At 73.9% G+C, this 56,244-nt stretch carries 48 protein-coding genes and 2 pseudogenes (2 of these 50 only partly in view); 22 read left to right on the forward strand and 28 right to left on the reverse strand.

Annotated features, from left to right (window positions below):
• The 4 genes from fdh to ACIRVF_RS18440 form a co-directional block, all read right to left on the reverse strand.
• A protein-coding gene (fdh, locus tag ACIRVF_RS18425; protein ID WP_402818316.1) for a formate dehydrogenase crosses the window boundary here: on the reverse strand, positions 1-5 show its 5' end (the start). The gene continues 3,238 nt to the left of window position 1, outside the view; only the first 5 of its 3,243 coding nucleotides appear in the window; the start codon lies at positions 3-5; the stop codon falls past the left edge of the window.
• Between the two features lie 69 nt (positions 6-74).
• Positions 75-977, reverse strand: a complete 903-nt coding sequence (gene nrfD / locus ACIRVF_RS18430; protein ID WP_402818319.1) for an NrfD/PsrC family molybdoenzyme membrane anchor subunit — start codon at positions 975-977, stop codon at positions 75-77.
• 56 nt (positions 978-1,033) lie between these two features.
• Positions 1,034-1,933 carry a 4Fe-4S dicluster domain-containing protein gene (locus ACIRVF_RS18435; RefSeq protein WP_402818321.1) on the reverse strand — a complete coding sequence of 300 codons (900 nt, stop codon included), beginning with the start codon at positions 1,931-1,933 and terminating at the stop codon, positions 1,034-1,036.
• 147 nt (positions 1,934-2,080) lie between these two features.
• Entirely contained in the window at positions 2,081-3,001 is a 921-nt protein-coding gene (locus tag ACIRVF_RS18440; protein WP_402818324.1) for a carboxylesterase family protein, read from the reverse strand.
• On the opposite strand from ACIRVF_RS18440, the gene ACIRVF_RS18445 reads away from it, so the two are divergent.
• The 3 genes from ACIRVF_RS18445 to ACIRVF_RS18455 all read left to right on the forward strand — a co-directional run bounded on the left by ACIRVF_RS18445 (position 2,970) and on the right by ACIRVF_RS18455 (position 4,918).
• A complete protein-coding gene (locus tag ACIRVF_RS18445; protein ID WP_402818327.1) occupies positions 2,970-3,116 on the forward strand; it encodes a hypothetical protein in 147 nt (48 codons plus the stop codon). The genes ACIRVF_RS18440 and ACIRVF_RS18445 overlap by 32 nt on opposite strands.
• A 153-nt stretch (positions 3,117-3,269) precedes the next feature.
• Entirely contained in the window at positions 3,270-4,316 is a 1,047-nt protein-coding gene (locus ACIRVF_RS18450; RefSeq protein WP_402818330.1) for a TIGR03617 family F420-dependent LLM class oxidoreductase, read from the forward strand.
• A gap of 149 nt (positions 4,317-4,465) precedes the next feature.
• Entirely contained in the window at positions 4,466-4,918 is a 453-nt protein-coding gene (locus ACIRVF_RS18455) for a hypothetical protein (RefSeq protein WP_402818333.1), read from the forward strand.
• Positions 4,919-4,932: 14 nt separating this feature from the next.
• Here the strand turns inward: ACIRVF_RS18455 and ACIRVF_RS18460 are convergent, their stop codons facing one another.
• Both ACIRVF_RS18460 and ACIRVF_RS18465 read right to left on the reverse strand, forming a co-directional pair.
• Complete coding sequence (locus ACIRVF_RS18460; RefSeq protein ID WP_402818336.1) at positions 4,933-5,805, reverse strand: class I SAM-dependent methyltransferase; 873 nt, start codon at positions 5,803-5,805, stop codon at positions 4,933-4,935.
• Positions 5,806-5,890: 85 nt separating this feature from the next.
• Positions 5,891-6,466 (reverse strand): PadR family transcriptional regulator, encoded by a 576-nt coding sequence (locus ACIRVF_RS18465; protein ID WP_402818339.1) that lies wholly within the window; start codon positions 6,464-6,466, stop codon positions 5,891-5,893.
• 147 nt (positions 6,467-6,613) lie between these two features.
• Between ACIRVF_RS18465 and ACIRVF_RS18470 the strand changes: the two are divergent.
• Positions 6,614-7,750: pseudogene (locus tag ACIRVF_RS18470) on the forward strand (MATE family efflux transporter); the annotation flags it as partial.
• 150 nt (positions 7,751-7,900) lie between these two features.
• On the opposite strand, the gene ACIRVF_RS18475 reads toward ACIRVF_RS18470, so the two are convergent.
• Positions 7,901-8,377, reverse strand: a complete 477-nt coding sequence (locus ACIRVF_RS18475; protein ID WP_402818342.1) for a flavodoxin family protein — start codon at positions 8,375-8,377, stop codon at positions 7,901-7,903.
• A 217-nt stretch (positions 8,378-8,594) separates the two neighbouring features.
• Complete coding sequence (locus tag ACIRVF_RS18480) at positions 8,595-9,221, reverse strand: TetR/AcrR family transcriptional regulator (RefSeq protein ID WP_402818345.1); 627 nt, start codon at positions 9,219-9,221, stop codon at positions 8,595-8,597.
• 74 nt (positions 9,222-9,295) lie between these two features.
• Here ACIRVF_RS18480 and ACIRVF_RS18485 point away from each other — a divergent pair, with 74 nt between their 5' ends.
• Positions 9,296-9,499: a hypothetical protein gene (locus ACIRVF_RS18485; protein ID WP_402818348.1), complete on the forward strand. Its 204-nt coding sequence runs from the start codon at positions 9,296-9,298 to the stop codon at positions 9,497-9,499.
• A gap of 42 nt (positions 9,500-9,541) precedes the next feature.
• Here the strand turns inward: ACIRVF_RS18485 and ACIRVF_RS18490 are convergent, their stop codons facing one another.
• Complete coding sequence (locus ACIRVF_RS18490) at positions 9,542-9,718, reverse strand: antitoxin (protein ID WP_402818351.1); 177 nt, start codon at positions 9,716-9,718, stop codon at positions 9,542-9,544.
• 147 nt (positions 9,719-9,865) lie between these two features.
• Here ACIRVF_RS18490 and ACIRVF_RS18495 point away from each other — a divergent pair, with 147 nt between their 5' ends.
• Together ACIRVF_RS18495 and lpdA are read left to right on the forward strand one after the other, a co-directional pair.
• On the forward strand, positions 9,866-11,425 hold the full coding sequence (locus ACIRVF_RS18495) for a M28 family peptidase (protein ID WP_402818354.1): 1,560 nt from the start codon (positions 9,866-9,868) through the stop codon (positions 11,423-11,425).
• Positions 11,426-11,691: 266 nt separating this feature from the next.
• Positions 11,692-13,098 carry a dihydrolipoyl dehydrogenase gene (lpdA, locus tag ACIRVF_RS18500; protein ID WP_402818357.1) on the forward strand — a complete coding sequence of 469 codons (1,407 nt, stop codon included), beginning with the start codon at positions 11,692-11,694 and terminating at the stop codon, positions 13,096-13,098.
• Between the two features lie 183 nt (positions 13,099-13,281).
• On the opposite strand, the gene ACIRVF_RS18505 is transcribed toward lpdA, so the two are convergent.
• On the reverse strand, positions 13,282-13,617 hold the full coding sequence (locus ACIRVF_RS18505; protein WP_402818360.1) for a GNAT family N-acetyltransferase: 336 nt from the start codon (positions 13,615-13,617) through the stop codon (positions 13,282-13,284).
• Positions 13,618-13,893: 276 nt separating this feature from the next.
• Between ACIRVF_RS18505 and ACIRVF_RS18510 the strand changes: the two genes are divergently transcribed.
• Entirely contained in the window at positions 13,894-15,072 is a 1,179-nt protein-coding gene (locus tag ACIRVF_RS18510) for a PP2C family protein-serine/threonine phosphatase (RefSeq protein ID WP_402818363.1), read from the forward strand.
• A gap of 19 nt (positions 15,073-15,091) precedes the next feature.
• Here ACIRVF_RS18510 and ACIRVF_RS18515 read toward each other — a convergent pair whose 3' ends face one another.
• The 3 genes from ACIRVF_RS18515 to ACIRVF_RS18525 form a co-directional block, all read right to left on the reverse strand.
• Positions 15,092-15,484, reverse strand: coding sequence for a DUF302 domain-containing protein (locus tag ACIRVF_RS18515; protein WP_402818365.1), 393 nt, complete (start codon positions 15,482-15,484; stop codon positions 15,092-15,094).
• Positions 15,485-15,551: 67 nt separating this feature from the next.
• Positions 15,552-16,805 carry a threonine/serine exporter family protein gene (locus tag ACIRVF_RS18520; protein WP_402818368.1) on the reverse strand — a complete coding sequence of 418 codons (1,254 nt, stop codon included), beginning with the start codon at positions 16,803-16,805 and terminating at the stop codon, positions 15,552-15,554.
• A 154-nt stretch (positions 16,806-16,959) separates the two neighbouring features.
• A complete protein-coding gene (locus ACIRVF_RS18525; RefSeq protein WP_402818371.1) occupies positions 16,960-17,640 on the reverse strand; it encodes a Tat pathway signal sequence domain protein in 681 nt (226 codons plus the stop codon).
• A gap of 328 nt (positions 17,641-17,968) precedes the next feature.
• Here ACIRVF_RS18525 and ACIRVF_RS18530 point away from each other — a divergent pair, with 328 nt between their 5' ends.
• Positions 17,969-19,546, forward strand: a complete 1,578-nt coding sequence (locus ACIRVF_RS18530; protein ID WP_402818373.1) for an alpha/beta hydrolase — start codon at positions 17,969-17,971, stop codon at positions 19,544-19,546.
• Between the two features lie 13 nt (positions 19,547-19,559).
• On the opposite strand, the gene ACIRVF_RS18535 is transcribed toward ACIRVF_RS18530, so the two are convergent.
• The gene (locus ACIRVF_RS18535) at positions 19,560-20,297 is read right to left on the reverse strand and encodes a DedA family protein (RefSeq protein WP_402818376.1); all 738 of its coding nucleotides are present in this window, start codon (positions 20,295-20,297) and stop codon (positions 19,560-19,562) included.
• 217 nt (positions 20,298-20,514) lie between these two features.
• Here ACIRVF_RS18535 and ACIRVF_RS18540 point away from each other — a divergent pair, with 217 nt between their 5' ends.
• The 3 genes from ACIRVF_RS18540 to ACIRVF_RS18550 are packed head-to-tail and all read left to right on the forward strand — an operon-like array spanning position 20,515 to position 24,000.
• Positions 20,515-21,918 carry an MFS transporter gene (locus tag ACIRVF_RS18540; RefSeq protein WP_402818379.1) on the forward strand — a complete coding sequence of 468 codons (1,404 nt, stop codon included), beginning with the start codon at positions 20,515-20,517 and terminating at the stop codon, positions 21,916-21,918.
• Positions 21,919-21,943: 25 nt separating this feature from the next.
• The gene (locus tag ACIRVF_RS18545; RefSeq protein ID WP_402818382.1) at positions 21,944-22,621 is read left to right on the forward strand and encodes a response regulator transcription factor; all 678 of its coding nucleotides are present in this window, start codon (positions 21,944-21,946) and stop codon (positions 22,619-22,621) included.
• Complete coding sequence (locus ACIRVF_RS18550) at positions 22,618-24,000, forward strand: sensor histidine kinase (protein WP_402818384.1); 1,383 nt, start codon at positions 22,618-22,620, stop codon at positions 23,998-24,000. Before ACIRVF_RS18545 ends, ACIRVF_RS18550 begins: the two co-directional genes overlap by 4 nt.
• On the opposite strand, the gene ACIRVF_RS18555 is transcribed toward ACIRVF_RS18550, so the two are convergent.
• The 7 genes from ACIRVF_RS18555 to ACIRVF_RS18585 all read right to left on the reverse strand — a co-directional run bounded on the left by ACIRVF_RS18555 (position 23,984) and on the right by ACIRVF_RS18585 (position 33,988).
• On the reverse strand, positions 23,984-24,721 hold the full coding sequence (locus tag ACIRVF_RS18555) for a hypothetical protein (RefSeq protein WP_402818386.1): 738 nt from the start codon (positions 24,719-24,721) through the stop codon (positions 23,984-23,986). The genes ACIRVF_RS18550 and ACIRVF_RS18555 overlap by 17 nt on opposite strands.
• A gap of 255 nt (positions 24,722-24,976) precedes the next feature.
• Entirely contained in the window at positions 24,977-25,936 is a 960-nt protein-coding gene (locus ACIRVF_RS18560; RefSeq protein WP_402818389.1) for a TAXI family TRAP transporter solute-binding subunit, read from the reverse strand.
• A gap of 90 nt (positions 25,937-26,026) precedes the next feature.
• Complete coding sequence (locus tag ACIRVF_RS18565; protein ID WP_402818392.1) at positions 26,027-27,871, reverse strand: phospholipase C; 1,845 nt, start codon at positions 27,869-27,871, stop codon at positions 26,027-26,029.
• Between the two features lie 415 nt (positions 27,872-28,286).
• Positions 28,287-29,714: a SufS family cysteine desulfurase gene (locus ACIRVF_RS18570; RefSeq protein ID WP_402818394.1), complete on the reverse strand. Its 1,428-nt coding sequence runs from the start codon at positions 29,712-29,714 to the stop codon at positions 28,287-28,289.
• Positions 29,701-31,113: a family 2B encapsulin nanocompartment shell protein gene (locus ACIRVF_RS18575; RefSeq protein ID WP_402818397.1), complete on the reverse strand. Its 1,413-nt coding sequence runs from the start codon at positions 31,111-31,113 to the stop codon at positions 29,701-29,703. Before ACIRVF_RS18575 ends, ACIRVF_RS18570 begins: the two co-directional genes overlap by 14 nt.
• Before the next feature lie 293 nt (positions 31,114-31,406).
• A complete protein-coding gene (locus ACIRVF_RS18580; RefSeq protein WP_402818400.1) occupies positions 31,407-32,708 on the reverse strand; it encodes an MFS transporter in 1,302 nt (433 codons plus the stop codon).
• Entirely contained in the window at positions 32,705-33,988 is a 1,284-nt protein-coding gene (locus ACIRVF_RS18585; protein WP_402818403.1) for an aminotransferase class V-fold PLP-dependent enzyme, read from the reverse strand. The genes ACIRVF_RS18580 and ACIRVF_RS18585 overlap by 4 nt, the downstream gene beginning before the upstream one ends.
• On the opposite strand from ACIRVF_RS18585, the gene ACIRVF_RS18590 reads away from it, so the two are divergent.
• Complete coding sequence (locus ACIRVF_RS18590) at positions 33,987-35,387, forward strand: PLP-dependent aminotransferase family protein (protein ID WP_402818406.1); 1,401 nt, start codon at positions 33,987-33,989, stop codon at positions 35,385-35,387. The genes ACIRVF_RS18585 and ACIRVF_RS18590 overlap by 2 nt on opposite strands.
• Before the next feature lie 42 nt (positions 35,388-35,429).
• Here the strand turns inward: ACIRVF_RS18590 and ACIRVF_RS18595 are convergent, their stop codons facing one another.
• Together ACIRVF_RS18595 and ACIRVF_RS18600 are read right to left on the reverse strand one after the other, a co-directional pair.
• A complete protein-coding gene (locus ACIRVF_RS18595; protein ID WP_402818409.1) occupies positions 35,430-35,942 on the reverse strand; it encodes a signal peptide protein in 513 nt (170 codons plus the stop codon).
• 201 nt (positions 35,943-36,143) lie between these two features.
• A pseudogene (locus ACIRVF_RS18600) lies at positions 36,144-38,079 on the reverse strand (glycoside hydrolase family 5 protein).
• Between the two features lie 256 nt (positions 38,080-38,335).
• Between ACIRVF_RS18600 and ACIRVF_RS18605 the strand changes: the two are divergent.
• Both ACIRVF_RS18605 and ACIRVF_RS18610 read left to right on the forward strand, forming a co-directional pair.
• The gene (locus ACIRVF_RS18605) at positions 38,336-39,760 is read left to right on the forward strand and encodes an APC family permease (protein WP_402818531.1); all 1,425 of its coding nucleotides are present in this window, start codon (positions 38,336-38,338) and stop codon (positions 39,758-39,760) included.
• 31 nt (positions 39,761-39,791) lie between these two features.
• Positions 39,792-41,429 carry an amidohydrolase gene (locus tag ACIRVF_RS18610; protein WP_402818412.1) on the forward strand — a complete coding sequence of 546 codons (1,638 nt, stop codon included), beginning with the start codon at positions 39,792-39,794 and terminating at the stop codon, positions 41,427-41,429.
• 74 nt (positions 41,430-41,503) lie between these two features.
• On the opposite strand, the gene ACIRVF_RS18615 is transcribed toward ACIRVF_RS18610, so the two are convergent.
• Complete coding sequence (locus ACIRVF_RS18615; protein ID WP_402818415.1) at positions 41,504-42,208, reverse strand: TetR/AcrR family transcriptional regulator; 705 nt, start codon at positions 42,206-42,208, stop codon at positions 41,504-41,506.
• 469 nt (positions 42,209-42,677) lie between these two features.
• On the opposite strand from ACIRVF_RS18615, the gene ACIRVF_RS18620 reads away from it, so the two are divergent.
• Both ACIRVF_RS18620 and ACIRVF_RS18625 read left to right on the forward strand, forming a co-directional pair.
• Positions 42,678-45,458, forward strand: coding sequence for an SdrD B-like domain-containing protein (locus ACIRVF_RS18620; protein ID WP_402818418.1), 2,781 nt, complete (start codon positions 42,678-42,680; stop codon positions 45,456-45,458).
• Positions 45,459-45,681: 223 nt separating this feature from the next.
• Positions 45,682-46,473: a hypothetical protein gene (locus ACIRVF_RS18625; protein WP_402818420.1), complete on the forward strand. Its 792-nt coding sequence runs from the start codon at positions 45,682-45,684 to the stop codon at positions 46,471-46,473.
• A gap of 16 nt (positions 46,474-46,489) precedes the next feature.
• On the opposite strand, the gene ACIRVF_RS18630 is transcribed toward ACIRVF_RS18625, so the two are convergent.
• Positions 46,490-48,157 (reverse strand): FAD-binding dehydrogenase, encoded by a 1,668-nt coding sequence (locus ACIRVF_RS18630; protein ID WP_402818423.1) that lies wholly within the window; start codon positions 48,155-48,157, stop codon positions 46,490-46,492.
• Positions 48,158-48,256: 99 nt separating this feature from the next.
• On the opposite strand from ACIRVF_RS18630, the gene ACIRVF_RS18635 reads away from it, so the two are divergent.
• Positions 48,257-49,513: a helix-turn-helix domain-containing protein gene (locus tag ACIRVF_RS18635; RefSeq protein WP_402818425.1), complete on the forward strand. Its 1,257-nt coding sequence runs from the start codon at positions 48,257-48,259 to the stop codon at positions 49,511-49,513.
• Here ACIRVF_RS18635 and ACIRVF_RS18640 read toward each other — a convergent pair.
• Positions 49,503-51,038, reverse strand: coding sequence for a fatty acyl-CoA synthetase (locus ACIRVF_RS18640; protein WP_402818427.1), 1,536 nt, complete (start codon positions 51,036-51,038; stop codon positions 49,503-49,505). The two genes, ACIRVF_RS18635 and ACIRVF_RS18640, sit on opposite strands and share 11 nt — an antisense overlap.
• Before the next feature lie 244 nt (positions 51,039-51,282).
• Here ACIRVF_RS18640 and ACIRVF_RS18645 point away from each other — a divergent pair, with 244 nt between their 5' ends.
• The 4 genes from ACIRVF_RS18645 to ACIRVF_RS18660 all read left to right on the forward strand — a co-directional run bounded on the left by ACIRVF_RS18645 (position 51,283) and on the right by ACIRVF_RS18660 (position 54,728).
• The gene (locus tag ACIRVF_RS18645; RefSeq protein WP_402818429.1) at positions 51,283-52,440 is read left to right on the forward strand and encodes a hypothetical protein; all 1,158 of its coding nucleotides are present in this window, start codon (positions 51,283-51,285) and stop codon (positions 52,438-52,440) included.
• A 143-nt stretch (positions 52,441-52,583) separates the two neighbouring features.
• Positions 52,584-52,841 (forward strand): DUF6296 family protein, encoded by a 258-nt coding sequence (locus ACIRVF_RS18650; protein WP_402818431.1) that lies wholly within the window; start codon positions 52,584-52,586, stop codon positions 52,839-52,841.
• Positions 52,842-53,077: 236 nt separating this feature from the next.
• Positions 53,078-53,695 carry a DUF4328 domain-containing protein gene (locus ACIRVF_RS18655; protein WP_402818434.1) on the forward strand — a complete coding sequence of 206 codons (618 nt, stop codon included), beginning with the start codon at positions 53,078-53,080 and terminating at the stop codon, positions 53,693-53,695.
• Positions 53,696-54,062: 367 nt separating this feature from the next.
• Positions 54,063-54,728, forward strand: a complete 666-nt coding sequence (locus ACIRVF_RS18660) for a DUF4232 domain-containing protein (protein WP_402818437.1) — start codon at positions 54,063-54,065, stop codon at positions 54,726-54,728.
• Here the strand turns inward: ACIRVF_RS18660 and ACIRVF_RS18665 are convergent.
• Both ACIRVF_RS18665 and ACIRVF_RS18670 read right to left on the reverse strand, forming a co-directional pair.
• Positions 54,691-55,779 (reverse strand): alcohol dehydrogenase catalytic domain-containing protein, encoded by a 1,089-nt coding sequence (locus ACIRVF_RS18665; RefSeq protein ID WP_402818439.1) that lies wholly within the window; start codon positions 55,777-55,779, stop codon positions 54,691-54,693. The genes ACIRVF_RS18660 and ACIRVF_RS18665 overlap by 38 nt on opposite strands.
• A gap of 9 nt (positions 55,780-55,788) precedes the next feature.
• Positions 55,789-56,244, reverse strand: the 3' portion of a protein-coding gene (locus ACIRVF_RS18670; protein ID WP_402818442.1) for a sugar phosphate isomerase/epimerase family protein. The gene runs 354 nt beyond the window's last position; 456 of the gene's 810 nt are visible here — the last part of the coding sequence; its start codon lies off the right edge, out of view — the gene reads right to left on this strand; its stop codon occupies positions 55,789-55,791.

The following is a 56,244-nucleotide window of genomic DNA, read 5'->3' on the forward strand; positions in this document are numbered from 1 at the left end:
CCCACGGCGGAACCTCCTCGTGCCGGGCGGCGCCGGGTTCGCGGGCCGCCGTTCCCATCATCGTCGCGGTGCGCTCAGCCCGCAGGCCGGGCCGCCAGCCGCTCCCGCTGGGGGAGCACCGTGTACTTCGGGTCCTCGGCGGAGCGGACCCCGCCGAGGAAGATCCCGAACCGCAGGGCGGCCGACCCGGCCAGCAGCGCCGCCCCCGCGGCCGCCGCCACCCGGCGGTCCCGGTGCCCGGCCGCCAGCGCGAGCGCCGCCCCGGCCCCGGTCAGCAGCTCCGCCGCCCGCATCAGACGGCCCGCCCGGCCGGTGTGCAGCGGCTCGGCGCTCAGACCCATCCGGCCGGTCATCACCCGGGTGGCGCCGAGTTCGAGCGCGGTGCCGAAGGCGGCGGCGCGCCGGGCCGGGCCGTTCTGCGCGAGGGGCGCGGTCAGCAGGCCGAGGCCCGCCGCGGCGGACACGGCCGAGCCGCCGAACGCGAACGGCAGCTCGCGGTGGCCGTCGTGCCAGCTCGGCACGGCGGTGTCGGCGATCAGGACGGCCGTGTAGGTGCAGACGCCCGTGCCCAGCAGGGCGGCGCCGGCCCCGGCGGCCGTGCCGAGCCTGGGCAGCCTGCCGGTCACCGCGCTCGCGGCGGCGGCACCGGCGAGCGGCACGTACCCGGCGAGCAGCCAGGAGCCCACGCTCATCGGTGAGGTCGGCTTGACGACGCGCAGCATGTTGACGAAGCGCCCCGGGCGGCCGAGGTCGTGGACCAGCGCCACCAGCGACAGCCCGATCGCGCCCAAGGCGCCCACCCGCAGGGGGCGCGCCAGCTCCGGGCAGCCGCAGGCCCCGGCGCCGGCGGCCAGCGCGGAGGAGCCGCCCGCGAGCCCGCCGAGGAACAGGTAGCCGGCGATGTCGAGCGGCTTCCAGACGGGCTTCTTGAGCACCGGGCGGCCGTAGTACGAGTCGAACTCGGCGGGGGGAACCATGGCCCGCTCCCTGCCGCCGCGCCCGCCGCGCCCGCCGCGGCCGTGCGCGGGCCGGCTCATCGCGGCCTCCGCAGGCAGCACCCCGCCACCCCGGCGGCGACCGTGACGGCGGCGACCGCGGCCCGGCGCCACATGGCGGGCAGGTCCCGGGTGGTCACCACCGGGTCCGGCGGCAGGCCGTAGACCTCGGGTTCGTCCAGCAGCAGGAAGAACGCCCCCGCGCCGTCCACGCCGTCCCGCGGGTCGGCGCCGTACAGCCGGGCCTTCGGGTTGCCGGACTCCTGGAGCGTCCGGACCCGCTCGGCGGCCCGTTCGCGCAGTTCGTCGAGCGGCCCGAACTGGATCGAGTCGGTGGGACAGGCCTTGGCGCAGGCCGGTTCCTGCCCGGCGCCCAGGCGGTCGTAGCACATCGTGCACTTCCACACCCGGCCGTCGGCGGGCCGCTGGTCGATGACGCCGAACGGGCAGGCGGGCACGCAGTAGCCGCAGCCGTTGCAGATGTCCTCCTGGACGACGACGGTGCCGAACTCGGTGCGGAACAGCGCGCCGGTCGGGCAGACGTCGAGGCAGGCGGCACTGGTGCAGTGCTTGCACACGTCGGAGGACATCAGCCAGCGCAGCTCGGTGCGCCCGTCGGGGGCGACCGGCGAGATCGTGCCCGGGGCCCGGCCCGGATCGTCCAGCCGGGCGGCCTCGGCGAACACGTCGACCCGGCTGTGGTCGGGCGTCGTCCAGTCACCGCCGGGGGGCCTGGACTGCTCGACGAAGGCGACGTGGCGCCAGGAGTCGGCGCCGAGACCCCGGGTGTTGTCGTACGACATCCCGGTCAGTTCGAGGCCGCGCTCGGGGACGGCGTTCCACTCCTTGCACGCCACCTCGCAGGCCTTGCAGCCGATGCACACCGAGGTGTCGGTGAAGAACCCGACCCTCGGTGGCTGCTCCGATCGCTGCTCCACAGCCGGTCTCCTTCCGTGGAGGGGAGCGGACCCGCCGCCCCGCCTCCCACCCAACCGCTCCGGACGCTCCCCCGCGACCCGGCCGCACGGCCCGCCGCCGCCGTGCCCGCCTCAGCCTCCGCCTCCGCCTCAGCCTCCGCCTCCGCCTCAGCCCCGGCCGAGGTCGAAGGCGGTGGGGCCGTGCCCCGCCCAGACGGTGCGGGAGGTCTGCTCGGGGTAGCGGACGGTCTCCGAGCGGGTGCCCAGGACCCGGGTGAGCTGACGCTCCGGCTCGTGGGCGGGCCACCCGGGCTCGCCGGTGGTGACGAACCGGACCCAGGCCCGCCGCAGCTCCCGGGACAGCTCGACGGCCTCCGGGGCGGGCGGGTCCCCGAGGAAGTGCCGGGCCATCGGGCTGCCCAGACTGCCGAAGGCCAGCGGGACGTCCAGGCCGTGGCAGGCGCCGAACACCCCGCCCATGGCGGGGGCCGGGTAGGCGAGCTCGAAGAGGTACGAGGTGCCGCCGGCCGCTGTGTTGCCCTCGGCGAGGTGGAGCGTGGGCATCCGGAACAGGGCGTCGGAGAAGACGGCTTCGACCAGGTCCCCGGGCGTGGCGCCGGGGAGGGCGGCGCGGTAGGCGTCCGGACCGTCCGGGCCCGGGGCGAGCAGGTCCAGGGCGGTACGGGCGTCCTCCTCGGTGAAGGCGCCGTGCCGGCCGGCGAGGACGGCGAACAGCCGGAACTCGTCGCGGGTGTGGCCGACCAGCAGCTCGGCGCCGTCGGCCCGTCCGGCGGCCAGGGCGGCCCAGGGCTCTTCGGTGAGGACCTCGCCGTCGACCACCGGGACGGTGGCGACGCCGGTGTGGGCGAGCCGCCCCCAGCGCGCCAGGTGCCCGGGGAGTTCGGTGTCGAGGTCGGTGACGGCCTTCGCCAGGCGCCCGGGGTCGACCCCGGCGAGGGCGGCGGCGGTGGGCGCGGTGCCGCAGGGTCGCGCCGCGGTGGAGCGGGTGGTCCGGCAGGCGGTCGCGGACGGGCTGATCGCGGCGGACCGCGACCCGGTGGTGGAGACGGACCTGCTGCTGGCGCTCACCGGGTTCACCACCCTGCTGGAACTGGGCGTGGTCGAGCCGGCCGCCGTGCTCACCGCCGTCGACCGGCACCTGGACGGGCTGTTCGCGGGGGAGGGCGGGGCGGCCGGCCGGTGACGGCGTGGCAGGCTGGGCGGGCGCCGCCGCCCGGACCCGTACGACGCCGGGCGGCGCACGACGCAGGACCCGCACGACGCAGGATTCGCACGACGCAGGGCCCGTACGACGCAGGACCCGTACGAGGCCGGACCCTCAACCAGGAGCACCCGCATGGACCGACCCGCCGCCCTCCGCCTCGACGCCAACGCCTCCGGGCACCCGGCGGGCATCCTCGACGCCGCAGAGCGGGCCGAACGCCGGGGCATGGACCGGCTGGTGGTCGCCGAAACCGCCTACGACCCGTTCCTCCAGCTCGCCCGGGCCGCCGACCGCACCGAGTCGATCGAGCTGGCCACCGGCATCGCGGTGGCCTTCGCCCGCACCCCGATGACCCTGGCCTACCAGGCCTGGGGGCTGCACGCGGCCTCCGGCGGGCGGGCCGTCATCGGGCTGGGCTCGCAGGTCAAGCCGCACATCGAGAAGCGCTTCGGGATGCCCTGGGACCGCCCGGCGGCCCGGATGCGCGAGTACGTGCACGCGGTGCGGGCGATCTGGCACAGCTGGCAGACCGGTGAACGGCTGCGCTTCCGGGGCGAGTTCTACACCCACACGGTGATGACGCCGGTCTTCTCGCCCGACCCGGTCCCGACCGGGGCGCCCCGGATCCTGCTGGCCGGCGTCGGTCCGCTGATGACCCGCACCGCCGGGGCGGTGGCCGACGGCTTCCTCGGCCACCCCTTCTCCTCCACCGCCTACCTGGCCGAGCAGGTGCTGCCCGGGCTGATGGCGGCGCGTCGGCAGGCGGAGGCCGAGGGCGCCGAGTGGACCGGGCGGCCGTTCGAGATCGTCGGCAACGTGCTCACCGCCGTCGGCCGCACCGAGGAGGAGCTGGCGGCCAACAGGGCCGGGGTGCGGGAGCGGCTCGCGTTCTACGCCTCCACCCCGGCCTACCGGCCGGTGCTGGCGCAGCACGGCTGGGAGGACCTCCAGGAGGAGTTGCACACCCACTCGGTGCGCGGGCGCTGGGCGGAGATGACGGCGCTGATCTCCGACGAGGTGTTCGACGCCTTCGCGGTGTCCGGCACGGTCGAGGAGGCGGCGCGGGAGATCCACCGCCGGTACGCGGGGCTGGTCACCCGGCTGTCCGTCAACCTGCCGGAGGACGCGGACCCGACGCTCGGCCTTGACGTGCTGGCGGCGGTGCGCACGCTGGGCTGAGCGGAACCGGTCCGAGAGCTGCCACGGGACGGCTCCGACCGGCCAGGGCCGTCCCCGGGCCGCTGCCCGCCCTGCCGGACACCGCCCTGCCGGACACCGCCCCGAGCACCCCGGCGGCCCGGGGACGGCCGTCGCTAGGCTGTGCCGACATGGATCCGGACGACGCCGAAGCGCTGCGCCACCTCCACGACCCCGGGGACCACAAGCGGCTGGCCGAGCGGACCTCGGACCCGGAGGTGCTGCGCCGACTCGCCCTGGGGGAGTACTCGTTCGTCTGGCACGCGATCGCCGGCAACGCCGCCGCACCCGCCGATCTGCTCGTCCCGCTCGCGGCCCGGCGGCACAGCACCTGGAACGACAACTGCCTGCTCCGGCTGGTCGCCGCCCACCCGGCCCTGACCGGTGCCGAGTTGGACGGCCTGGTGCCGTTGCTGGCCGCACGCCTGGAGGAGGGCGCGCGCCCGTACGCGGCGGTCCTGGAGCTGGCCCGGCGGCCGGAGCCGTCCGCCGGGCCACTGCGCGGGCTGGGGCGCCTGCCCGGGGCCTCGGCCCGCTTCCGCAGGGGGATCGACCGGGCGCTGGCGGCGCGGCCGGTTCGCTGAGCGGCCCCGGTGCCTCAGGCGCTGGGCACCGGGGGCACGGCGCGGCGCTCGCGCAGGGTGCGCAGCATGCGGCGGGTGGCGCGGGTGGCGACCGGCGGGAGGAGGTCCAGGGCCAGGCGGCGCGGGGTGGAGCGGACCTGCGCGGGTGACTTGACCTGGTAGTTGAGCCGCAGCACGCGGTGGCCGGCGATGCTGTCCTCGTCGACGGTGTAGTCCTCGGCCCGCCAGTCGCGTTCCAGCAGGGTCCGGCGGGCGGCTCCGGCGTCGCCCCAGGTGCCGTAGAACTTCATCGGGGTGAGCAGCACCGGCCGCAACCCGCCGGTGAACACCGCCTCCCACACCGCCGCGGAGACGCCGGGGGTGTGCTCGGAGCGGTAGTCGTCCAGCGCGATCAGGCCGTCCTCGGCGAGGGCGGACCTGGCGACCAGGATGTCCCCGCTGACGTGCTCGTACAGGTGCGAGGCGTCGACGTGGACGAACCGGCAGCTGCCCGCCGGGATCCGGCCGTCGGCCAGCACCGAGGTGGGGGCCTGGACGATCTCGGGCAACTCGCCGTGGAAGGCGAGGTAGTTGGACTCGAAGGCGCTGCGGGTGAGGGTCTTGCGGTAGGACATCGTCATCTCGGCGGCGTTGTCGGCGTCGCCGGCCTCGGAGTCGAACAGGTCGCAGACGGTCAGCCGTTCGCCGGGCTGGAGGTGGTCCCCGAGCAGTACGGCGCTGCGGCCGAGGTAGCTGCCGAGTTCCAGGATGTCCCCGGTGACCCCGGCCGCCGTCTGGGCGGACAGCAGGTGGGAGAAGGCGGCGCGGTCCAGTCCGAAGAACCAGCCGGGGATGTCGTCCCGCTTCTGCGGAACGGAGCGGACGGCGGCGGTCACTTCACTGGGCACGGCTGCCTCCAGGGGACGGGCGGAGCGCGGTGGTGGATCACGCCGCGGAGGGCGAACGCCGTGGTCGTGAGGCCGATCATCATAGCTATGCCCGGGCTGCTCCGGAGGGCCCTTCAGCGGCTGCCGGACCGTTCCTCTCCGTCAGGCCAGCGATGGTCTCGGTCAGCCAGGCCCGTTCGGCGGCGGTGGAGGCCCGGGCGACCAGCAGCATGCCGCGCCGGAACGGGTTCGGCTCCCGTTCGGCGGTGACCGGGCGGCCGTCCCCGTCGTAGAAGAAGCTGCTCGGCGCCTCCAGGAAGGCCAGTCGGCGGCGCAGCACGGCGGCCTGCTGGTGCGGGTCGGCGAGGTGGTGGAGGAAGGCCGCGAGCGTGAAGAAGCGGATCTGGTCGGTGATTTCGGCCTGTTCCGGGTCGGCCAGCCGGCGCAGCAGCTCGGCCCGGCCCTCCCCGGTCGGTTCCAGGGTCTGGCGCGGGGCGGCCCCGGTGCCGGGCTCGGTGCGGCGGTGCAGCAGGCCGGCCTTCTCCAGCCGGGTGATCGCGGGGTAGAGCGCGCCGTCACTGACCGGGCGGACGTGGCCGGTCAACCCGGTGATCCGGGACTTGAGTTCGTAGCCGTGCAGCGGCTGGTCGTACAGGAAGCCGAGGATCGCGAGGGTCAGCACGGTCGAAGCCCTTTCGTCGGAGTGCGCCCCGTGGCGGGGCCATGCTACCTCTTGCCGAGGTGTCTCGAATCGAGGTATATCCATTCGAGGTAAATCCAGTCGAGGTGACCGTCGGCCCGGGTGCGGGCGGCGGAACGAGGGGGAAGCGTGCGCGAGCAGCTGTACCGACTGGCCGCCCTGGCCGGGCCGGTCTACGCCGAACTGCTGTCCGGAGTGATCGCCACGGTGATCGGCACGTTCTGGGTGGCGAGCCTCGGCGGATCCGCCGTCGCCGCCGTCACCCTCGCCGGCACCGTCGAGAACCTGCTGCTCGGACTCGTCCTGGTGGTGGCCTCCGGCGTCAGCGTCCGGCTCGCCCGGGCCCTCGGCGCCGGCGACCGGGACGAGGCCGCCCGCGTCACCCGGGCCTCCTGGCGCCTGTGCGCGCTCGGCAGCCTCGCCCTCGCCGCCCCCGGCTTCCTGCTCCGGGACCGCCTCGCGGCCGCCTTCCTCGACGGCGAGGCCGCCACCCGGGCGGCCGAGTACTTCACCGTCGCCTTCCCGGCGTTCGGCCTCTTCTTCGCCCAGCGCGTCGCCGACGAACTCTTCAAGGGCGCGGGCGACACCCGCACCCCGATGCGGGTCGCGCTGCTCTCCAACGCCCTGCTGCTGGTCCTGGACCCGCTGCTGATCCTCGGCCCCGGCCCGCTGCCCGCCCTCGGCGTGACCGGCGCGGCGCTCGCCCTCACCGTCTCCCGGGCGGTCGCCCTCGCCGTCACCCTGCGGCTGCGGCCCCGGACCGGCGGGGCGGTCCGGGGCGTCGGTGCGGCAGCCGTCCGCATCCTGCGGGCCGGTGCTCCCTTCGGCCTGGACTTCACCGCCCGGATGGCCGTCGGCACCGCCCAACTGGCCCTGGTCGCGGGCTTCGGGGTCGCGGCCGTCGCCGGGTACGGCATCGGCTACCGGCTCCTGCTCCTGCTCACCATGGCCTTCTACGCGCTGCGCCAGGCGACCGCCATCCGGGCCGCCCGGCTCACCGGCGCGGGGGCGGCCGCCGAGCTGCGGGCCCTCCGCCGCGCCACCACCCGCCTGGCCGTCGGACTGGGCGCGGGCGCGGCGGTGCTGGCAGCCGGCTGCGCGGGCCCGCTGACCGCCCGGTTCACCGACGACCCGGCGGTGTCCGTCCAGTCCGTCGGCTTCCTCCACCTGACGGCCCTCTACCTCCTCCCGTACGCCCCGGCCGTCGCCCTCGGCGGCTTCCACCAGGCGACCGGCGCGGGGCGGGCACTGGTGCTGTCGGCGGTGTTCGGGCTCGGTTCCCAACTCGGGGCCGCGGTGGTGCTGTCGGAAGCGCTGGGGGTGGCCGGGGTGTGGTGGGGGCAGGTGGTGGGAGCGGTGGTGCAGTTGGGGCTGCTGGCGGTGCTCACTCGGCGGGGGACCGGTGCCGCCGGCTGTTCAGGAGACCCTGCCGGTCCGCGGGCACAGGCCGGTGGCGAACGCGTGGGCGGCCGCCAGGTCGCGGGCGTCCGGGCGCTGCTTGTTGATGCCGCCGACCAGTTTGAAGGGGAGCCAGGTGTCGTGGCCGCGGGCCGTGAAACTGCCGACCACCTCGAAGCCCTTCGGCTCCAGGAGGCGGACCAGCGGGCGGGTGAAGGGGCGGAAGCCGGGCTCGGGTAGCCCGCTGGTGGCGAAGACGAAGGCCCGGCGGGGCTGTCGGGCCGGGGGGAGCGCCCGTACGTACTCCCGCAGGCGCGGGTGCAGCCGGCCGGTGAAGACGCCGGAGCCGAAGCCGACCAGGTCGTAGCCGACGAGGTCGGCCGGGTCCAGCTCCTCGGGTTCGACCACTGCGGCGGCCAGGGGGTGGGCCATCGCCTCGGCGACCCGCCGGGTGTTGCCGTGGGACACCGAGACACAGACGATGACGGCCTTCATGATGATGCTCCCTTCGCTCCGCGATCGCGGGGGTGCGGAACGTCCGCGCCCACAGGGTCGACCGGGCAGCGCTCGGGAACGTGACATCGGGGGCGGCTCGGGAACTGTTCGGCGGGCCGTCCCGGTTCAGGCTGCCGTCGGTCACGTCCCCGACCGGCGGTTCCGCCGACCGGGGACCGGCGTACCCGCACTCCGCTCGGCGGCCGGACCGGGGGCGCTACCGGACCGCCGGGCCGAGGTGGGCGTCCAGGCTGGTGCGCAGCAGCGATTCCAGGCCGTCGCTGCCGGTGGCCAGCCGCAGGCTGCCCCAGGTGCGCAGTTGGGCCAGGCCGTGCAGGTTGGCCCAGAGGGCGGCGGTGGCGGCGGCCGGGTCGTCGCAGTCGGGGTGGACCTCGGCGACCAGGCCGACGAAGGTCAGGAACAGCGGCAGGGTGGTGCCGCGCAGGTCCGAGCCGCTGCCCTCCAGCAGGTCGTGACGGAACATCAGCTCGAACATCCCCGGGTTCGCCGCCGCGAAGCCCAGATAGGCGCGGGCGAGGGCCTCGATCCGGGTGCGCGCGTCGGCCCCGGTGGTGACGGCGAGCGCGTCGGCGCCCGCGAGCGAGTCGGTGAGCCTGCCGAAGCCCTGCCGGGCGACGGCGGCGAGCAGTTCGCGGTGGGTGGGGAAGTGGCGGCGCGGTGCCCCGTGGGAGACCCCGGCGTGCCGGGCGATCTCGCGCAGCCCGAGGGCGTGGACGCCCTCGCGGGTGACCAGCTCGACGCCGGCGGCCACCAGCCGGGCGCGCAGGTCGCCGTCCTGTCCGGACGGGGGCTCGGTCATGGTCTCGGCCGTGGTGTCGGTCATGGACCCTGTCTACCCGATCTTCGTAGACACTGTCTACTCGCCTCGGCGGACGTGCGCCGGGCAGAATCGGAGGCATGGACGAAGGCGGCGAGTCGGCCTGCTGGCTGGACCGGGTGTGCCCGGAGTGCGGACGGCTGCGGGAGCGGCCGGGCCCGGGGCCGTGCGAGAACTGCGGCGCGCCGGACGGGGGCGCTGACGGGGACGTGAACGCGGACGCCGGGTCCGGCGGAGCGACGGAGCACGGCGCGAAGCGGGAGCCGGGCCGGGCCGACGGCTGAACGCCACCGCCCGGCCCGGCGGAGCGGACGCGGTCTCGGCCGCTACTGCGGCGGCTGGTCGCGGAACTGGTCCTTCAGCTTGTCCTGGGCCACGTCGGTTTGGCTGCTGTACTTCCCCTGGGTGTGTTCGTCGAAGGTGTCACCCGCCTTGTCGACGCCCTTCTCCGTCTGCTCCTCGTGGCCCTTCAGCATGCTCTTGAGCTTATCCAGCATGGACATGTGGTCACCCTCCTGGATGAGACGCCCCCACCCCTCCAGGATCACAGCGCGGGTCGTCCCGCGCATTTCGCGGGCGCGTGGCGGCCTTGGCAAGGCGATCCGGGTCATGTCAAATCGTGAGTTCACGGATCGTCGGAGGGAGTCGTTTTGAAGCCGCACACCTGGAACCGCACGGGCGCCGCGCTCACCGTCGCCGCCCTGGTCACCCCGCTGCTGCTGGTCGGTGCCGGAAGTGCCAACGCAGATCCGGACCCGGCCCGCCGGGGGGCCAGGCTGGCCGAGCGGCTGGTCGCGGCGAGCAGTGCCGAGGACGCGCACGACACCCTGGCCGTGCTGCAACGGGTCGCCGACCGCAACGGCGGTACCAGAGCCGCCGGTTCGAAGGGCCACGACCGGTCGGCGGACCACATCTACGAACAGGCCCGGCGGGCCGGGCTCGTGGTGTCCCGGCAGGAGTTCGAGTACACCTTCTTCGAGGCCCGCGCCCAGCGGCTGGACGTGGTGTCACCACGGGCCGGATCGGTGCCGGTGATCGCCATGACCTACTCGGTGAGCGGCCCGGAGGCAGGCCTGAACGCCGAGTTGGGCGTCGCCCCGGTCGGCGCCACCACCGGTTGCACACCCGCCGACTACCCGGCGGGCTCCGTCACCGGCCGGATCGCGCTGATCCGGCGCGGCGGGTGCAGCTTCGCCGAGAAGCAGGCGGCCGCGGCGGGCGCCGGCGCCCTCGGGGCGCTGATCTACAACAACGCCGACGGCGAGCTCGGCGGGACGCTGGGCGAGCCCACGGCGGGGAAGATCCCGACCGGCGGGATCACCAAGGAGGCCGGCGAGGCGCTGGCCGCCGAGGCCGCCGCCGGGCCCGTGCGGGTGGACCTGGACATCCGGACCTTCATGGAGCCGCGCCGGACCTGGAACGTCATCGCCGAGACCCGCGGCGGGGACCCGGCCGACACCGTGATGATCGGCGCCCATCTGGACTCCGTGCCCGCAGGGCCGGGCATCAACGACAACGGCTCCGGCGCGGCCGGGATCCTGGAGGTCGCGAAGAACCTCGGCGTCCGCCCGGTGAAGAACAAGGTCAGGTTCGCCTGGTGGTCGGCCGAGGAGTTCGGCCTCAAGGGCTCCGAGGCGTACGTGAAGTCGCTCTCCGAGGCGGACCGGCAGAAGATCCGGCTCTACCTCAACTTCGACATGATCGCATCCCCCAACTACGCGCAGTTCGTCTACAACGGCTCCGGCAGTGCGGGCGGTGACGCCGGCCCCCAGGGCTCCGCCCAGATCGAGCGGGACCTCACCGGGTACCTGGACGGCCGCGGCCTGCCGCACGACCCCTCGGCCTTCGACGGCCGCTCCGACTACGGACCGTTCATCGACGCGGGCATCCCGGCCGGCGGCACCGACACCGGCGCCGAGGCGATCAAGTCCCCCGACCAGCAGGCCCGTTACGGCGGCACGGCGGGCACCGCCTTCGACGCCTGCTACCACAAGGCCTGTGACGACCTGGACAACATCGACATGGCGGCCTTCGACGTCAACATCGACGTGATCGCCCACGCCGTCGGCACCTACGCCTGGGACCTCTCCTCGCTGCGGCAGCCCGTACCGGCCCAGCGCCCCGCCGGTCGGGCGGCGACCGGAGCGGGAACCAGCACCCCCGGCGGCACCGGTGCCGCCGGAGCCGACGCCCGCCGGGCGTCGGCCTGACGCCCGGGTGGGCCCGCTGCCGTCCTCGGGCGGCGGGCCCACCCGCCCACCGTGCACCTGCCCGCCATCCGCACCCTCCCTCCGTCATCGCCCCTGGTGGAGCCGGGTGCGAGTCACCGTAGCCGACAGCACTGACAATCCGGCCCGAGCCCTGTACGGTGCCGCGCGGAGCGCATCCGCCGAGACCCGGTGGGTGCGCCGGGTCCGGTCCTGACACCATGGGACCGAGATCACGACACCGTGACACCCTCGGAGGAGTCAGCAACATGAGCACGCACTACGACGTCGTCGTCCTCGGCGCGGGCCCCGGCGGCTACACCGCCGCCGTCCGCTCGGCGCAGCTGGGCCTGAAGGTCGCGGTCATCGAGGCCAAGTACTGGGGCGGCGTCTGCCTCAACGTCGGCTGCATCCCCTCCAAGGCCCTGCTGCGCAACGCCGAGCTCGCCCACATCTTCACCAAGGAGGCCAAGACCTTCGGCATCAAGGTCGAGGGCCAGGTGACCTTCGACTTCGGCGAGGCCTTCCGCCGCAGCCGCACGGTGGCCGACGGCCGGGTCAAGGGCGTCCACTACCTGATGAAGAAGAACGGCATCACCGAGTACGACGGCTGGGGCACCTTCGTCGACGACCACACCCTCCAGGTCGCGCTCAGCGGCGGCGGCTTCGACGTGGTCACCTTCGACCACTGCATCATCGCCGCCGGTGCCACCACCCGCCTGCTGCCGGGCACCAGCCTGAGCGAGCGCGTGGTCACCTACGAGGAGCAGATCCTCACCGAGGAGCTGCCGGAGAGCATCATCATCGCGGGCGCCGGCGCGATCGGCGTCGAGTTCGCGTACGTGCTGCACAACTACGGCGTGAAGGTCACCATCGTCGAGTTCCTCGACCGCATGGTGCCGCTGGAGGATGTCGAGGTCTCCACCGAACTCGCCAAGCAGTACCGCAAGCTGGGCATCGAGGTGCTCACCTCCACCCGGGTGGAGTCGATCGACGACAGCGACCCCAACAGCAAGGTCAAGGTCACCGTCACCAAGAACGGCGAGCAGCAGGTGCTGGAGGCCGACAAGGTGCTCCAGGCGATCGGCTTCGCGCCGCGGGTCAACGGCTACGGCCTGGAGAACTCCGGGGTCAAGCTCACCGACCGCAACGCCATCGCGGTGGACGGCCGCGGCCGCACCAGCGTCGACCACATCTTCGCGATCGGTGACGTGACGGCCAAGCTGATGCTCGCCCACGCCGCCGAGACGATGGCGGTGATCGCCGCCGAGACGATCGGCGGGGTGGAGACCCAGGAGGTGGACTTCGTGATGATCCCGCGCGCCACCTACTGCCAGCCGCAGATCGCCTCCTTCGGCTACACCGAGGCGCAGGCCCGGGAGCAGGGCTACGACGTCAAGGTCGCCAAGTTCCCGTTCACCGCGAACGGCAAGGCGCACGGCCTCGGCCACCCGATCGGCTTCGTCAAGGTCATCAGCGACAACAAGTACGGCGAGCTGCTCGGCGCCCACCTGATCGGCCCCGAGGTCACCGAGCTGCTGCCCGAGCTGACGCTGGCCCAGCAGTGGGACCTCACCGTCCACGAGGTGGCCCGCAACGTGCACGCCCACCCGACCCTGGGCGAGGCGGTCAAGGAGGCCATCCACGGCCTCGCCGGTCACATGATCAACATGTGACGGCCCGGCCTGGGTGAGGACAGGCCCCGGCGGGCGGCGAGCGCCGGCCGGGGCCTGCACGACCCGCGCCTCCACGCAGCCGTGACGGCCCGGATCCTGACGAGCAGGGACCCGGCCACCCGGCCGAGCGAGCCGGCCCGTACGGCCGACGCACCCCGGCCCCTGACCGGACGCAGGACCTTCCTAGCCCAGCTGGGTGCGCAGCCAGCCCTTGACCTCGGGGGTGACCTCGTCGGTGATGTCGGAGAACTCCTCGTGCTCGGTCAGGAACTTGGCCACGTACGGGCAGACCGGGACGATCCGCTTCCCGGCGGCGCGCACGTCCGTCAGCGCCTCCTGGACGAGCTGCCCGGCCAGGCCGCGGCCGGCGAAGGCGTCCTCCACCAGGGTGTGGTAGAAGACGCGCTGCCCGTCGTGGTCCAGGTACTCGGCGAAGCCGGCGAGTTCGCCGTCGACCCGGATCTCGTAGCGGTGCAGGGCGTCCGCCCGCTCGACGACGGGGGTGCTGGGGGTGCTCATCGCGGAGGCCTTCCGTTCGCGGAGCCCGTACGGGCTTTCGGTGCGGGATCAGGTTAGCTCCCGGTGGATGAGGCCGACCCGGTCGGCTGGCCCGGTGGGCCGACCCGGTGGCCCGGACCGCGGCGCTGGGCCGACCGGGCGATGGCCGGAGCCCTCGGCGCCGCTCCGGCTGCCCCCGAAGTCCCCGGCCGCCTAACGTTGGCGGGACGGCCCCGCCCCACGGCGCGGCGGGCCGAGCGGGACGTCGGCGGAACACCGGAGTAGCGGAGGGGCGGGGTGCGGGTGCGGTCCGCGGAGGTGAGCCGGCTGCCGCAGCCACCGTCGGGGTCCGCCGGCCAGCTGCCGGTGCTGATCCGGTACGGGCACCGCTCCTGGCTGATCCCCGCGCTGCTGCTGGTGGCGGTGGTGGTCGTGGACGCGCTGACGCCCAGTTCGTTCGCCTCCGTCAGCTGGCTGGCCCTGGTGCCGGCGGTGGCGGCCGGGCTGTGCGGTCCGGCGGCCACCGCGGTGTTCTGCGTCCTCGCCGTCGTCGCCTATCCCGCGCTGGACAGCATCTGGGCGAAGTCCCAGGGGGTCGAGGACTTCCTCCTGGTGCTGGCCGGCTGCGTCCTCGCCCTGCCGCTCAGCGTGTTCCGGGCGCAGGCCGCCGCGTACGTGCGCCATCTGCAGGGCGCCGCCGAGACGACCCGGCAGGTGGTGCTGCGCCCGGTGCCGCCCGGCTGGGGCGGGGTGGAGTCGGCGGCCCGCTACCTGGCGGCGGACGTCGAGGCCCGGGTGGGCGGCGACTTCTACGACGTGGTGGCCTCGCCGTTCGGCGCGCGGGTGGTGCTCGGCGACGTCCAGGGCAAGGGGCTGCCCGCGGTCTCCACGGCGGCGGCCCTGGTCGGCTGCTTCCGGGAGACCGCCTTCCGCGAGGCGGACCTCGCGACCCTCGCCTCCCGGCTGGAGGAGCGGGTGCACCGGCAGAACCTGCTGGCCTCCCGGCTGGGCGAGGAGGAGGAGCGGTTCGTCACCGCGGTGGTCATCGGGTTCCCCGACGACGCCCGGGAGGAGATCGAGCTGGTCAACTTCGGTCACGACAGCCCGCACGTCCTCGGCCCGGACGGCGTCCGGCAGCTGCCTCCGGGCCGCGGCGCCCCGCTCGGGCTCGCCGAGCTGGCCGGTGGGCTGCCCGGGGTCCAGCGGCTGAGGCTGGGCGCGGACGAGACCGTGCTGATCGTCTCGGACGGGGTGACCGAGGCCCGGGACCGGCACGGCGCCTTCTTCGGGCTCCGGGCGTACCTGGACGAGCTGGTGGGCCTGCCCGGAGCCACCGTGCCCGAGCGCCTGGTGGAGGCCGTCGCCGCCGCGGTCGTCCGGCACACCGGTGGCCGCCGGACGGACGACACCGCCCTGCTCGCCGTCCGGCACGGCGCGGTACGGCCTCCGGCCGGGCCCGGGACGCCCGGCGGGTAGGGGCTGTCCCGGGGCGCTGTCAGGCGGAGAGGGAGGCGAGGGCCGCGGACAGCCGCCGGGCCGCCTCGTCGGCGACCTCGGCCAGGCCGCCGCCGGACCCCGCCAGGGCGACCAGGGTCTGGGGGTCGACGGCCTCGACCACGGTCGCCTCGCCGTCCCGGCGGACCACCACGTTGCACGGCAGCAGCAGGCCGATCCGGCGGTCGGCCGAGAGTGCGCGGTGGGCGAGGGCCGGGTTGCAGGCGCCGAGGATCAGGTAGTCCTCCAGCTCCTCACCGAGCTTCTCGTGCAGGGTCGCCCGTACGTCGATGGTGGTCAGCACGCCGAAGCCCTGCTCCTTCAGCGCGGCGGTGACATCGGCCACCGCCTGCTGGAACGGCCGGTCGAGCCGGACGCCGAGTCCGTAGTCCACGATTTCCTCCTCGGGATCCCGCCCAGTATCGGGGGCGCCGGTGGCCGGCGCCCCCGGACGCGGCCGGTCAGGCCCGAAGTCGGGGAACGGCCAGGGCGGGGCGCGGGATCCGGCTGATCACCGAGCCGATCAGGGTGCCGATGGACACCCCGAACACCGCCGACACGGCGGCCAGCACCGACTGGGCCCCGTTGCCGACCTCGATCTGCGCGGTGTTGAGCAGTCCGAAGGAGCCCGGCACCACGATCCAGAACGCCGGGAGGTAGAGCACCTGCCAGAGCGGGCCGCCCGGCAGCCAGTGCACCACGGTGGCCGCGACCGCCGCGCTGACCGCCCCGGCCAGGCCGCCGATCGCCGCGCCGTGCTCCTGTCCGACCGCCACCTGGACGGTGACGCTGACCGCGATCACCGCGACGATCCACGGGATGGCCGCGGGCGGGGTGTTGACGTTGACCACGACGCCCGCCACGGCGATCGCCAGACCGATCCCGATCACCCACCAACTCGGCTCCGCCACCTGGACGTTGGCCAGCGCGCCGGCCGGCATGCCGATCGCGGTGGCGGCCGCGGCCACCCCGGCCAGGAACAGCGCGAGCTGCACCGAGCCGGACACCAGCCGGGCCGTCCCCGCGCTGGCGGCGCCCGCGGCGACCTCCGACAGGCCGGTGACCAGCAGACCGCCGGGCAGCAGGATCGCCAGGGTGGCCACGATGGTGCGCAGCGGCCCGTCCAGCAGGCCGGCCCGGGTGAGGGAGAGGACGAGCAGCGCGACCAGGAATCCGGCGGTGACGGGCAGCAGCGGGCGCAGCCGCGGCAGGCGGCGCGCCAGCACGGTCAGGCCCGCCACGATCAGCGAGCCGGCCCCGGCGGCCAGCACGTTGGCCGTCACGGGCTGGAGGAACAGGCAGACGCCCACGCCGACCGGCAGCGCCCCCAGGTCGGCGATCCAGGCGGGCCAGCGGGCCGGGGCCCGGCGGATGGCGTCCAGTTCGGTCAGCGCCGGGGGCCCGTCCAGCTCGCCCGAGCGCAGCCGGTGCACCAGGTGGAGGACGTCGGCGGTCTGCTCGAAGCGCAGCGCTGCGTCGACCGGTTGGAAGGTGGCGGCGTCCGCCGGGTCGAGGGCGACGAACAGCCCGTTGGTGAGCGCGGCGACCCGTACGCCGGGAGCCCCCAATGCCCGCCCCAGTCCGCGGAGTTCCTCCTCGACGTCGTGGACGGGGAGGCCGCCGCCCAGCAGGGCTTCGCCCAGTTCGAGCAGCAGGCGGCGGAGCGGGTCCGGTGGGGCTCCGTTGCCCCGGACCGATGGAGACTTGCTAGACATGGCAGGTATCGTCCCATCCCGACCGGATGGGTCCGACTCTGCCCCGGTCTGATCGGTCACCTGGCCATGTTCGACCGGGTCCGCCGGGCCCGGGTCGACCGGAAGCGGGCGACCCGGACGGGTTGCGCGAGGCGGCCTGCGCGGGGTGCGCCGGTCAGTTCACCGTGACCGCCGGAGCGCCGGGCAGGCTGGTGTCGGCGAGCGGGCCGTAGCCGGCCGAGAAGTAGCCGTCGGCGGGGCAGAGGCCGGAGCCGCCGCTCTTGGCGAAGTGCTCGTTGCTGAAGGTCAGGCTGTTGGTGCCGTTGTCGGCGGTGCCGGTGAACGCGCCGCTGAGCCGGTAGGTGCAGGTGATGGTGCCGAACCAGGTGTCGAGGACGGCGGTGGCCTGGATCGGTCCGGCGCTGCCGCCGGTGAGGGTGACCGGCAGGCCGGTGGCGTCGTCGACGGAGACGCCGTAGGGGAGGGTGTCGACGGTGAGGCTCTCCACCGAGGTGACGCCGGTGACGTCGGCGGTGCAGGAGTCGAAGGTGAGCCCGGTCAGCGACTCGGTCGCGACGCCGGGGGCGGCCGGGTTGGTGAGCACGCCGGCGGAGAACCGCGAGGTGGCGCAGGTGACACCGGTGGTGCTGGTCGCGGTCGAGTAGAAGGTGGCGCTGGTGCCGGCGACGAGCGGTGCGGCGAGGGCGTCGCCCGCCGCGACGGCGGCGCCGCCGGCGGTCAGTACGGGCCCGGCGGCGTCGGCCGGGAGTGCGGCGGCGGGGGCCGCGGCGGCCAGCGCGAGGGCGGCGAGGGCGGCGAGGGCGGCCGGAACGGTCCGGCGGGGGAGTGCGCGCATGGGAAAGCCTCTTCCTCGGTGACGGGGCGAGAAGACGACCTGAGGGCTGCTCCCGGGAGGTGGAGGAGCGGGGAGCTGACTACGTTCTAGGACTGTGTCAGTCCACCGTCAAGGCGCTGTGCGCAGCTTGCTGACTTTTCGTCAGCAGCGGCGATCACGGCGTCAGCGGCATGCCGGTGATCCGACAGCGGACCGTCGGCATCCTGACAGCGGCGGGCGGAAGACTGCGTGACGTCCGAGCGGATGACTCCTGAGACTCCCCGGAGCCACGTGACCGCGGTGCCTCCCGTGACTCATCCGACCCCTGCTACCGACGAGAGGGCCGCCCGTGCCCCGACCCCGACTGACCGCCACCCTCCGCGCCGCGGCCGCCACGGCCGCGGGCCTGCTGCTGGCCGGCCTCACCCCGGCCGCGGCCTCGGCCGCCGCGCCCGCCCCGCCGGTGCCGGAGCTGACCTGGACGAAGCCCTGCACCCCCGGCTTCCAGTGCGACACCGCCCGGGTGCCACTGGACCACCGGGACCCGCACGGCCGCTCCATCGAACTGGCGCTCATCCGCCGCCCCGCCGAGGACCGGGCGCACCGGATCGGCACCCTGTTCTACAACCCGGGTGGCCCGGCGATCTCCGGCACGGCGGCCCTGCCCGTCGCGGTCGCGCTCCTCCCCGAGCAGGTGCGCAAGCGCTTCGACCTCGTCAGCTTCGACCCGCGCGGTGTCGGTTCCTCCACCACGTTGCAGTGCTTCCCGGACCAGGCCGCCGGGCAGGCCCTGCTCGGCGGCCTGCCCGCCGGCTACCCGGTCGGAGCGGAGCAGCAGACCCGCTGGGCCGACACCTACGCCGAACTGGGCCGGCGATGCGCCGCGAACGACCGCAGCGGCCTGCTCGCCCACCTGTCCACCGCGGACGTCGCCCGGGACCTCGACCTGCTGCGCCAGGCCGTCGGTGACCGGCGCCTCAGCTACCTCGGGACCTCGTACGGGACGTACCTGGGCGCCACCTACGCCAACCTCTTCCCGGGCCGGGTGCGCGCGATGGTCCTGGACAGCGCCATGGATCCGGTCGCCTGGTCCACCGGCCGCACGTCGCAGGACGCGGGGCTGCCGCCGTTCCTGCGCACCGGCAGCGACCTCGGCTCGGCCCGGGCCCTGGACACCTTCCTCGACCGCTGCGGCGCCGCCGGTCCGGCGGACTGTGCCTTCTCGGCGGGCAGCCCGGAGGCGACCCGGGCCAAGTTCGCCGAACTGACGAACCGCCTGGACCGCGGGCCGGTCACCGTCGGCAGCGGGCCGAAGGCCGTCGTCCAGGACCGGGCGAGCGTCGCCACCGCCGTCGCGCAACTGCTGTACACGGCCCAGCCGATGCCGCAGTTCGGCACCACCGGCTGGGCCGCCCTGGGCGGGCAACTGCAGAGCCTGTGGACCGCTTCCGACACCCCGGCGGCGCCGCTGCCGACCGGCGCACCGCCCGGCCAGACCCAGGTCCTCGGCGTGCTGTGCGCCGACACCGCCAACCCGCCCGCGGGCGCGGACCACCCGGCGCTCGCCGACCTCGCCCGGGCGCGCTCCGGCGACCTCGGCCCGTTCTGGGTCTGGCAGACCCAGCGCTGCGCCGGCTGGCCGGCCGAGGCCGCCCGGGACCGCTACGTCGGGCCGTGGGACCGGCACACCGCCGCGCCCGTCCTGGTCGTGGCCAACTCCGGCGACCCGGCCTGGCCCCACGAGGGCTCCCGGGCCATGGCCGACACCCTCGCGCGCGGCCGGCTGCTGACCGTCGACGGGGACGGGCACACCGTGCTCGGCAACCCGAGCGGCTGCGCGGCCGGCTACGAGGAGCGGTACCTGGTGGACGGCGAACTGCCGCCGCGCGGCCGGGTCTGCGCGCCGGACCGGCGGCCGTTCCAGTAGCGCTCCCCGGGGTTCAGGACTCCCGCCCGTCGCGGTCGTCGGGCGCCTCGTCCGGCGCCTCGTCCGACCTGTCGTCGGGCGGCTCCCCCGACGACTCGTCGGGCGGTTCGTCGGGCGGTTCCCCGGGCGGCTCGTCGGACCGCTCGCGGCCCCGGGAGTGAGGGCGTCGCAGGAACCAGACCAGCAGGGCGAGGGCGACGATCGCGGCGATCGCGATGGCGGTGACCCGGCCGACGGTGCCCTCCACCCTGGTGTAGGCCGCTCCGGCGAAGTAGCCCAGAAGGGTGAATCCGACGCCCCAGGCGATCCCGCCCAGGGCGTTGTAGAACAGGAACCGGCGGTACGGCATCCGGGACACCCCGGCCAGCGAGGGCACCAGCGGGCGGACGAAGGCGATGAACCGGCCGATGAAGACGGCGGCCGGTCCACGTCGGCGGATCAGATCCTGCACGCTGTCGACCTGGCCGGTGTGGCGGCGCAGCGGGCGGGTGCGCAGGATCGGCGGGCCGAGGTGGCGGCCGAGCTCGTAGCCGGCGGAGTCCCCGAGGATCGCGGCGCAGACCACCACCAGGACCATCCAGCCGAGGGAGACCTCGCCCTGGTGGGCGAGGAAGCCGCCGAGGACGGCGGCGGTCTCGCCGGGGATGAAGAAGCTGAAGAACAGGGCGTCCTCGGTGAAGACCATTCCGCCGACGGCCGCGTACACGACCGGGCCGGACAGGCCGCGCAGCCAGTCGGTGATCGTGTGCATCGGCCACACCCCGTCGGTGATCGGGCCCCTTCCCACGTCCCCTTCCGCCCCAATGTAACGCGTGTCGCCGTGCGGGCCCCGGCGGGCGGGAGGGGGCGGCCCGGCGCCCGGCTTCCTTAGCGGAACGTTAGATCTGAGCGGCGTTCCTTGCCGCCGCGCGGCGGGCGGCGGCACGCTCTGGGCACCCACCCCACCGCACCGAGTCCCGGGAGCCGCCATGTCCCCGTCCGCCGTCCCCGCCGCCCGTCCGCAGCCGCCCGGCGAGGAGCGCGCCCGGCGGCGGCTCGCCCTGGTCGGCGGATCACTGGGCAACCTGGTCGAGTGGTACGACTGGTTCGTCTACGCCAGCTTCGCCGTCTACTTCGCGGACGACTTCTTCCCCGGCAGCGACTCCACCGCGAAGCTGATGAACACCGCGGGGATCTTCGCGGTCGGCTTCCTGATGCGCCCGGTGGGCGGCTGGCTGCTCGGCCGGGCCGCCGACCGGCACGGCCGCAAGAGCGCCCTGACCCTGACCGTCACCATGATGTCCGCGGCCGCCGTCCTGATCGCCGTCGCCCCGACCTACGCGCAGGCCGGATACCTCGGCGCCGTTGTGCTGCTGCTGGCCCGGCTGCTCCAGGGGATGAGCATCGGCGGCGAGTACGCCGCGAGCGCCACCTACCTGACCGAGGCCTCCGCACCGAACCGGCGCGGCCTCGGCTCCTCCTTCCAGTACGTGTCGATGACCTGCGGCCAGCTCCTCGGCCTCGGCATCCTCATCGTCATGCAGCACACCCTCGGCAACGCCCAACTGCACTCCTGGGGCTGGCGGGTGCCGTTCCTGCTCGGCGCCGTCCTCGCGGGCGTGGTGCTGTGGCTGCGCCGCCGGCTGCCGGAGACCGAGGCCTTCACCGCCGAGACCGGCGGCCACGGGCACAGCGACGGCCGGGGGCAGGACGGCGCCCGGGGCACCCTGCGCAGCCTGTGGGAGCACCGGCGCCAGGCCCTGCTGGTGATGGCCCTCACCCTCGGTGGCACCGTCGCCTACTACACGTTCACCACCTACCTGACCAAGTACCTGATCGGCAGTGCAGGGCTCGCCAAGAACACCGCGACCCTGGTCAGCTTCACCGCGCTCGCCGTCTTCGCCGCGATCCAGCCGCTGGCCGGCCTGCTGTCCGACCGGATCGGCCGCCGCCCGCTGCTGATCACCTTCGCGCTCGGCTGCACCGTCGGCACCTACCCGCTGATGACCGCCCTCGGCTCGGCCTCCGGCTACTGGTCCGCGCTGGGGCTCTCGCTGGTCGCCCTGGTCATCGTCACCGGCTACACGTCGATCAACGCGGCCGTGAAGGCCGAACTGTTCCCCACCCGCATCCGCGCCCTCGGCGTCGCCCTGCCGTACGCCCTGGCCAACGCGCTGTTCGGCGGCACCGCCGAGTACATCGCGCTCTGGTTCAAGGACAGCGGGCACGAGTCCGGCTTCTTCTGGTACGTCTCCGGCTGCGCCCTGGTCTCGCTGGTCGTCTACGTGCTGATGCCGGACACCAGGAACGCGGTGCTCAGCCCCGAGCAGGCCCGGCCGGAGGCCGGGACGCAGGCCCCGGCGGGGGCCGCCGGGGCCGAGGCCGTACGGTAGTCCCCTCAGAGGTGGGGAGGGTTCCGTGCACATGCTGCTCGTCGAGGACGACGACCGCATGGCCCAGGCCCTCGCCACCGCGCTCGCCCGGCGCGGTCACACCGTGCGCCGGGTGGTCCGCGCCGCGGAGGCGCTGCGGCACGCCCGGGAGGCCGAGTTCGTCCTGCTCGACCTCGGGCTCCCGGACCTGGACGGCCTGGACCTGCTGCGCAAGCTCCGCACCGTGTGCGCCCTGCCGCTGATCGTGGTCACCGCGCGCAGCGAGGAGCGGGACGTCCTCCAGGCGCTGCGGGCCGGGGCCGACGACTACGTGGTCAAGCCGTTCCGGATGGCCGAACTGATCGCCCGGATCGACACGGTGCGCCGCCGCACCGGCTCCGCCCCCGAACCGGGCGGCGGCGAGCGGCAGGTGCGCACCGGCGACGTGGCGATCGACCTGGCCGCCCGCACGGTGACCGTCGACGGCACGCCCGTCCGGCTCACCCGCCGGGAGTTCGACGTCCTCGCGCTGCTCGCCGCCCAGCCCGGGGACGTCCGCTCCCGCGAGGAGATCCTCGACCGGATCTGGGGCGACGCCTTCCTCGCCTCCTCGCGCTCGCTGGACGTGCACGTGGCCGGGATCCGCGCCAAGACCGGCCGGGCCGCGCTGGTCCGCACCATCCGCGGGTACGGCTACCAGTTCGGCGCCCTGGACGGCCCGTGAGGCGCCGCCTGCTGGCCGTGCTCACCGCGCTCATCGGCGCCGCCGTCCTGCTGCTCGCCCTGCCGCTGGCCGACTCCTACGCCCGCGGCCGCACCGAACACCTGCTGCTGCAGCGCCGGGCCGACGGCGTCCGGTTCGCCGAACTCGCCGACCGGATCCGCACCGACGCCGACCGCCGCGAACTCGACGCCGAACTCTCCCGCTACGCCGAGCTCTACGGTGCCGCCGTGACGGTGGTCGACACCGCCGGCCGCACCGTCGGCCGGGCCGGCCCGGCCCCGAGCGGCACGGCCGCCCAGCGCGCCGAGGACCGTGCCCTCACCGGCCGCTCCACCGAGGAACTGCCCACCGTCCGCCCCTGGGGGCCGGACACCGTGGTGCTGGCCGAACCGGTCGGCCAGGACGAACGGGTGGGCGGCGCAGTCCTGTTGACCGTCCCCACCGGGGCCGCGCGCCACGACGTGCTGGTTCGCTGGGCGCTGATCGCCGCCGGGGCCGTCACCGCCTTCGGCGCCGCCGCGCTGGTCGCGGCCGGGATCGCCCGCTGGCTGCTGCGGCCCGTCCACGAACTCGACCGCGCCGTCGCCACGGTGGCCGGCGGCCGTTTCGAACTGCGTGTCGCATCGGACACCGGACCGCCCGAACTGCGTCGGCTGCGAAGGCACTTCGACGGTATGGCGCAGGCCGTCGCCGAATCGCTGCGCCGCCGGCGGGACTTCGTCGCGGACGCGTCCCACCAGCTGCGCAACCCGCTGGCCACCCTGGTGCTGCAACTGGAGAACGCGGAGCCGCACATCGGGCCGGGCCCCGGGCGCCAGGCGCACGCGCTGGCCCTGGACGAGGCGGACCGGCTGGGCGAACTGCTCGACGGCCTGCTGGAGTTGGCCCGGCTGGAGGCGGCCACCGCGCCGGTCGAGGAGCAGGACGTCTCGGTGGCCGTGGCCGGGCGGGTGGCCGCCTGGGAGCCGGTGTTCGAGGCGGGCGGGCTGGAACTGACGGCGGACGTCGCGCCCGGACTGCGGGCTCTCGGGCTCCCGGACGCCACCGGGCGGATCCTGGACGCGCTGCTGGACAACGCGAGCAAGTTCGTCCCGGAGGGGGAGCGCGTCCGGGTGGTGGCGGCGGCCCTGCCCGGGGGCGGCGCCGTGGTCCGGGTCACCGACACCGGACCCGGTGTCCCGGCGAGCCAACTGCCTCTGCTGCTGGGCCGGTTCGCCCGGGCGCCGGAGCACCAGAACGTCCCCGGCACCGGTCTCGGGCTGGCCATCGCGGACGAACTCGCCCGCGCCTGCGGCGGATCGCTGAGCGTGGGCGCGACCGGCCCGCACGGACTGACCGTGGAGTTCCGGCTGCCCTGTGGTCCTACTCGTGGGCGCTGATCTCACCGCCGGCGCCGAGCACGATGTAGACGCCGTTGGCGTCGAGGCCGTCGCCGTGCTGGTCGGCCTCCATGGTGCCCATCACCGCGTTGTCGTTGCCGATGATGTCGGCGCGGTAGTGGAGTTCGCCGACCTTGGTGACCTTGGCCGTCCAGCCGCCCGCGAGCTTGAAGGTGCCCGGCCCCTGGTGGGAGCCGCCCATCCAGGCGTGGACCGAGCCGTCCACCGCGAGCACCACGAACATGTCGTTGGCGTCGATCCCGGCGTCGTGCCCGTTCGCCTCGACCGAGGCGAGGACCTGGCCGTCGTGGACGATCTTGGCGACGTAGTGGAGGTCGCCGAGCTGCTGGATCTCGGCCTTGCTGCCGTCCGGCAGGGTCTGGCTCCTGGACCCCTTGCCGGTGCTCGCGGGCGCGCTGTTCGCGGGCGCGTTGTTCGCGGGTGGGGTGCTGCGGTGCGCGCCGGTCGGGACGGCCGAGGCGGTGCTGCCGTGCGTGCCCGGAGCTGCCGGGGTGGCGGGCGCGGTGGTGGCGCCGGCCGTGGTGGAGGCGGTGGCGGCCGGGGAGGGGGTGATGGCGACGGTGGCACTCGGCGCGGCGGAGTTCTGCGAGCCGGAGCTGCTGCTGCAGGCCGTGGTGGCGGACACCAGCAGGGCGGCGGTCAGGACGGTGCCGGCCAGCGTGCTGACGGCGGGGACGCGGCGGGTCGTCGAGAAGGGCATGCGGGTCTCCTGCACGAAGTACGGGTGTGAGCAAGCCGGTTGCCACGGCCCGGCCCGGACGGGGGCCGGTGGGACCCGGCGTGGCGTGCACGATCGAAGTTAGTCGGGGCAGTCGACGGAATGACGCCTTCCGTGTCACCGAACCGTCACGCTCTTCGCCGGGCCCGCTACCTGTTGACCTGCACCTCGGTTCGCTTGCACCTCGGTTCGCCCGTACACCGGTTCACCCGTACACCGGCTCACCCGCACACCAGTTCACCCGTACACCGACCGGTAGTAGGCCGCCGCCCCCGGATGGAGCGGGACGGCCCCGGTGGAGACGGCGAACCGGGGCTCCAGTCGGGCGCCCGCCGTCACGGACCGCAGCAGGGTGGCCCATCGGTCGAAGAGGATGCCCAGTAGCTGCCGGACGGCGTCCTCGGGCACGCCCGGCCGGGCGGTCAGGTAGTTGCCGACGCCGAGGGTGGCGACCGGGTCGGCGAGGCCGTACGCGCCGGTGGGCAGGGTGACCCCGGTGTAGACCGGGCCGTAGCGCTCGCGCAGCTGCGCGGCGACCGCGTCCAGCGGTACGAACCGCAGCGGCAGCTCTCGGGCGAGCGCGGACACGGCGGGCGTCGGCACGCCGCCGGACCAGAACACCGCGTCCAGCGCGCCGGAGCGCAGCGCGGCCAGTGACTCGGCCAGCCCGAGCGACTGCGGTCGCACGTCGATCCCCGCCTGCCGCAGCAGTCGTGCGGCGGTGACGTGGAGCCCGGAGCCCACCGCGCCGGTCGCCACCCGACGGCCCGCCAGGTCGGAGAGTTCCCGCACCGGGCCGTCGGCCGGGGCCAGCAGGTGCAGGTAGTTGACGTACACCCGGGCCAGCGCCGTCAGGCCGAGCGGGTGGTCGAAGGTGTCGTGGCCCAGCACCGCGTCCTCGGCGACGTCCGCCGTGGTGAGGGCGAGGTCCACCGAGCCGTCGGAGAGCTGCTGGAGGTTGTCCACGCTGGCCGCGCTGCTCATCGGGGTGAGGGTCAGCCGGCCGCTCGCCGTCACGGCCTCGGTGAAGGAGCGCCCGAAGGCGTTGTACGGACCGCCCTCGGGCCCGGTGGCGAGCCGCAGCGAGCGTACGGGCCCTTCCCCGGCCGAGCACCCGGCCGAGCACCCGGCGGTGACGGCGGCCGCCAGGGCCGCGGCCAGCACGGTACGGCGGCGCGGGGCGGTGGTGGCGGGCATGGTGGGAGGGTAGCCCGCCCGGGGCCTCGGTTGAACGCGGACACCGCCGGGTCCTCGGAGGAGGACCCGGCGGTGTCGGGGAGTTGACCGTCAGGCGCGGCGGCCGCGCTTGCGGCGGGCGAGGAAGACCGCACCGCCGCCGAGCGCCAGCAGGGCGACTGCCGCGGCCGCGAGCGGCCCGGTGTTGGAGTTGGCACCGGTCTCGGCCAGCGGCGGGCCGGAGACGCTGCTGGTGGCCCCGGCGACGGCGGTGCTGCCGTCGCCGGTGGGGGAGGTCGCCGAGGAGCCGGCCGGGGTGGTGGAGGAGCTGCCGGTGGGCTGGCCGGTGGGCTGGCCGCTCGGAGTGTCGCCGCCGACCGGCTGGCCGGTGGTCGGGTCCAGGATCAGGGTGGCCGGCTGCGGGTTCTTGAAGTCGAACATGCCCTCGATGGAGCCGGCGTGCTCGTCGAAGGAGTAGTCGCCGATCCGGCCGGTCTTCCAGTTGTCCTCGACGAAGCGCAGGATCGAGGTCTGGTCGGTCTGGGTGTGGTCGACGAAGTTGGACTTCGCGTACGGGGAGGCGACCAGCAGCGGCAGGCGCGGGCCGAAGCCGCAGCGGTCGGCGTAGCCGCCCGCACCGGCGTCCTTGCCGCACTGGCCCGGGCCGCTCAGGCTGTCGTTGGCCGCGTCCCGGGAGCCGTTGACGGGCTCGGCGTACTTGTGGTCGTACCAGCCGTCCGAGTCGTCGTAGGCGATGATGACGGCGGTGGAGGCCCAGTCCTTGGACTTCTGGAGCTTGTTGACGGTGTCGACCACGAAGTGCTGCTCGTCCAGCGGGTCGGAGTAACCGGCGTGGCCGTCCTGGTAGTTGGCGGCCTTGAGGTAGCTGACGGCCGGCAGGTTTCCGTGCTGGAGGGCGGCGTCGAAGTCGGTCAGGTCGTACTGGTGGTTGGCCTGGCCGTCGTGGCCGATCTCGTCCACGGTCTTGGGCGCGAGGTGCTGCGGGTTCGCCGTGGACTTGTAGTACTGGAACGGCTCGTGGTGCGGGTTGTAGTCGGTCTGCGTGGCGCCGACGATGTTCTTGTGGGTGGCCTCGCAGGCGGCCTTGCCGTCCTTGGTGCCGGTCGGCTTGAAGCCGCCCTGGAACCAGCCCCAGCTGACGCCCTTCTCGTTGAGCAGGTCGCCGACGTTCTTGCCCGTCATCACCAGGTGGTTGTGCTTGGGGTCGGAGCAGTCGTCGTAGCCCGGGTCGGGGTCGTTGATGACGGTGCCGATGCCCTTGGCGTCCGGGGAGGCGACCACGTAGGCGTCGGTGGTCTGCTGCCCGGTCTTCGGGTCGATCGGGTAGCCGCCGTGCAGCTGGCCGGAGACCAGGTTGATGGCGCCCGGGGTGGAGGGGCCGTAGTTGGTGCCGAAGGAGTTGTCGCTCATCGCGAAGCGCTGGGCGTAGTTCCAGTAGCCGGTGACGGTGTTGCCGTCGTAGTAGTCCATCACCAGGCCGGGCGCGGTGTACATCGGGGCCTTGCAGCTCTCGATGTCGGTGTGCTCGACGAACTTGTCCATCTTGCCGCCGTCGAAGGCGAGCTGCTCGTCCTTGTAGGTGTGGTCCTGGTCGCAGGTGACGGCCTGCGCCGGGGTCAGCCGCTGCGGGTTGTTGCGGTTCGGGTTCTTGTGCAGCAGGTCGTCGCTGAGGCCGTCCACCTGGGGGGTTCCCGGCTTGGCGGTGAACTTCACCTTGTCGTCGGGGGTGTTGGCCGCGTTCGGGTAGGTGCCGAAGTAGTGGTCGAAGGAGACGTTCTCCTGGAATATCACCACCAGGTGCTTGATCGGGGTGGCGGTCTGCGGACCGTCGGCCGCGAAGGCCGCAGGAGCACCGCCGAAGGCGGCCAGCGAGGCCGCGCCGATCAGGCCGGCACCGTAGCGGAGCCACCTGTTACGGGTGGGGACTGCGTGCATGGTCGGTTCCTCGGACGTCATCGTCATGTGTGTCAGAAGTTGGGGCCGTGACGCGCGTAGCTCTCGCGGCGCGGCGGCTAGACGCTAGAGCGTAGCGGTGAACGCGGTTGACGGGTCCATGTGAACACGAGGTAAATCGGGGAAGTACCGAGCTCTGCGTCATGGCTTCAGTCAGGCAGACAAGTCTGATGAATGTCTCTCGAATCCGATGATTACGGGACAGGTTTCGGCGCTTTCAGGCCAGGAATGTCGCTTCCGTCCCGGTGGGGGCCGCCGTCGCCTCCGGCTCGAAACCGTGGCCGACGTCACGGGGTATCACCCCGCCGGGCGCGTACAGCCGGGGGCGGGCACCCCGTTCGGTGCCCGCCCCCGGTGCCGGTCCCGGTGCCGGTGGAGGTGCCGGCGAAGGTGTCGGTCAGGACGCGGCGGCCTCCGCCTGGATGCCCTGGAGGGCGGCCACCAGGGCATCGACGTCCTGCACGGTGTTGTACAGGGCCAGCGAGGCCCGCGCCGCCGCCTGCAACCCGTAGGCCGCGAGGGCGGGTTGGGCGCAGTGATGGCCGGCCCGGACGGCGATGCCCTGCTGGTCGAGCGCCCCGGCGAGGGCGATCGGGTCCGTCCCGGCGAGCAGGAAGGTGAGCACCCCGATCTTGCCCGGCGCCTCGCCGATCAGCCGGAGCCCGGGCACGGTCCGCAGCGCGGCGGTGGCGTACGCGGTGAGCTGCTCCTCGTGCGCGGTGGCGGCCTGGCGGTCCAGTCCGGACAGGTAGCGCAGGGCCGCCCGCAGGCCGGCCACCCCGCCGATGTGGCCGGTGCCCGCCTCCAGGCGGTGCGGGACGGGGGCGTAGCTGGTCCTGTCGAAGCTCACCGAATCGATCATGTTGCCGCCGCCCTGCCACGGGGGCATGGCCTCCAGCAGCTCCCGCTTGCCGTACAGCGCGCCGATCCCGGTCGGCCCGAAGACCTTGTGCCCGGAGAAGGCGTAGAAGTCGGCGTCCAGGGCGGTGACCTCCACCGGGAAGTGGGCGACCGCCTGGGCGCCGTCGATCAGCACCTTGGCGCCGTAGCGGTGGGCCAGCGCGGTCATCTCCGCCACCGGCGGGATGGTGCCCAGCACGTTGGACGCGTGGGTGAGCGCCACCAGCTTGGTCCGGAAGCCGAGCAGGTCCTCGTAGGCGTCCTGGTCCAACCGCCCGTCCGGGAGCAGCGGGATGGGGACGACCCGGGCCCGGCGCTCCTTGGCGATCAGCTGCCAGGGCACCAGGTTGGAGTGGTGCTCGGCGACGGAGACCAGGATCTCGTCGCCGACGCCGAGGTTGGCCCGTCCCCAGGTCTGGGCAACCAGGTTGACGGCCTCGGTGGTGCCCCGGACGAAGACGATCTCGTCCGGGTCCGGGGCGCCGAGCACCTTGGCGGCCTCGGCGCGGCCCTCCTCGTAGATCTGGGTGGCCTCCTTGGCGAGGGCGTGGGCGCCGCGGTGGACGTTGGAGGTGCCCGACGCGTAGTGCTCGCCGACGGCCTCGACCACCTGGCGTGGCTTGAGGGTGGTGGCGCCGTTGTCCAGCCAGACCAGCGGGCGGCCGTTGACCTCGCGGTGCAGCTGGGGGAAGTCCCGGCGGACGGCCTCGACGTCGAAGCCGCCGGTGGGGGCGGTGGGCGCGGACCTGCGGTCGGCCTGGGTGGGCAGCCAGTAGTGGCCGCCGCCGGCGGCGTGGGCGAGGGCCGCGGGGAGCGGGTTCGGGGGAGTGGCGACGCCGTGGCCCGGCAGGGTGGTCGACGTCGAGAGGCCGCCCGGGGCGCCGCTGATCCCGGTGCCGCGCCCGATTCCGTCAGGAGTAGTCATGGTAGTTGGACACCTCGACGTTCTGGAGCACCGCGATGGCGTCGTCCACGAGGGCGGCGGTCGAGAAGTAGCTGGTCACCAGGTAGGAGGTGATGGCCTGCCGGTCGACGCCCATCGCGCGCACGGCCAGGCCGGGTTCGACCTCGTCCGGGACCTTGGACGGCCGCAGGCCCACCACGCCCTGTCGCTCCTCGCCGACGCGCATCAGCAGGATGTTGGTGGTGCCGGGCGCCGAGTTGGCCGAGCCGTTGAGGTCCAGCTTGTCGGAGGGCAGCAGCGGCACGCCGCGCCAGGTGATGAACGGGCTGCCGAACAGCTCGACGACCTGCGGCGGCACCCCGCGCCGGGTGCACTCGCGGCCGAACGCGGCGATCGCCCGCGGGTGGGCCAGGAAGAAGGCGGGCTGCTTCCAGACCCGGGTGAGCAGTTCGTCCAGGTCGTCCGGGGTGGGCGCGCCGCCGCGGGTGCGCACCCGCTGGGTAGGTGCGACGTTGTTGAGCAGGCCGTACTCGGCGTGGTTGAGCATCTCCCACTCCTGGCGCTCGCGCAGCGCCTCGACGGTCAGCCGGAGTTGGGCGTCGACCTGGTCGATGTCGGAGTTGTAGATGTCCGCGACGCGGGTGTGCACCTTGAGGACGGTCTGGGCGATGCTCAGCTCGTACTCGCGGGGGGCCTCGTCGTAGTCGACGAAGGTCTCCGGCAGGTACGGCTCGCCGTGGTGGCCCGAGTGGAGCTCGATCGGGTGCTCGGGGTCGGCCGGGGCCTGGCCGGTCGCGAACTCCTCCAACTGGATGCGCAACGAGGCTTCCCGGGCGGCGAGTTCGCCCAGCATCCGGCGGTCCAGCGAGAGCACGGTGCAGGTGGTGACGGCCTTCACCCGGTACGGCATGGCGGTGCCGGCGGCCCAGGCGGGGGCGTCGAAGAAGTCGCCCTCGCCGAGGACGGCCAGCAGGGCGTCGTCGCCGTAGGCGCTGGTGGCGCGCTTCTCGGCCCGGCCGAACGCGATGATGTGCAGTTGGTCGGCCGGGGTGTCGGCATCGACGATCAGCTCGCCGGGCGCGACCTCGCGCTCGGTGAAGCCGGCCGCGAGCGCGGTCAGCACCGGGCTGTCGACCTGGCTGAGGAAGGCCAGTTCGCGCAGGTCCTCGGGGATGACCCGGGAGGCGCCGGTGCCGTCGACGTAGGTGCTGACCAGGCCGTCGCCGAGGATGAAGCCCCGGCGACGGTTGACCCGGTAGACGCCCGCGTCCAGGTCCACCCAGGGCAGCGCCCGCAGCAGGTAGCGGGGGCTGATCCCGAGCATCTGCGGAACGGTCTTGGTGGTGGTGGCGAGGTTCCGGGCGGCGGAGGTACTGAGGCTCTGCTGGCCCTGGTTCTGCGGAACGGTCTCGGTGGTCACGACTGGTCACCTCTCCGGCGTTTCAACAACCGACGTGTCGTCAGATCGACGCGGAGAATGTTGCCGCTGCAGTTCGCTCGGTGTGACCAGGTTTCAAGTCACTGGAAGGTGGGAAATCGCGGCGCGAACGAGGGAAGGGCCGTATCCAAACTCACTCGAACGGGTGGCTTTGGCATAAGCGGAGGCGATGCCTCGCAAAGCCGGACTTGGGAGCACAGGGGGCGAGTCGAGGCGCACACCCGCCCGCCCCCGTGCGCCCGTCGCGGACGGGCACGCGGGGGCGTCGGGCTCGGTCACCGCTGCGCGCCGGGCAGTGTCCGCAGTCGGGTGACCGGGGAGACGACCAGCCCGACCACCACGGCGGCGGAGCCGACCGCCGCCACGGTCAGCGCGCCCCGGGCACCCAGCTGACCGGTGAGCAGCCCGGCGGAGAGGCCGCCCAGCGATCCGCCGCCGAACAGCAGGGTCCGGAAGGCGGCCGTCATCCGCCCCATCATCGACTGCGGCGTCACGGCCTGACGGAGGCTGACGATGATCACCCCGGCCACGCCGAGGCCCAGGTAGGTGGTGAAGAAGGACAGCACGAACATCCCGATCATCACCGGCCGCGGTCCCGCGGCGGCGGGGATCAGGCAGGGGGCGAGCAGCAGCGCCGACTGGCCGACCAGGTAGACCCGGCCGAGCGGGAACCGGGCGATCACCTGCCGGGCGACCAGCGCGCCGATCAGTCCGCCGACGGAGGCCGTCGAGAAGACCGCCCCGATCGTCCCGTCGCCGAGGTGGAGGTCGTGGTGGCCGTAGAGCAGGAACATCGTCCACACGGTGATCATGGAGAAGTTGCAGCAGAAGCCGATCAGCGCCAGCGAGCGCAGCACCCGGTCCCGCATCACCCAGGTCATGCCCTCCTTGAGCTCGCGCCACAGGTGCCGGTCGGCGGCCGGTGCCGGGGCGGGCTCCGTCGTGCGGATCGACAGCAGCGAGAGCACGGACACCGCGTAGGAGCAGGCGTCGACGAGCACGGCCACCGGCGCGCCGACGGCCGACACCAGGACGCCCCCCAGCCCGGGCCCGGCGACGTCGGCGGCGGAGGAGCTGGTGCTCATCCTGGCACTGGCCTCGACGTAGTGCTCGGGGCTCTTCACCAGCACCGGCACGTACGACATCCAGCTGACGTCGAACACCACCGAGGCGATGCCGACCGTGCAGGCGATCACCATCAGCACCGGCAGGTCGAGCGCGTGCCGCCAGTAGAGCAGCGGTACGAGGCCCAGCAGGAGCAGCCGGACCAGGTTGGCGCCGAGCATGACCGGCCGCCGCCGGTGCCGGTCCGCCCACACGCCGATGACCAGGGCGAGCCCGAGGTAGGGGACGAGCTGCAGGAAGCGCAGCAGCCCGATCTGCTCGTCGGTCGCGCCGAAGGCGCCGATGGCGGTGAGCGGAAGGGCGATGTTGGTGACCTGGCTGCCGACCAGCGAGACCGTCTCGCCGACCCAGAACCGGAGGAAGTCGTGGTTGTGCCAGAGGCTCCGCTGCGCGGTGTCGGCGCTCGGCGGGGCCGGAGTGGGGGTCTGGGCCGTCGGGGACGTCGGGGTCACCGGGCGCTCCTCGCCAGCTCGGCCACCGTGCCGGCCACCGCGTCGACCTCGTCCTCGGTGTTGTAGTAGTGCGGCGACAGCCGCAGGCACCACTCCACCTCCTTGTCGGCGAAGTCGAACTGCGCGAACTCGCGGTAGCTGAGCGCGGAGTTGATGCCGCGTGCGTCCATCGCCGCCTTGAACGGACCGGCCTGCCAGCCCTCGATGGTGAAGGTGACCAGGGCGGCCGGTGCGCGACCGCCGTCGAGCGTGCGGACGCCGGGGACGGCGGCCAGCCGCTCGCGCAGCCGACCGGCCAGCGCGGGGGTGCGCCGGGCCACCGGCTCCAGCCCGACCCGCAGGGCGTAGCGGACGGCGGCGGCGCAACCGAGGACGGTGGCGTACGGGAACTCCCACTCCTCGAACCGGGCCGCCGTGTCGACCGGCCGGTAGTAGCCGGGGGCGACCCAGCGCGCGCCGTGCATGTCGATGTGGAGCGGTTCGTACCCGGCCTCCAGCACCCGGTCGGAGACGTAGAGGAAGCCCGAACCGCGCGGGCCGCGGAGGAACTTGCGGCAGGTCGCGGTGAGCAGGTCGCAGCCGATCGCCTCGACGTCGATCGGGTACTGACCGACCGACTGGCAGGCGTCGACCAGGTACAGCAGGTCGAGTTCCCGGCAGTGCCGGCCGATCTCGGCGACCGGCTGGACCAGCCCGGAGTTGGTGGGCACGTGGGTCACGGCCACCAGGCGCGGCCGGTGGGCCCGCATCAGCGCGGCCATGGCGTCGACGTCGACGCCGCTGCCGTCGGGGTGGTCGGGGGCGTGCACGATCCGGACGCCGTGGCGCCGGCGCAGGGACAGGAAGGCGATCTGGTTGGACACGAAGTCGTTGCGGGTGGTCAGGATGACGTCCCCGGGCCGGAAGTCGATCGCGGACAGGGCCTTGGTGTAGGCGTGGGTCGCGCTCGCGGCGAAGGCGAGGTTTCCGGGGCGGGTGCCGAGGAGTCCGGCGAGCGCGGCGTAGAAGTCGGCGACCTCGGCGGCGCGGGCGGCGGCGGCCTCGTAGCCGCCGATGCCCGCCTCCAGGCGCAGGTGGTCGAGCACCGTCTCCAGGACCGGACGGGCCATCAGTCCGGCGCCGGCGTTGTTGAAGTGGATCACCGCCTCGCATCCGGGGGTGTCGGCCCGGAGGGCGGCGAGGTCCAGGAATCGTCCCTGACCGGCGCTCAGGAGCGGTTCCACCCCGGTGTTCGGGAGCGGTTCCGGACTGGAGGCGAAAGCGCTATTCTCGTTCTTCATGTCTGACGGTAGCAGTATCGAGACCCTCGTGGCGATCCTCCGGACCGAGATCGACCGCCTCTCCCCGGGCGACCGCCTGCCCAGCAGCCGCGACCTGATCACCCGTCACGGAGTCGGGCCGGTGACCGTCTCCCGGGCGATCGCCCTGCTCGCCGCCGAGGGCGCGGTGGTCACCCGCCCGGGGAGCGGCACCTACGTCGCGGCCCGCCGACCGCGGGCCGGCGGCGACGAACCGGACACCTCCTGGCAGTCGGTGGCGCTGGCCGGGCGTTCGCACGCCCCCGAGCCGCCCGAGGAGCAGCCCGGAACGGTGCCCGCCGGCACCATCGCGCTGTCCGGTGGCTACCTGCACGAGAGCCTCCAGCCCACCCGGCTGCTCGGCGGCGCCCTCGCCCGGGCCGCCCGCCGCCCGGACGCCTGGCACCGCGCCCCGGCAGCCGGCCTGAGCACGCTGCGGGCGATCTTCGCCCGGCAGGCGGGCGGCGACGTCGGCCCCGACGACGTGCTGGTCACCGGGGGCGGGCAGGGGGCGCTGTCGCTGCTGTTCCGCGCCGTCGCGGCGCCCGGCAGTCCTGTCCTGGTCGAGTCACCCACCTACGGCGGCGCACTCGCCGCCGCGCGCGCCGCCGGACTGCACCCGGTGCCCGTGCCGATGGACGACCAGGGGCTGCGCCCCGACCTGCTCGCCGAGGCCTTCGCCATGACCGGCGCGCGCCTGCTCTACTGCCAGCCGACCTTCCACAACCCGACCGGGACGGTCCTGTCCGGCGAACGGCGCCGACAGGTCGTCGACGTGACCCGCGCCGCCGGGGCCTTCCTGATCGAGGACGACTTCGCCCGCCACCTGGGCCACGGCCGACCGGTGCCCCGGCCGCTGGTCGCCGACGACCGGGACGGCACCGTCGTCCACCTCACCTCGCTGACCAAGCCGGCCTCGCCGAGCCTGCGGATCGGCGCACTCATCGCCCGGGGCCCGGTGATGCGGAGACTGCTCGGAATGCGGCGGGTCGACGACTTCTTCATCGCCCGACCGCTCCAGGAGGCCGCGGTCGAACTGCTCAGCAGCCCGGCCTGGGAGCGGCACCTGCGCTCCCTGTCCGCCGCCCTGCAGCAGCGCTGCGCCGTGCTGGCCGGTGCGCTGGCGCGCGAGGTGCCGGGCTGGACGCTGCACCGGGTGCCGGAGGGCGGCCTGCACCTGTGGGTCAGGCTGCCGGCCGGTCGCACCGAGGAGGCCCTCGCGGAAACGGCCCGGGCCCACCGGGTGGCCGTCAACCCGGGCCGGCACCACTTCCCGGCCGAGCCGCCCGCCGCCCATCTGCGGCTCGGCTTCGCGGCGGCCGCCGAACCCGGCGAACTCGTCGAGGCGGCCGCCCGCCTGGGCGCCGCCGCCGGGGTGTGACGGCGCCCCGGTGGCCGCCAGGCCCGGCCGGATCCCCGGGGCTCAGGCGTAGATCGCGATCCGGGGCTCGACCGTCCCCCGGGCGGAGGAGTGGAGCACGGTGATCCGGTAGGTCTCGGTGAGGGTGTGGCCGCTGTGCAGGACGATCTTCGCCGGGATCAGCCCGGTGTAGAGCGTGCCGGTCTGGCTGCCGAGCCGCAGGGCGCGCCAGTGGCCGTCGCCGCCCAGCTGTTCGAGCCGGATGTCCGACGGGCTGAGGAACGGCCCCGTCGGGGGCGACTCGACCAGGACCTGCGGGGCGATCGTCTGGTCCGTCGGAGTGTCGTTGCGGTACATGAAGGTGATCCGGTGCGGCGCCCGGTCGGTCGGCAGCGCGGTGTCGGGCAGGTCCACGAAGCGCACCGGCGCCGCGGTGGCGGCCGATGCGGTCGGGGGTGCGGCGGCCGGGGTGGCGGAGGCCGCCTGCGCGGGCGCGGTCAGCGTCGCGGTGGGCAGGGCGGCGAGGGCGGCGACGGTCAGCACCAGAACCCGACGGGGGATCGTCCTGGTCGGCATGGCGCCTCCTTCGGTCGAGGGGCGGCGGCTGGGGGAGCGGCCGCCTGCCGGACGGTGTCCGCCGTGCGACGGACGGTCGCCGGCCCGGCGGTTCGTTCCCCTCCACCCTGCACGCGCCCGGCGGATGCCGCATCCGCCGGGCGCGTCGCCCGAAATCCGGTCACTCCGCGTCACCGGGAGCCGCCGGCCGGGCCAGGTGCCTCAGCGCAGCGGCCGGCAGAGCAGCGCGTCGGGGACGCCGTACCGGAGCCAGCGCCAGGTGTCGGCCACGCCGGCCACGTACTCGCCGTCCGCGCACTGTCCCTTGTAGGTGCCAGGCGCCCAGTCGCCGGCGGCGGAGCCACCGGTGGCGGGCCGGTTGTCGCCGTGGTCGAACCAGACCGTACGGCCGGTGGTGGGCAGGGCGGTGGCGGCCGGGGCGCAGAGCAGCGCGGACATCGCGTTGTTGTGCACGCTGTAGCCCACGGCGAAGGTGTTGTCGGGGCACTGGAGCTTGTCGTAGCCGGACGCCCAGTCACCCTCGGTGACGTAGCGCTGGTCGGTGACGGTCACCCAGTCCCCGGCGCCGACGGCGGGCCCGCCGCTGTCGGTGCACAGGCCGCGGCTGCTGCTGCGGCCGAGGCCGGCGAGGCGCTGGCCGTCCGGGCAGTCGCCCTTGCGGTTGCCGGGGCTCCAGTCCGGCCGGGCCAGCATGCGGCTGGAGACGTTCTGGTCCCCGTGGTCGAGGTCGAGCATGTTCCAGCGGGCGGCCGGTGCGACCTGCCCGGTATACGAGGGGGCGTTGACCAGCTTGTTCCAGTCGGCGGCGCGCCAGTCGCCGGGGTCGTTCAGCCCGAGCTGACGGCCGGCGGTGTCGTAGGAGAGCAACGCCCAGTTGTCGTTGGGGACGCCGTTGTTCTGCCAGCCCACCAGTGGCCAGACGGCGAAATCGGTGTCGTTGGCGGCCAGGATGTCGGTGAAGCGGTCGAACCAGGCCTGCTCCTTGGAGTCGGTGGAGCCGCGCCCGGCGGCACCGAACTCGCTGACCCAGACCGGGGCGGTGAAGTGCTGGCCGGGTGACGAACAGGGCTTCCTGGTTGACCACCTGGGCGAGCTGGTCGGGGGTGAAGTCCTCGTAGCGCGGGTCACCGGTGGAGCCGGGGCCGCTGCCCGCGCCGGTGTTGGCCGGGCCGGTGTAGGCGTAGAAGTGGGCGGCGTAGACCAGCTTGTCGGACCGGACCAGGGTGTTGGACAGGGTGGCCACCGGGGTGAGCATCGGCCGGCCGTGGGAGAACCCGGCGGCCGGGATGCCGTACCAGTTGATGCCCTCCATGATGACCAGCATGTCCGGGTCGGCCTGGAGGATCCGGTTGCCGGCCTCCTCGAAGGCGGCGTACTCGTCGTGGCTGTCGCCCAGGCCCCAGTTGGGGTCGTCCCAGGTGTCACGGCGCACCTCGTTGCGCAGGTCCGCGCCGACGACCCGCTTGTCCGCCTTGTAGCGGTTCACCATGAACACCCAGTCGTCCTCCCACTGCTGGGTGCTCTGGCCGCTGTTCCAGCGCTCGTTGCCGTCCAGGCCGCAGCAGAAGCGGTAGCTGGTGGTGTGGTTGTTGAGCACGACCGCGAACCCGTCGGCGGTCAGCGCGGCCACGACGGCGTCGTAGACCTGCAGCGGGGTCTTGCCCCTCAGCTGCGGGTTGGCGGCGACGGCGGCGTCCGGGACGGCACCGGTGTCGTGGATCAGCGCGTTGGCGAACGGCAGCCGGACGGAGTTCAGGCCCAGGCCGTGGAAGCCCGCCAGGATCTGGCCGATGGGCGCCCGGTCCAGGCCGAGGGGGATGTTGTACGAGACCTGGCCGGCCTGGTTGTCGGCCGGGTCGGTGGTCGAGCCGCTGCCTTCCCAAGTCCCCTGGGCTCCGGCCCAGTTGCCGGCCCTGAGCTTGAACCGGTCGCCGTTCGCGTCGACCACGTACCGCCCGCGGGTGCTCAGCGGGCCGGTCCAGGAGGCGGCGAGCCGGCTGCTGCCCGGCGCTGTGGCCGCTGCGGCCGGGGCTGCCTGGCCGGCCGGGTCGGCCTGGGCGGGTGGGGCGGCGGTGACGAGGGCGGCCAGCAGGGCCGCCACCGCGAGCACGGCTCGGCGAGCCGGGCGGATGGGTATCACGGATCTCTCCAGAAGGGGAGTCACAGGGGCAGAGTTGTCGACGGTACGTCAAAACGACGGTCCGGCACGAGGGTGTCGACCGGGCGAACCTCTTATGACAACGGCATTGACGTGCAACGGCGCCGCCGGTTTCATGGCTCGCACTTCCCCACCCCCACCCCCACACCCCCACGAGCAAGGCGGTGATCCGTTGGCACCGACGGTCAAGGACGACACGGGCAGCGGTCCGAGAACGGGCGCCGGCCACGGCGCCATGCACAAGTCCATCGGCCTGCTGGACGGCGCGGCGATCGCCGCCTCCAGCACGGCCGCCACCAGCAGCATCGGCATCGGCCTGGGCCTGATGGCCGGCGTGGTCGGCCTCCACCTGCCCGCGATCATGCTGCTGGCCTTCCTCCCCGTGCTCGCCATCGCCGGCGGCTACGGGCGACTGAACGCGGTCGAACCGGACGCGGGCAGCAGCTACCGCTGGGTCGGCCGCACGCTCAGCCCCTGGCTGGGCTTCCTCACCGGCTGGGTGAACACCGTCGGCACGGTGGTCTTCATGGCCTACACCACCACCGTCACCGGCTCGGCGGTCATCCAACTCCTCGACGAGGCCCACCTGCGCAGCGTCCTCGGCCTGCGGCTCGACCCCGACTCGACCGTCCAGTGCACCCTGCTCGGCCTCGCCGTCCTGATCGGCGCCGCCCTGGTGGCCGTCCGCGGACTCGACCTCGCCGCCCGGCTGCAGAAGGCGCTGCTGGTCTTCGAGTACGCCGTGCTGCTGGGCTTCTGCGGCTACGGGCTCCTCGCGGGCGACCAGCCGTTCTCGTTCCAGTGGTACAACCCCTTCGACCTCCCCTCCTTCGACGCCCTCGCCCAGGGCATGGTGCTGGCGGTGTTCTGCTACTGGGGCTTCGAATCGGTGTTCAGCGTCGGAGAGGAGGTGCGCGAGCCGCGCGACGCCTCGCGGGCCGGCTTCCTCGCCCTGGTGGTGATGCTGCTGCTCTTCCTGCTGGCCGGCACCGCCTTCCAACGGGTGCTCCCACTCGGCGAGTTGGCCGACAACGGCGCCCACGGACTGACCTACTTCGGGGAGCGGCTGGCCCACCAGCCGCTGGCCGCACTGCCGTTGATCGCGCTGACCTTCTCCGCCGTGGCCTCGCTGCAGTCCTCGGTCATCCCGACCGCGCGCGGGATGTACGCGATGGGCCGCGACGGCGCGCTCGGCCCGGTCTGGACCAGGCTGCACCCCCGGCACGCCACGCCCGCCGTCGGCACCCTGCTGATCACCGGCATCGCCGTCGCCCTCGCCCTGGTCTCGGTCGTCATCCCCACCGTCAACGACCTGATCTCGGCCGCCGTCAACGCGATCGGCGTCATCGTCGCCCTCTACTACGCCCTCACCGCCGTCGCGTCCGCCGTCCGCTTCCGCCACCTGCTGCGTACCGCGCCGCTGGAGGGCCTGCGCGCCGTGGTCGGCCCGCTGCTCGGCGCCGCGGCGCTGCTCGCCGTCGGCGGGTACCTGGCCTGGACGTTCTACGACTCCACCGACCACTTCGAACTCTCCGCCGACAACGGCTGGTTCGAGCTGACCGTGGTGGTGCTGATGATCGTCACCGGACTGCCCTCGGCGGCCTGGGCCCGCTGGCGGCGCCGCTCGCCGTACTTCCTCGACCCGACCGTCCGACCCTGACCCGCGTACCACCGAGAACGGAGCACCACCCATGACCGAGGCCGATCTGATCCTCACCCGCGGCCCCGTCCACACCGGCGACGCCGCCCGCACCCGGGCGAGCAGCCTGGCCGTGACCGGCGGGCGGATCGCCGCCGTCGGGCACGACGAGGTCCGGGAGCTGATCGGGCCGAACACCGAGGTCGTGGACCTCACCGGCAAGCTGCTCGTGCCGGGCTTCCAGGACGCCCACATCCACGCCGTCTTCGGTGGCGTCGAGTCCGCCACCTGCGACCTCACCGGCACCGTCGGCGTGGCCGAGTACCTGGAGCGGATCCGCGCCTACGCCGGGGCCGACCCCGGCCGGGAGTGGATCACCGGCAGCGGCTGGTCCCTGGAGAGCTTCCAAGGCGGCCTGCCCACGAGGCAGTTGCTCGACTCCGTCGTCCCGGACCGTCCGGTCTACCTCACCAACCGCGACCACCACGGCGCCTGGGCCAACAGCCGGGCGCTGGAACTGGCCGGTCTCACCCGCGACACCCCCGACCCGGCCGACGGCCGGATCGAACGCGAGGCCGACGGCACCCCGGCCGGCATGCTCCAGGAGGGCGCCACCGCCCTGGTCGCCCGGCTGGTGCCGCCGGCCACCGCCGCCGAACGGCTGACCGGACTGCTGCACGCCCAGCGCCTGCTGCACTCGCTCGGCATCACCGGCTGGCAGGACGCGCTGCTCGGCGAGTTCAACGGCCAGCCGGACCCCTCCGACGCCTACCTGGCCGCCGCCCGCTCCGGCGCGCTGACCGCCCGGGTGACCGGCGCACTCTGGTGGGACCGCGACCGGGGCGCCGAGCAGATCCCCGAACTCGTCCAGCGGCGGCAGGAGTTGAGCCACGGCCGGTTCCGGGCCGGCTCGGTGAAGATCATGCAGGACGGCATCGCCGAGAACTTCACCGCCGCGATGACCAGCCCGTACCTGGACGGCTGCGGCTGCCTGACGGGCAACTCGGGCCTCAGCTTCGTCGATCCGGCCGCGCTGTGCGGATACGTCACCGAACTCGACGCGCTCGACTTCCAGGTGCACTTCCACGCGCTCGGGGACCGGGCCGTCCGCGAGGCGCTGGACGCCGTCGAGGCCGCCCGGACGAAGAACGGCCGGCGCGCCACCCGGCACCACCTCGCCCATCTCCAGGTGGTCCACCCCGACGACCTCCACCGCTTCGCCCGGCTCGGCGCGATCGCCAACATCCAGCCGCTGTGGGCCGCCCACGAGCCGCAGATGGACGAGTTGACCATTCCCTTCCTCGGCCCCGAACGCGCCGCCCGGCAGTACCCGTTCGGTGCCCTCCAGCGCGCGGGCGCCACCCTGGCGGCCGGCAGCGACTGGCCGGTGAGCAGCCCGGACCCGCTGGCCGGACTGCACGTGGCGGTCAACCGGATGGAGCCGGGGGCCGACGACGGCCGGGTCTTCCTGCCCGAACAGCGCCTCGACCTGGCCTCCGCCCTCGCCGCCTACACGGCTGGCTCCGCCCATGTGAACGGCCACGACGACGCCGGCACCCTGGCGGTCGGACAGCTCGCCGACCTGGTGGTGCTCGACCGGGACATCCTCACCGCGCCGGCTGCGGAGATCGCCGACGCCCGGGTGGAGCGGACCTACGTCGGGGGTGAACTGGTGTACGTCGCGGAGTGAACCCGCGCGGTGGGGCCCGGTTCGGCGCGGTGCCGCGAGCCGGGCCCCGGCCGCGCCCGCGTCGGCGTCAGTGCTCAGCGCAGTGCGGCGAGCCGGGCCCCGGCCGCGTCGATCAGCAGGTCGAGCGCGTACGGGTACCCGCTGCGCCGCATGTCGGTGGTGAGCAGGTGCGCGGTGGCGGCGATATGGGGGTGGGTGGTGGCGTCGAGCCGGGCGTAGGAGGCCTGCCAGACCTGGAGGTCGGCGGTGGCCGCGGCGGCCGGGAGGGCGAGGGCGGCGGCGTCGAGGGCCGCGAAGCCGAGGCTCTGGTCGACGAAGGCGTGGTAGATCCGGACCGCCTCCCGGTCCGGGAAACCGGCCGTGCGCAGCACGGACAGGATCGCCTCGACGGCGGCCGTCTCGTGGGTCCGGCCGGTGGTGCGGTGGGCCGCGAGCAGGGCGGCCTGGGGGTGGGCCAGGTAGGCGGAGTGGATCCGCAGGCCGATGGCGCGCAGGTCGGCGCGCCAGTCCCCGGTGGCCCGCCAGTCGGCCTGGGCGAGGCCGATGAGCTCGTCGGCGATGGCCAGCAGCAGGTCGTCCGTGCTGTGGAAGTAGCGGTAGACGGCGCTCGGGTCGGCCCCGAGCGCGGCGCCGAGCCGCCGGACGGTGAGGGCGTCGGCGCCGTGCTGTTCGATCAGCCGCAGCGCGGTCTCGACGATCAGCTCCTGGGAGAGCACCACACCCTGCTTGGTGGGCCTGCGGCGGCGGCGCCGGGGTTCGGGGACTACGCGTTCGCTCATGCCCGGCAGGCTATGTCAACGCCGTTGACCGGCGACAGGTGTCGGTCGGCGGATTCTCGGGGAGCGGCCGGTCCGACGTCCGTCCCCGGACAAGGCCGCGCCCGGGGCCGGCGGGGCGGAACGGATCGTGGACGGTTCTGTGCAAGCCGTGTCGGAATTCAGGGGTCTTCGTAGTGGTGTTCGAAGGGTTGGTCACTCTCCGCGGTCGGGTGTCCTTGTCGACATGGCGCTTGTTCCGTGCCGCGAGGACGCCTCGGGCCGGATCCGCGCTGGTGGGACCGGCCAGGCCGTGAGCCGCCGCGAAAGGCCGGCGTCATGGGAACGTCTGACGGAACATCAAAGTTCCATGTTCCTCCACCCGGTTGGGTGAATTCCCTTTAAGCTCACGTTAATCATGGCGGTTTCGGGCCACGCTGAGGACTTCTTCGGATAGTCGGGCCATGGGGCCATTCGGACGATGAGAGCAGGGATGAAGACAACGAATGAACTGATGAACGGCGCCGCGCGCGGGCCGTCCCGGGCACGGCCGGGCCTGCCCGGCCGCCGCGCGGTCGCCCGTGTCGCGGCGCTCGCCATCGCGGTCGGCAGCAGTTCGCTGGCGGCCGTTCCGGCGGCGGTCTCGCAGACCGGCGACGGGACGGTCACCGTCAAGGTGATCCGGGCCGTGGACAACACCGGCACGTACACGCCGGCACTGGAACCGGGCATGGCGGGCGTCAAGGTGACGCTCACCGATGACGCCGGCGTCTCGATCGACGGGACCACGGCGGCGGACGGCACGGTGACGCTGTCGCCCGCGACGAGCAGGGCGAGCGGCGGCAAGTACCGGGTGCAGGTGGTGAACCCGAAGCCGGGCGTGCTGTTCCCGGCCTTCGCCTCCCGCCAGGGGCTGGACGGCGCGCCCAACCAGCTCAGCTCCAACGAGGAGTTCGTCGACCTCGGTGGCGGGAAGAACGTCTCCTACACCACCGGGCTGTGGAACCCGGCGGACTACTGCCAGAAGAACGCGCCGCTGGCGACGGCCTGCCAGACGCCCACCTACCAGGGCGGGAACCAGCGCACGCTGGTCACCTTCCCGTACGACAAGCGCGGCCAGGAGGGCCCCGGCAACGCGGCGACCGACATCGCCACCGACGCCGAGACCGGCACGATCTTCGGCCTCGCCTGGAACAAGGCGGACAAGCGGCTGTTCTCCGCGGCGACGGCCAAGCGCACCACCGACTACGGCCCCGCCGGCTCCGGCGGGATCTACGTCACCGACCTGAGCGACCCGGCGAAGAAGCGGACGACCGTCTTCACCACCGTCCCGAACGCGGGCAGCACCGCGCACGGGCCGGGGACGGACGACGCCTTCCTCGACGTGCCCGGAAAGGAGAGCCTGGGCGGCATCAAGGTCACCGACGACGGCAAGGACCTGTTCGTCGTCAACCTGAACGACCGCAAGCTCTACCGCTACGACGCCACCAAGCCGACCGCCTCCGCGCCCAAGGCCTCCTACCCGATCCCGGACCCGGGCTGCCCGTCGGCTGCGGACTGGCGGCCGTACGGCCTCGGCATCCAGGACGGCTCCGGCTTCCTCGGCGGGGTCTGCTCCGGCGAGTCCACCGGCAAGCTCACCGACGTGCGCGCGCTGGTGCTGCCGTTCGACCTCGGCACCGGGGCGTTCGGCAAGCCGGTGCTGGACCAGCCGATGGACTACCCGCGGCAGTCCACCGTCGGCAGCGGCCCCTGCGACGGGGCGGGCTGGTTCCCCTGGACCAGCACCTTCCCGGGCTCGCAGAACGGCCGGCCGTGCGGCAACACCACCATCGCGTTCCCCGAACCGGAGCTCGGCGAGATCCTCTTCGAGACCGACGGCTCGATGCTGCTGGCCTTCAAGGACCGCTTCGCGGACCGCGGACCGGGTGCCCCGGCGCCCAATTCGGCCACGGTGATGTCCGGCGGCGACCTGAACAAGGCCTGCCCGTCGAACGGCACCTACGTGATGGACGTCAACCTCGGCTGCGGCAAGACCGTCCGCGGCGCCCGGTTCTTCTCCACCGGCTGGGACGAGGTCGGACACCACAACACGGTGTTCGCCGGCATCGCGCTCTCCAAGGTCGAGAGCACCATCGGGGCCTCCGCCTTCGACCCGGACCACACCGCGGTCGGCTACGGCACGTCGTTCATGGAGCGCAAGGACGGCGCGCACGACCCGAAGTTCGGCCTGCGGCTGACCCCGGCGAACACCGGCTCGCCGTTCGGCAAGGGCGCCGCGATGGGTGACCTCGAAGTGCTCTGCGACCAGGCGCCGCTGCAGATCGGCAACCGGGTCTGGTACGACCCCGAGCGCAAGGGCATCCAGAACCCGGCCCAGCTCCCGGTGAAGGATGCCACCGTCAACCTCTACGACGAGTCGGGCAAGGTGGTCGGCACCACCAGGACCACGGCGCGCGGCGAGTACTACTTCGACGACAGCAACGTCACCGGAGGCCTCAAGCCGCACACCAAGTACACCATCCGCATCGACAACCCCGCCGACTACGCCAAGGGCGGCCCGCTGTACCACTGGGTGCCCACGGACCACGACGTCGGCGACAACCACTTCATCGACTCCAAGGGCATTGTCCCGGCCGGCACGAAGTTCCCCGAACGGTCGCTGACCACCGGTGGACCGGGCGAGAACGACCACACCTTCGACTTCGGCTACCGCCAGCAGGAGGGTGCGCTGAAGCTGGTCAAGCACGACCAGGACGGCAAGCCGCTGGCCGGTGCCAAGTTCCAGCTGTGGCACGAGACCAACGGCACCGACGGTCTGCAGGCCACGGGGAGCAAGCCGGACACGCCGGTCGGTGAGCCCTGCACGACCGGCAACGACGGCATCTGCCAGGGCAGCGGCGTGCCCGGCACGTACTACTGGCAGGAGTTGAGCCCTCCCGACGGCTACTCGGCGCCGGACACCACGGTCTTCGGACCGCTGGTGCTCACCGCCGACAACCTGGAGGACGGGGTCGGCGTCACGGCCGTCAACAAGCTGATCCCCACGCCGACGCCGACCGCCTCGCCGACGGCCACCCCGTCGCCGACGACACCGGCCACGACACCGCCGAGCACGCCGGCCCCACCGGCGCCCGCTCCCGGCGGCGAACTGCCGCACACCGGTGCGAGCAGCGGGCTGCCGCTGATCGCGACCGGCGCCGCGGCGCTGATCGCCCTCGGCGCGGCACTGTTCGTGCTGGTGCGCCGGCGACGGGCGGCACAGCACCGGTAGTCGTCCCGCTCCGTCGGGGTGACATCCGGATCGGGCGGGTTCGCGGACCGCAACGGACCGCGAACCCGCCCGACTCCGCTGCCGGGCCCGAAGACCCTTGCGTCCCGGGCGACTTGAACGATTTGAGCGGCCTGTACGACCCGAATGACCTCAGCGGCCTGAACGGCCTGAACGACCTGGACGACCCGGACGAAGGATCGGAGACCACGACCGCATGCCCCGCATGGCCCGCACGACGAAGGCCGGAGCCCGCCCGCCCCGGAGCAGGCGGACCCGCTGGTTGACGGCGCTGATCGCGGCCGCGGTGTGCGCCGCCGTGGCGGGCGGCGTCGTCGCGTACGAGAACGTCTCCGACGACGCCACCGAGCGGCCGGTCACCACCGAGGAGGCGGGCCGGCTGGCACTGTCCCGGCTGAACCTCTACCAGGCCAGCCCGGTCGGCGTGGTGCTCACCGCCGACGAGGGCGGCGGAGTGCGGATCGTGGTCGAGGGCGTCGTGGACTACCGCACCCACCGCGGCGTGGGCCGCTACCGGAGCACCGGCGCGAGCGGCCCGCTCGACCACGGCCTGGTGGTCTGGGACACCGACGGCCTCGGCCTGGCCCCGGAACCGGCGGACGGCCAGGGGCCGGCCTGGCAGCAGGCCGAACACATCCCGCGCGCCGGCTGGTCGCCGCGCACGTACACCGCCGACCCGCTGGACGCCGGCCTCCAACTGCTCACCCAGGTCGGCGCCGACCGCCCCGACAACCCGCTGCTGCTCGCCCAGTCCGGCGCCCGCTGGCTCGGCCGGGACCGGATCGGCGGCCGCGGCTACGACCGCTTCGCCGGTCCGCGCGCCCAGGGTGCCGCACCGGACGGCAGGACCTCGCCGCTGACGTACTGGGTGGACGGCGACGCCGACCTGCGCCGGGTCACCATGCGGATCGCGGGCCTGGGCACGCCGACCACCGTCGACTTCTCCGGCCGCGTCGCCGACGCCAAGCTCCCCGAGGCGCCCTGGCTGACCGGCTGACTCCGGTCGCCCCGCCTCAACGGCCGCGGGCGATCGCCAGACCGGCCGCCCGCCCCGAGAAGATGCAGCCGCCCAGGAAGGTGCCCTCCAGCGCGTTGTACCCGTGCACGCCCCCGCCGCCGAAACCGGCCACCTCCCCGGCCGCGTAGAGGCCCGGCACCGGGGCGCCGTCACCGCCGATCACCCGGGAGTCCAGGTCGGTCTGGAGCCCGCCGAGGGTCTTGCGCGACAGGATGTTGAGGCGCACGCCGATCAGCGGACCGTGCGCCGGGTCGAGGATCCGGTGCGGCCTGGCGACCCGGGCGATCCGGTCGGTCAGCGACCGGCGGGCGTTGTGGATCGCCATCACCTGGGCGTCCTTGCTGAACGGGTTGGCCAGTTCGCGGTCCCGGGCGACGATCTGCCGCTCGATGTCGGCGGCGTCGAGCTTCGGGCCGCGGGCGATCCCGTTCATCGCGGCGACCAGCTCCGGCAGGGTGTGGGCGACGACGAAGTCCTCGCCGTGCCGCTTGAACCGCTCCACCGGCCCCGGTGCGCCCTTGGCCAGTCGGCTCCGCACGGCGAACCTGAGGTCCCGGCCGGTCAGATCGGGGTTCTGCTCCGAACCGGAGAGCGCGAACTCCTTCTCGATGATCGACTGGGTCAGGACGAACCACGAGTAGTCGTGTCCGGTGGCCAGGATCTGCTTCATCGCCCCGATCGAGTCGGCGCCGGGCACGCCGGACATCCCGGTCAGCCGGCGCCCCTCGGCGTCGAACCACATGGAGGACGGGCCGGGCAGGATCCGGATGGCGTGGTCCGGCCAGACCGGGTCCCAGTTGTGGACGCCCTCGGTGTACGCCCACATCCGGTCACGGTTGACCACCCGGCCACCGGCCCGCTCGGTGATCGCCAGCATCCGGCCGTCGACATGGGCGGGCACGCCCGAGATCAGGTGCTCGGGGGCCGGACCGACCCGGTCCACCGGCCAGTTGGCCCGCATCAGCGCGTGGTTGTGCCCGATGCCGCCGGAGGTCACCACCACCGCCGCCGCCCGCTCCTCGAACGAACCGGCCACCTCACGGGAGGACTTGACGCCGCGTTCGGAGTCGTCCGGCGCCAGCACCGAACCCCGGACGCCGACCACCGCGCCGTCCTCGGCCAGCAGCTCGTCCACCTGGTGCCGGAACGCGAACCGCACCAGCCCGGCCCGCTCCGCCCGCAGCACCGGACGGAGGAACGCCTCCACCACCCCGGGCCCGGTGCCCCAGGTGATGTGGAAGCGCGGCACCGAGTTGCCGTGCCCGGTGGCCGAACCGGCGCCCCGCTCCGCCCACCCCACCAGGGGCACCACCCGGTGCCCGAGCTCGCGCAGGTAGCGGCGCTTGCCGCCGGCCGCCCACGCCAGGTACGCGTCCGCCCAGCGCCGCCCCCAGAGGTCCTCGTCGTCCGGCCGGTCGAAGCCCGCCGAACCGAACCAGTCCTGCCGGGCCAGCTCCAGCGAGTCCTTGATCCCGGCCCGGCGCTGCTCCGGGCTGTCGACGAAGAACAGGCCGCCCAGCGACCAGAACGCCTGGCCGCCCAGGTTCCGCCGGTTCTCCTGCTCGACGACCAGCACCCGCCGGCCGGCCTTCGCCAGCTCGTGCGTGGCCACCAGTCCGGCCACACCGGCCCCGACCACGATCACCTCAGGCTGGAACGGCATTCAGCTCTCCCTCGGGGAACCACCGTCGCCCGGTCGCGACGGCTGTGCGCTCCCATGGTCGGGGCAGGCCGGGCGGACCGGCACTAGGCTTGTCAGGTGGTGACGAAGAAGACTGTGCCACCGGCACAAGGGACGGCCTCCTCGACGGCCGACCGGCACGGCGCCGTGGCGCGCATCCTGGCGGACGAGAGCGGGATGGTCGACTCCTTCATGGCCGCCATCGCCCGGGAGATCCCCGCCTACGCCAACCTTGACGCCGGCCAGCTGGCCGAGGTCCGCTCCATCATCGTCTGGACGCTCCACCGGGTGCTCGAACTCTGGGCCGTGGACGGCTCGTTGGAGCCCGAGGACATCCGGATGTTCCGGGGTGTCGGCGCGGTCAGGGCGCGCGACGCCCGTCCGCTGGCCGCCGTGCTGCGCGCCTACCGGGTCGCCGCACTGGCCTTCTTCGACCGGATCGGGGAACGCTTCGCCGACGCCGTCTCGGTGCGCGACCTCAGCGCGCTCGCCCGGGTGTGGCTCACGGTGCTCGACCAGTCCTCAGAGGCGATCTTCGACGGCTACGAGTCCACCGGGCGCATCCTCAGCGAGGACCGCGAACGCTCCCTGCGTAGCCTCCTCACCGACCTGCTGCTCGGCCGGCAGAGCCACGCCGGCACCCTCCGCGCCCGGCTGCGCGAGCTCGACGCGGAACTGCCGTCCTCCTTCGACCTGGTGGTGGTCTCCCCGGCGGGGCCCGCGAGCCCGGCGGGACCGGCGGCCGCCGGTCCCGACGAGGCGGAGCGGGCGGCCGCGCTGGTCACCGCGGCCCTGGACGCCCGGGCCGCGGGCGAGGCGGCCGGCCGCGAACCCACCTCGCTGCACACCACCGTGGACGGCGTCGGAGTCGCCCTGGTCAAGGCGGCCGACATGACCCGGCTGCACGGCCTGGCCGCCGCCCACGACCTCACCGGTGCCCTGCTCACCGGCGTCACCGCCGCCACCGCGCCCCGCGACCACCGGCTCGCCGTCCACGGCCTGCGGCACGCCTCGCCACTGGTGTGGAGCGAGCGCCGGGTGCTCGACCGCGGCGACCTGGAGGTGGTCGCCCTGGTCACCGGACATCCCGACGCCGACCCCGGACGCGTCGCCGAAGCCGTACTCGGCCCGCTCGCCCGGGACGCCGACACCCGGCGCACCCTCGACGCCGTCATCTACTCCGACAGTGCCCCGGCCGCGGCCGCCCGCCTCCACCTCCACGCCCAGACCGTCCGCTACCGGCTGCGCCGCGTCGCCGCCACCACCGGCCGCGACCCCCGCACCCCCTGGAACCGCTTCGCCTTCCAGACCGCCCTGCTCGCGAGCGCTAGGACGTGAGGCGGGCCCGGAGGTCGCGCTTGAGCAGCTTGCCGCTCTGGTTGCGCGGGAGGTCGGGGACGAAGTGGACGGTTTTCGGGACCTTGTAGGGGGCCAGGCGGCTCCGGACGTGGGCGATGAGCTCGGCTGCGGTGGGGGCGGGCGTGGCGGCGTCGGAGCGGAGGACGACGAAGGCGGTGACCGCCTCGATCCACCTGTCGTCGGGGGTGCCGATCACCGCGACCTCCGCCACGGCCGGGTGGCTGTGGACGGCCTCCTCGACCTCCCGGGAGGCCACCAGCACCCCGCCGGTGTTGATGACGTCCTTGATCCGGTCGACCACGGTCAGGTAGCCGGCTTCGTCGGCGACGACCAGGTCCCCCGAGTGGAACCAGCCGCCGCGGAACGCCTCGGCGGTCTCCTCCGGGGCGTCCCAGTAGCCGAGGCACAACTGCGGTGAGCGGTAGACGATTTCACCCGGAGTACCGGGCGGCACCTCGGCGCCGTCTCGGTCGACGATCCGGGCCTCCACGAACAGCACCGGGCGTCCGCAGGAGGCCGGCCGCTCCCGGTGCTCCTCCGGGCGCAGTACGGTGGCGAGCGGTCCGATCTCCGACTGGCCGAAGCAGTTGTAGAAGCCGACCCGCGGGTAGCGCTCGCGCAGCCGGTCGAGCACGGCCACCGGCATGACCGAGGCACCGTACTGGGCCTTGCGCAGCGAGGACAGGTCGCGGCGGTCCAGGTCGGGGTGGTCGGCCAGCGGGACCCACACCGTCGGGGCCAGGAACAGCGAGCCGATCCGGTCCTCCTCGATCCGCCGGAGCAGCTCGGGGACGTCCGGCGACTCCAGCAGCAGCACGGAGGCGCCGACTGCGAGGTAGGGCAGCAGGAAGACGTGCAGGGCGGCCGAGTGGTACAGCGGCATGCAGATCAGCGGCCGGTCGTCCGCGCCCAGGTCGAGGGCGTGGATGCCCGACAGGTAGGCGTGCACCAGGGCGCGGTGGGGCATCTTCGCGCCCTTCGGCCGGGAGGTGGTGCCGGAGGTGTAGAGCAGCTGGACCAGGTCGGTGTCCCGCACGCCCGCGTCCACGTCCGGCACCGGGCCCGCCAGCGCGGCGGCGAGGAGCCCGGAGCGCTCGTCCCGCAGCGGGAGCACGTGCTCGACGGCCAGTCCGGCCCGGACGCGCTCGACCTCCGGTGCCAGCGCCGGGTCACTGAGCACGGCCCGGCTGCCGGAGTGGGCCAGCAGATGGCTCAACTCCCCGCCGGTGAGGGCGTAGTTGACCGGGACGTGCACCAGGCCGGCCCGGGCGCAGGCGAGGAAGGCGATCGCGTAGGCGTCGGAGTTGCGCCCGTACGCCGCGACCCGGTCGCCGGGGCGCAGGCCCAGCCCGAGCAGGTACCCGGCCGCGCGGCTGACCGCCTCGTCGAGCTGCCGGTAGGTCCAGCTGCGGTCGGCGAAGGTGAGCGCGGTGCGGTCGGGGGTGCGACGGGCGCTGCGGCGCAGCAGCCCGTCGACGGTGCCGGCGCGGGGGTCGTCGATCATGCTCGCGGTCTCGCTCTCGGGGGTCGGTTCGGGATCGGTCCGGTGCGGGCCTGGTCCGGGGTTCGCTTCGGGGTTCGGTTCGGCGTCCGTGCGGGCGTCGGTTCGGTTCGTTCGGGCGGTGGGGAGACGGGCACGGCCGGTTGCAGGGGCAGCCTGCCCACTCCGGGCCGTACGGACGCACGGGTGTCCGACGCGCGGAGCCGGGTAGGCGCGCCTTCGTAGCCACCGACTCCGGGAGGCCGCCATGGACCTCGCGTTCCTCACTCCGTTGCTCGACCGACCCGGCCCCTGGGCCTCGCTGTACCTGGACACCTCCCGCGCCACCGAGGACGCCGCCCCGCGCCGGGCCCTGATCGACCGGGCCGCCGTCCACCGGCTCGCCGGGCTCGGGGTGGACGACGCCACCTGTGCTGCCGTCCGCGACCACCTGGCCGGGGAACCGACGGCCGCCTCCCCACCGGGGCGGGCGCTGTTCGCCGCCGACGGTGAGGTCGCCCTGGACGTGCCGCTGATGGAGTCGCCGCCCGACGTCGCCGCCACCTGGGCGCCGCTGCCGCACACCGCCCCACTGCTCGGTCTGCTGGACGACGCCGCGCCGCGCTGCCTGGTGGTGGCCGTGGACCGCACCGGGGCCGCGCTGGAGCAGCGCGAGCTCGGCCGCTCCGCGCCGATCGGCACCGTCGAGGGCCGGCAGTGGCAGGGCCGCGGCCACCGCGCCCCGCCCGCCGACCGGTACGAATGGCACTACCGGCACCGCGTGGAGGACGCCTGGGAGCGCACCGCCGCGGTCATCGCCGACCAGCTGACCCGGATCTGGCCCGGCAGCGGAGCCCGCCTGCTGGTGCTCACCGGCGACGTCCGCGAGCGGCGGGCCGTCCGAGCCCTGCTGCCCCGCCCGATGCAGCCGGACACCGTCGAGGTCGACGGCGGCGGCCGGGCCGACGGCATCGCCCGGGACAGCTTCGACCGCCGGATCGCCGAGGCCTGGGAGGAGCACCGGGAGCGGCACCTGACCACCGTGCTGGACGCCTTCCGCACCGGCGTCGGGCGCCCCGGCGAACACGCCACCGATGCCGCCGGCACCGAGACCGCACCCGGCGCCGCGGCCCAGGGCGTGCCCGCCGTGGTGACCGCGGCCCGGCAGCACCAGCTCGCGGCGCTGCTCTTCCAGCCGGGCGGCCACGATCCGGAGCGGCCGGTGTGGACCGGTCCGGAGCCGGAGCACATCGGCGTCCAGCGGGCCGAGCTGCGTGCCATGGGAGTGTCCGAACCGCAGCAGGCCCCGGCCGCCGACGCCCTGCTGCGCAGCGCCGCGGCGGTCGGGGCCGAGGCCCTGGTGGTGCCGGAGTCCGTACCCGGCCCGCCCGGCGGGCTCGGCGCCGTGCTGCGGTGGAACACCTGACCCGAGCGGCGGCCGGACCGGACCATCCGCGCCGAACACCTGGCCGCAACGGCCGGTCCGGTGACCGCACCGCTCGTATACATATGTCGACCGGGGGAGGAGAATCGACGGCGCGGGGCGGGAGTCCGACGAGGAGGCCGGCCATGAAGAGCCTTGAACGCCGCTACGCGGTGACGCTGCCCGGGCCGGTCGGCGGGCACGCCCCGCCGGCCGTCATCGTGGTGCACGCCACCGAGATCCTCGGGCCCGGGGGCGGGCCCGTCTGGGAGAGCACGGACGGGAACTTCAGGGTGGAGATCACCGGCGAGGTGGCCACCGTTCTGACCGCACCCGTCGACTCCCCGCGGCACCCGTGCCTGCACGCCGTGCCACTGCCCGATCGCGCCGCGCCGCTGCGCTGAGCGCCGCTCACCGAGGGCGTACTCGGGCCTGTCCGGGCGGGTCTCCGTCGCCCGCCACCGGGGCATCCCCCGCCTGCCGCCTCTCCTTCTCTTCTCCTCCTCCGGCGACGGCGTCACGAACCCCGCGGAACCGTCCGCGGCCGCCTGTGGACAGTTCGGGTGCGGATCCCTATTCTTCAGGCGATCTCTGCGCGTGACCAGCACCGCAGGCATTTCCGGTGGGGGCCGCAACGGACATGGAAATCGAACAGAATGTGCCGCGTCCGCGCGCCCTGGTCTACGGTGGCCCGGTCGCAGACCCCCGGCGGCCGGCTCTGGCGGCGCAGCTGATGATCGGCGGGTACACCGTGGCGCAGCTGGCCGTCGCGGTCGCCGGCGGCAGCAGGTCGGCGTTCTTCCGGCAGTTCTCCCCGGTCTCCACGCTGTTGTTCCTCGCCACCATCGCCGTGTTCCTGTGCTGGTTCCACCGCTGCCGCCTCAACGCGGAGCAGTTCGCCCCGGGAACGCACCGGTTCTCCTCGGGGCTCGCCATCGGCGCGTGGTTCATCCCCGTGGTGATGTGGTGGATCCCGCGCCGGATCACCCTGGACATCTGGCGGGCTGGTTCGCCCGTGGGCGGGGTGTGGCTGGTCAACGCGTGGTGGGTGGCCTGGCTCGGCAAGACGGTCGGCGGCGCGATCGCCATCGAGCTCGGGGCGCCGCGCCCGTACACCTACTCGCCGATCGAGGAGACGGTCGGTGTCGTCGCCGGCGTCCTGGCGATCCTGCTGATCCACCGGGTCACGGCCGGTCAGCACGCCAGGGTGCGGGCCGCGATGCAGTCCCCGCCCTTCGCGAGGACCGCGGCCTCCTGACGCCCTTACGGAGGAGTGGCATGCGATTCCCGGCACCGACGTCCGTGCTCATCGTCGGTGGAGGCCCGGCCGTCGGCGGCCGGGGCGTTGCAGAGCTGTTGCAGGGGGTGTGAGCCGGCTCACGGTGGGGTGGGATGGTTCGTGATCGCATGGTCGGATGCATCAGTTCGAGAAGGCCGGCCCTTTGCTGGCCGTAGGGGTGGCGGTCGTTCTGCTGGCGGGTTGTGGGTCGCAGACGGGGAGTACGGCGGGGGCCCGGGGGGTCGGCGGCGGTGCGGGGCCGTGCGGCGCGGCGTCGGCGTCGTCGGCGGGGACGCAGGCCGGGGTGCGGGTCACGACGGGGGGCGCGGCCTGTGCGGAGTACGAGGTGAGCAACGGGACGGGCGAGACGGCCGATGTGACCGTGGTGTTCAGCCGGACGGACGCGGGCGGGGGCGCCATGGACACCGTGACGAGGACCGTCGAGGGGCTTGCGCCGGGGGCCGTCTCGAAGGGGCGGGTCGAACTGGGCGGTACCACCTCGGGGGTGAAGGTCCTCAAGGTGCGCAGCGTGCCGAGTGCCGAGGCGTCGCGGCCGAAGGGCCCGTGCCCGGCGTCCGGGGTGCTGGTGAGCGTGGACGAGGGGGCTGCGGCGATGGGGCTCCGGACCGCCGGCCTGAACCTGCGGAACTGCGGGACGGCCGAGGTGACCCTGAACGGCTATCCGGCGCTGCAGGTGCTCGACGCCGAGCGCAAGCCGGTCGACGGGGTCCAGGTCGTGCACGGCGGTGCCGAGATCGCCAGTGGCACCGGCGCGGACGCCCCGCCGCGGGAGGTCGTGCTGAAGCCGGGGGAGAGCGCCGGTTCCACGCTGGTATGGCGCAACACCACCGGGGCCGGGGATCCGGTGAACGCCCCGTACGTGCGGGTGCGCGCCATGCCGGGCGCGGCCCCGGTGACGGTGACGCCGGAGCTGGACCTGGGCACCACCGGCCGTCTCGGGGTCGGCGCCTGGGTCAGGGACGAGGCGGGAGCGCCGGCGCCAGGTCGATGACCACCTTGCCGGGGAAGTCCACCCGTTCCGCCGCGAGGTCCATGACCTGGCGGGGGAACTCGTCCAGCCCGATCCGGCGGGAGGTCAGTTTCTCCAGCGGGAAGGCCTCCGGGTGGGCCGCGCGCAGGCGGAAGCCCTCCTCGTAGTCCTCCCGGTGGCACCCGTAGGCGCCCGCGAGGGAGATCCGCCTGCCCCGGTGGTCGATCGGTTCGATCAGTTCGCGGCGGCGGACGGTGTCGACGTCGGCCTGGCCGGGCGGGAAGGTGTCGCCCTTGCGGGTGCCGCCGTAGACGAGCAGCACGGCGCCGTCGGCGGCCAGGTCCGCTCCGGTTTCCAGGAGTTCGGCGCCGGCGATGGTGGGGGCCACGACGACGACGTCGAACCGGCCCTGGTGCTGCTCGGCCTTCGCCTCCGTCAGGGGGTGGATCTCGTCCTCGGTGAGGAGGCCCTGCTGCCGGGCGAAGGCGCGGCGGGCCTCGCCGCGGTTGAAGACGGCGACCGACGCGCCCAGGTGCCGGGCGTACAGGGCGAAGGTGAGCCCGGCGCAGCCGGCGCCGATCACGGCGACCCGCCGGCCCCGGAGGTCGGTCAGGCCGGTGAGTTCGAGCAGCTTGCGCAGCGCGTGGACGATGCAGGCGAAGGGCTCGGGCATCCAGATGCAGTCCCGGATGTCCGCTTCGGGGACCCGCACCACGGCCTGGTCGAGCTGTGCCTCGGTGCCGTGGACGAAGACGTACTCGGCGAAGCCGGTGGTGCGGCTGGGGGTGATGTTGGGGTTGAGGGTGACGAGTTCGCCCTCCCGGAAGCCGGTGCGGGCGCCGGCGAAGGCGACGGTGCCGACGAGTTCGTGGCCGAAGAGCGGGCCGCGGTCCTCGGGGATGTCGCGCGAGCCCAGGATCTCCTTGGCGTCGGCGCGGCAGATGCCCAGGTGGTCGGGCCTGATCAGGACGGTGTCGGCGCCCAGCGCGTCGTGCGGGAAGGGGCGGGTGCCGAGGCTCACCACGCCGTCCCGCAGCGTGGTCGTGACGTAGGTGGCCGGGAGGTTCGGCACTTCGACTCCTCAGGGGGCGTGGGGCTGACGGGTTCGGGCGCGTTCGATGTCGAGGGCCAGGCGGGCGGGGTCGCCGTCGCGGTAGTCGTTCTCCAGGACCAGCGCCTCGGGCCTGAACCCGTGGGCGGCGAGGGCGGCGAGGGCCTCCCGGACCGGGCCGTCGCCGTCACCGAGGAGGTCCCGGTTGACGACGCCGCCGGTGCCGTCCTTGAGGTGGACCTGCGGGGCGAGCCAGGGGTGGGTCTCCTCGATCAGGGCCACCGCGTCGACGCCGGCCACCCGCGGGTTGTAGGTGTCCAGCAGCAGCCGGAAGGCGTCCGCTGCCACCTGCTCGGCCAGGAGCCGGGCGCGCCGCGGGTCGAGGTCGTTCTCGTTGGCCAGCAGCAGCCCGCGGGCCTGCGCCTCGCCCGCCGCCCAGGCCAGGACGTCGGCCGTCCGCCGCAGAGCGGGCCGGTCGGTGATGGT

The organism is Kitasatospora sp. NPDC101157 (assembly GCF_044768255.1).
Lineage (GTDB): Bacteria > Actinomycetota > Actinomycetes > Streptomycetales > Streptomycetaceae > Kitasatospora.

Bases quoted from the DNA above. Each gene is read 5' to 3' on its own strand.
- nrfD (WP_402818319.1), bottom strand. From the start codon at position 977: ATGGTTCCCCCCGCCGAGTTCGACTCGTACTACGGCCGCCCGGTGCTC.
- ACIRVF_RS18450 (WP_402818330.1), top strand. From the start codon at position 3,270: ATGGACCGACCCGCCGCCCTCCGCCTCGACGCCAACGCCTCCGGGCAC.
- ACIRVF_RS18455 (WP_402818333.1), top strand. From the start codon at position 4,466: ATGGATCCGGACGACGCCGAAGCGCTGCGCCACCTCCACGACCCCGGG.
- ACIRVF_RS18475 (WP_402818342.1), bottom strand. From the start codon at position 8,377: ATGAAGGCCGTCATCGTCTGTGTCTCGGTGTCCCACGGCAACACCCGG.
- ACIRVF_RS18480 (WP_402818345.1), bottom strand. From the start codon at position 9,221: ATGACCGACACCACGGCCGAGACCATGACCGAGCCCCCGTCCGGACAG.
- ACIRVF_RS18485 (WP_402818348.1), top strand. From the start codon at position 9,296: ATGGACGAAGGCGGCGAGTCGGCCTGCTGGCTGGACCGGGTGTGCCCG.
- ACIRVF_RS18490 (WP_402818351.1), bottom strand. From the start codon at position 9,718: ATGTCCATGCTGGATAAGCTCAAGAGCATGCTGAAGGGCCACGAGGAG.
- lpdA (WP_402818357.1), top strand. From the start codon at position 11,692: ATGAGCACGCACTACGACGTCGTCGTCCTCGGCGCGGGCCCCGGCGGC.
- ACIRVF_RS18505 (WP_402818360.1), bottom strand. From the start codon at position 13,617: ATGAGCACCCCCAGCACCCCCGTCGTCGAGCGGGCGGACGCCCTGCAC.
- ACIRVF_RS18520 (WP_402818368.1), bottom strand. From the start codon at position 16,805: ATGTCTAGCAAGTCTCCATCGGTCCGGGGCAACGGAGCCCCACCGGAC.
- ACIRVF_RS18525 (WP_402818371.1), bottom strand. From the start codon at position 17,640: ATGCGCGCACTCCCCCGCCGGACCGTTCCGGCCGCCCTCGCCGCCCTC.
- ACIRVF_RS18535 (WP_402818376.1), bottom strand. From the start codon at position 20,297: ATGCACACGATCACCGACTGGCTGCGCGGCCTGTCCGGCCCGGTCGTG.
- ACIRVF_RS18540 (WP_402818379.1), top strand. From the start codon at position 20,515: ATGTCCCCGTCCGCCGTCCCCGCCGCCCGTCCGCAGCCGCCCGGCGAG.
- ACIRVF_RS18555 (WP_402818386.1), bottom strand. From the start codon at position 24,721: ATGCCCTTCTCGACGACCCGCCGCGTCCCCGCCGTCAGCACGCTGGCC.
- ACIRVF_RS18560 (WP_402818389.1), bottom strand. From the start codon at position 25,936: ATGCCCGCCACCACCGCCCCGCGCCGCCGTACCGTGCTGGCCGCGGCC.
- ACIRVF_RS18565 (WP_402818392.1), bottom strand. From the start codon at position 27,871: ATGCACGCAGTCCCCACCCGTAACAGGTGGCTCCGCTACGGTGCCGGC.
- ACIRVF_RS18570 (WP_402818394.1), bottom strand. From the start codon at position 29,714: ATGACTACTCCTGACGGAATCGGGCGCGGCACCGGGATCAGCGGCGCC.
- ACIRVF_RS18590 (WP_402818406.1), top strand. From the start codon at position 33,987: ATGTCTGACGGTAGCAGTATCGAGACCCTCGTGGCGATCCTCCGGACC.
- ACIRVF_RS18585 (WP_402818403.1), bottom strand. From the start codon at position 33,988: ATGAAGAACGAGAATAGCGCTTTCGCCTCCAGTCCGGAACCGCTCCCG.
- ACIRVF_RS18595 (WP_402818409.1), bottom strand. From the start codon at position 35,942: ATGCCGACCAGGACGATCCCCCGTCGGGTTCTGGTGCTGACCGTCGCC.
- ACIRVF_RS18605 (WP_402818531.1), top strand. From the start codon at position 38,336: ATGCACAAGTCCATCGGCCTGCTGGACGGCGCGGCGATCGCCGCCTCC.
- ACIRVF_RS18610 (WP_402818412.1), top strand. From the start codon at position 39,792: ATGACCGAGGCCGATCTGATCCTCACCCGCGGCCCCGTCCACACCGGC.
- ACIRVF_RS18615 (WP_402818415.1), bottom strand. From the start codon at position 42,208: ATGAGCGAACGCGTAGTCCCCGAACCCCGGCGCCGCCGCCGCAGGCCC.
- ACIRVF_RS18620 (WP_402818418.1), top strand. From the start codon at position 42,678: ATGAAGACAACGAATGAACTGATGAACGGCGCCGCGCGCGGGCCGTCC.
- ACIRVF_RS18625 (WP_402818420.1), top strand. From the start codon at position 45,682: ATGGCCCGCACGACGAAGGCCGGAGCCCGCCCGCCCCGGAGCAGGCGG.
- ACIRVF_RS18630 (WP_402818423.1), bottom strand. From the start codon at position 48,157: ATGCCGTTCCAGCCTGAGGTGATCGTGGTCGGGGCCGGTGTGGCCGGA.
- ACIRVF_RS18640 (WP_402818427.1), bottom strand. From the start codon at position 51,038: ATGATCGACGACCCCCGCGCCGGCACCGTCGACGGGCTGCTGCGCCGC.
- ACIRVF_RS18645 (WP_402818429.1), top strand. From the start codon at position 51,283: ATGGACCTCGCGTTCCTCACTCCGTTGCTCGACCGACCCGGCCCCTGG.
- ACIRVF_RS18650 (WP_402818431.1), top strand. From the start codon at position 52,584: ATGAAGAGCCTTGAACGCCGCTACGCGGTGACGCTGCCCGGGCCGGTC.
- ACIRVF_RS18655 (WP_402818434.1), top strand. From the start codon at position 53,078: ATGGAAATCGAACAGAATGTGCCGCGTCCGCGCGCCCTGGTCTACGGT.